57 protein-coding genes (2 of these 57 only partly in view) are annotated in these 56,445 nt (G+C 56.2%); 36 read left to right on the forward strand and 21 right to left on the reverse strand.

What is annotated here, in order from left to right; genetic code table 11:
* The 3 genes in view from ACQZ51_RS19345 to ACQZ51_RS19355 are tightly spaced (at most 7 nt apart) and all read left to right on the forward strand, a layout consistent with a single transcriptional unit that may run on beyond the window.
* Positions 1-391: the 3' portion of a sensor histidine kinase gene (locus ACQZ51_RS19345; protein WP_448779857.1), read on the forward strand. Its footprint begins 1,064 nt before the window's first position; only the last 391 of its 1,455 coding nucleotides appear in the window; the start codon falls outside the window, past its left edge; its stop codon occupies positions 389-391.
* Entirely contained in the window at positions 388-825 is a 438-nt protein-coding gene (locus ACQZ51_RS19350) for a response regulator (protein ID WP_042616860.1), read from the forward strand. Before ACQZ51_RS19345 ends, ACQZ51_RS19350 begins: the two co-directional genes overlap by 4 nt.
* A 7-nt stretch (positions 826-832) precedes the next feature.
* Positions 833-1,873, forward strand: a complete 1,041-nt coding sequence (locus ACQZ51_RS19355; RefSeq protein WP_448779715.1) for a sensor histidine kinase — start codon at positions 833-835, stop codon at positions 1,871-1,873.
* 13 nt (positions 1,874-1,886) lie between these two features.
* Here ACQZ51_RS19355 and ACQZ51_RS19360 read toward each other — a convergent pair whose 3' ends face one another.
* Positions 1,887-2,609 carry a L,D-transpeptidase gene (locus tag ACQZ51_RS19360; protein ID WP_448779859.1) on the reverse strand — a complete coding sequence of 241 codons (723 nt, stop codon included), beginning with the start codon at positions 2,607-2,609 and terminating at the stop codon, positions 1,887-1,889.
* A gap of 23 nt (positions 2,610-2,632) precedes the next feature.
* A complete protein-coding gene (locus tag ACQZ51_RS19365) occupies positions 2,633-3,628 on the reverse strand; it encodes a L,D-transpeptidase family protein (protein WP_448779717.1) in 996 nt (331 codons plus the stop codon).
* A 218-nt stretch (positions 3,629-3,846) separates the two neighbouring features.
* Here ACQZ51_RS19365 and ACQZ51_RS19370 point away from each other — a divergent pair, with 218 nt between their 5' ends.
* From ACQZ51_RS19370 to ACQZ51_RS19380, 3 genes are all read left to right on the forward strand, one after another.
* Complete coding sequence (locus ACQZ51_RS19370) at positions 3,847-4,404, forward strand: DNA-3-methyladenine glycosylase (protein ID WP_448779718.1); 558 nt, start codon at positions 3,847-3,849, stop codon at positions 4,402-4,404.
* Positions 4,405-4,565: 161 nt separating this feature from the next.
* Entirely contained in the window at positions 4,566-5,930 is a 1,365-nt protein-coding gene (locus ACQZ51_RS19375; RefSeq protein ID WP_448779719.1) for an aspartate aminotransferase family protein, read from the forward strand.
* A gap of 81 nt (positions 5,931-6,011) precedes the next feature.
* Positions 6,012-6,752 (forward strand): SDR family NAD(P)-dependent oxidoreductase, encoded by a 741-nt coding sequence (locus tag ACQZ51_RS19380; RefSeq protein WP_448779721.1) that lies wholly within the window; start codon positions 6,012-6,014, stop codon positions 6,750-6,752.
* A gap of 71 nt (positions 6,753-6,823) precedes the next feature.
* Here ACQZ51_RS19380 and ACQZ51_RS19385 read toward each other — a convergent pair whose 3' ends face one another.
* The 3 genes from ACQZ51_RS19385 to ACQZ51_RS19395 form a co-directional block, all read right to left on the reverse strand.
* The gene (locus ACQZ51_RS19385; protein WP_448779723.1) at positions 6,824-7,147 is read right to left on the reverse strand and encodes a hypothetical protein; all 324 of its coding nucleotides are present in this window, start codon (positions 7,145-7,147) and stop codon (positions 6,824-6,826) included.
* 55 nt (positions 7,148-7,202) lie between these two features.
* Positions 7,203-7,340 carry a hypothetical protein gene (locus tag ACQZ51_RS19390; protein WP_448779725.1) on the reverse strand — a complete coding sequence of 46 codons (138 nt, stop codon included), beginning with the start codon at positions 7,338-7,340 and terminating at the stop codon, positions 7,203-7,205.
* A gap of 89 nt (positions 7,341-7,429) precedes the next feature.
* Complete coding sequence (locus tag ACQZ51_RS19395; RefSeq protein ID WP_448779727.1) at positions 7,430-8,080, reverse strand: GntR family transcriptional regulator; 651 nt, start codon at positions 8,078-8,080, stop codon at positions 7,430-7,432.
* Positions 8,081-8,223: 143 nt separating this feature from the next.
* Between ACQZ51_RS19395 and ACQZ51_RS19400 the strand changes: the two genes are divergently transcribed.
* From ACQZ51_RS19400 to ACQZ51_RS19410, 3 genes are all read left to right on the forward strand, one after another.
* The gene (locus ACQZ51_RS19400; protein WP_448779729.1) at positions 8,224-9,639 is read left to right on the forward strand and encodes a malonyl-CoA decarboxylase; all 1,416 of its coding nucleotides are present in this window, start codon (positions 8,224-8,226) and stop codon (positions 9,637-9,639) included.
* Positions 9,636-11,150 (forward strand): malonate--CoA ligase, encoded by a 1,515-nt coding sequence (locus ACQZ51_RS19405; protein WP_448779731.1) that lies wholly within the window; start codon positions 9,636-9,638, stop codon positions 11,148-11,150. The genes ACQZ51_RS19400 and ACQZ51_RS19405 overlap by 4 nt, the downstream gene beginning before the upstream one ends.
* Before the next feature lie 88 nt (positions 11,151-11,238).
* Positions 11,239-12,585, forward strand: coding sequence for an SLC13 family permease (locus ACQZ51_RS19410; protein WP_042616825.1), 1,347 nt, complete (start codon positions 11,239-11,241; stop codon positions 12,583-12,585).
* Between the two features lie 115 nt (positions 12,586-12,700).
* Here ACQZ51_RS19410 and ACQZ51_RS19415 read toward each other — a convergent pair whose 3' ends face one another.
* The 3 genes from ACQZ51_RS19415 to ACQZ51_RS19425 all read right to left on the reverse strand — a co-directional run bounded on the left by ACQZ51_RS19415 (position 12,701) and on the right by ACQZ51_RS19425 (position 14,973).
* Positions 12,701-13,549 (reverse strand): sugar phosphate isomerase/epimerase family protein, encoded by an 849-nt coding sequence (locus ACQZ51_RS19415; protein WP_448779733.1) that lies wholly within the window; start codon positions 13,547-13,549, stop codon positions 12,701-12,703.
* A 131-nt stretch (positions 13,550-13,680) separates the two neighbouring features.
* On the reverse strand, positions 13,681-14,226 hold the full coding sequence (gene hpt, locus ACQZ51_RS19420) for a hypoxanthine phosphoribosyltransferase (RefSeq protein ID WP_042616823.1): 546 nt from the start codon (positions 14,224-14,226) through the stop codon (positions 13,681-13,683).
* Between the two features lie 78 nt (positions 14,227-14,304).
* Positions 14,305-14,973 carry a hypothetical protein gene (locus tag ACQZ51_RS19425; protein ID WP_448779861.1) on the reverse strand — a complete coding sequence of 223 codons (669 nt, stop codon included), beginning with the start codon at positions 14,971-14,973 and terminating at the stop codon, positions 14,305-14,307.
* Between the two features lie 198 nt (positions 14,974-15,171).
* Between ACQZ51_RS19425 and ftsE the strand changes: the two genes are divergently transcribed.
* The 4 genes from ftsE (at position 15,172) to ACQZ51_RS19445 (ending at position 18,517) form a co-directional block, all read left to right on the forward strand.
* Positions 15,172-15,831: a cell division ATP-binding protein FtsE gene (gene ftsE, locus ACQZ51_RS19430; protein WP_042616821.1), complete on the forward strand. Its 660-nt coding sequence runs from the start codon at positions 15,172-15,174 to the stop codon at positions 15,829-15,831.
* Positions 15,824-16,828, forward strand: coding sequence for a cell division protein FtsX (locus ACQZ51_RS19435; protein WP_243257768.1), 1,005 nt, complete (start codon positions 15,824-15,826; stop codon positions 16,826-16,828). Before ftsE ends, ACQZ51_RS19435 begins: the two co-directional genes overlap by 8 nt.
* A gap of 61 nt (positions 16,829-16,889) precedes the next feature.
* Positions 16,890-17,591 carry a YdcF family protein gene (locus tag ACQZ51_RS19440; RefSeq protein ID WP_448779736.1) on the forward strand — a complete coding sequence of 234 codons (702 nt, stop codon included), beginning with the start codon at positions 16,890-16,892 and terminating at the stop codon, positions 17,589-17,591.
* A 134-nt stretch (positions 17,592-17,725) separates the two neighbouring features.
* Positions 17,726-18,517 carry a lysophospholipid acyltransferase family protein gene (locus ACQZ51_RS19445; RefSeq protein WP_448779738.1) on the forward strand — a complete coding sequence of 264 codons (792 nt, stop codon included), beginning with the start codon at positions 17,726-17,728 and terminating at the stop codon, positions 18,515-18,517.
* Here the strand turns inward: ACQZ51_RS19445 and ACQZ51_RS19450 are convergent.
* A complete protein-coding gene (locus tag ACQZ51_RS19450) occupies positions 18,496-19,032 on the reverse strand; it encodes a gamma-glutamylcyclotransferase (protein ID WP_448779740.1) in 537 nt (178 codons plus the stop codon). The two genes, ACQZ51_RS19445 and ACQZ51_RS19450, sit on opposite strands and share 22 nt — an antisense overlap.
* A gap of 46 nt (positions 19,033-19,078) precedes the next feature.
* Between ACQZ51_RS19450 and ACQZ51_RS19455 the strand changes: the two genes are divergently transcribed.
* Positions 19,079-20,080, forward strand: a complete 1,002-nt coding sequence (locus tag ACQZ51_RS19455) for a DUF2125 domain-containing protein (RefSeq protein ID WP_448779742.1) — start codon at positions 19,079-19,081, stop codon at positions 20,078-20,080.
* A gap of 62 nt (positions 20,081-20,142) precedes the next feature.
* Here ACQZ51_RS19455 and ACQZ51_RS19460 read toward each other — a convergent pair whose 3' ends face one another.
* From ACQZ51_RS19460 to ACQZ51_RS19470, 3 genes are all read right to left on the reverse strand, one after another.
* On the reverse strand, positions 20,143-21,072 hold the full coding sequence (locus ACQZ51_RS19460; RefSeq protein ID WP_448779744.1) for a prephenate/arogenate dehydrogenase family protein: 930 nt from the start codon (positions 21,070-21,072) through the stop codon (positions 20,143-20,145).
* Positions 21,069-22,178, reverse strand: a complete 1,110-nt coding sequence (gene hisC / locus ACQZ51_RS19465; RefSeq protein WP_448779746.1) for a histidinol-phosphate transaminase — start codon at positions 22,176-22,178, stop codon at positions 21,069-21,071. Before hisC ends, ACQZ51_RS19460 begins: the two co-directional genes overlap by 4 nt.
* Before the next feature lie 72 nt (positions 22,179-22,250).
* Positions 22,251-23,012 carry a class I SAM-dependent methyltransferase gene (locus ACQZ51_RS19470; RefSeq protein ID WP_448779748.1) on the reverse strand — a complete coding sequence of 254 codons (762 nt, stop codon included), beginning with the start codon at positions 23,010-23,012 and terminating at the stop codon, positions 22,251-22,253.
* Positions 23,013-23,106: 94 nt separating this feature from the next.
* Between ACQZ51_RS19470 and gloB the strand changes: the two genes are divergently transcribed.
* Both gloB and ACQZ51_RS19480 read left to right on the forward strand, forming a co-directional pair.
* Positions 23,107-23,877: a hydroxyacylglutathione hydrolase gene (gloB, locus tag ACQZ51_RS19475; protein ID WP_448779750.1), complete on the forward strand. Its 771-nt coding sequence runs from the start codon at positions 23,107-23,109 to the stop codon at positions 23,875-23,877.
* Positions 23,877-24,320 (forward strand): cupin domain-containing protein, encoded by a 444-nt coding sequence (locus ACQZ51_RS19480; protein WP_448779752.1) that lies wholly within the window; start codon positions 23,877-23,879, stop codon positions 24,318-24,320. Before gloB ends, ACQZ51_RS19480 begins: the two co-directional genes overlap by 1 nt.
* A 3-nt stretch (positions 24,321-24,323) precedes the next feature.
* Here the strand turns inward: ACQZ51_RS19480 and ACQZ51_RS19485 are convergent, their stop codons facing one another.
* A complete protein-coding gene (locus ACQZ51_RS19485) occupies positions 24,324-25,097 on the reverse strand; it encodes a DUF3108 domain-containing protein (RefSeq protein ID WP_448779754.1) in 774 nt (257 codons plus the stop codon).
* Positions 25,098-25,349: 252 nt separating this feature from the next.
* On the opposite strand from ACQZ51_RS19485, the gene rpmB reads away from it, so the two are divergent.
* From rpmB to ACQZ51_RS19525, 8 genes are all read left to right on the forward strand, one after another.
* Entirely contained in the window at positions 25,350-25,652 is a 303-nt protein-coding gene (gene rpmB, locus ACQZ51_RS19490) for a 50S ribosomal protein L28 (protein WP_042616811.1), read from the forward strand.
* Positions 25,653-25,761: 109 nt separating this feature from the next.
* The gene (locus ACQZ51_RS19495; RefSeq protein ID WP_448779755.1) at positions 25,762-26,397 is read left to right on the forward strand and encodes a queuosine precursor transporter; all 636 of its coding nucleotides are present in this window, start codon (positions 25,762-25,764) and stop codon (positions 26,395-26,397) included.
* 187 nt (positions 26,398-26,584) lie between these two features.
* On the forward strand, positions 26,585-27,019 hold the full coding sequence (locus tag ACQZ51_RS19500; RefSeq protein ID WP_448779756.1) for a helix-turn-helix domain-containing protein: 435 nt from the start codon (positions 26,585-26,587) through the stop codon (positions 27,017-27,019).
* Between the two features lie 179 nt (positions 27,020-27,198).
* A complete protein-coding gene (locus tag ACQZ51_RS19505) occupies positions 27,199-28,842 on the forward strand; it encodes a hypothetical protein (RefSeq protein WP_448779757.1) in 1,644 nt (547 codons plus the stop codon).
* A gap of 10 nt (positions 28,843-28,852) precedes the next feature.
* Positions 28,853-29,077, forward strand: coding sequence for a hypothetical protein (locus ACQZ51_RS19510; protein ID WP_448779758.1), 225 nt, complete (start codon positions 28,853-28,855; stop codon positions 29,075-29,077).
* A gap of 2 nt (positions 29,078-29,079) precedes the next feature.
* A complete protein-coding gene (locus ACQZ51_RS19515) occupies positions 29,080-30,258 on the forward strand; it encodes a YcaO-like family protein (RefSeq protein WP_448779759.1) in 1,179 nt (392 codons plus the stop codon).
* On the forward strand, positions 30,258-30,956 hold the full coding sequence (locus ACQZ51_RS19520; RefSeq protein ID WP_448779760.1) for a TfuA-like protein: 699 nt from the start codon (positions 30,258-30,260) through the stop codon (positions 30,954-30,956). Before ACQZ51_RS19515 ends, ACQZ51_RS19520 begins: the two co-directional genes overlap by 1 nt.
* 115 nt (positions 30,957-31,071) lie before the next feature.
* Positions 31,072-31,308 carry a hypothetical protein gene (locus ACQZ51_RS19525; RefSeq protein WP_448779761.1) on the forward strand — a complete coding sequence of 79 codons (237 nt, stop codon included), beginning with the start codon at positions 31,072-31,074 and terminating at the stop codon, positions 31,306-31,308.
* 111 nt (positions 31,309-31,419) lie between these two features.
* Here ACQZ51_RS19525 and ACQZ51_RS19530 read toward each other — a convergent pair whose 3' ends face one another.
* The 4 genes from ACQZ51_RS19530 to ACQZ51_RS19545 all read right to left on the reverse strand — a co-directional run bounded on the left by ACQZ51_RS19530 (position 31,420) and on the right by ACQZ51_RS19545 (position 36,881).
* Positions 31,420-33,261 (reverse strand): alpha/beta fold hydrolase, encoded by a 1,842-nt coding sequence (locus tag ACQZ51_RS19530; protein WP_448779762.1) that lies wholly within the window; start codon positions 33,259-33,261, stop codon positions 31,420-31,422.
* A 79-nt stretch (positions 33,262-33,340) separates the two neighbouring features.
* Complete coding sequence (locus ACQZ51_RS19535; RefSeq protein ID WP_448779763.1) at positions 33,341-34,621, reverse strand: glycosyltransferase; 1,281 nt, start codon at positions 34,619-34,621, stop codon at positions 33,341-33,343.
* A gap of 80 nt (positions 34,622-34,701) precedes the next feature.
* Positions 34,702-35,778, reverse strand: coding sequence for a glycosyltransferase family 4 protein (locus ACQZ51_RS19540; protein ID WP_448779764.1), 1,077 nt, complete (start codon positions 35,776-35,778; stop codon positions 34,702-34,704).
* Positions 35,775-36,881, reverse strand: coding sequence for a glycosyltransferase family 4 protein (locus tag ACQZ51_RS19545; protein WP_448779765.1), 1,107 nt, complete (start codon positions 36,879-36,881; stop codon positions 35,775-35,777). The genes ACQZ51_RS19540 and ACQZ51_RS19545 overlap by 4 nt, the downstream gene beginning before the upstream one ends.
* Positions 36,882-37,168: 287 nt before the next feature.
* On the opposite strand from ACQZ51_RS19545, the gene ACQZ51_RS19550 reads away from it, so the two are divergent.
* Positions 37,169-38,404, forward strand: coding sequence for a glycosyltransferase (locus tag ACQZ51_RS19550; RefSeq protein ID WP_448779766.1), 1,236 nt, complete (start codon positions 37,169-37,171; stop codon positions 38,402-38,404).
* 131 nt (positions 38,405-38,535) lie between these two features.
* Entirely contained in the window at positions 38,536-39,834 is a 1,299-nt protein-coding gene (locus tag ACQZ51_RS19555; RefSeq protein WP_448779768.1) for an O-antigen polymerase, read from the forward strand.
* A 2-nt stretch (positions 39,835-39,836) separates the two neighbouring features.
* On the opposite strand, the gene ACQZ51_RS19560 is transcribed toward ACQZ51_RS19555, so the two are convergent.
* The 4 genes from ACQZ51_RS19560 to ACQZ51_RS19575 form a co-directional block, all read right to left on the reverse strand.
* Positions 39,837-40,751 carry an ATP-grasp fold amidoligase family protein gene (locus ACQZ51_RS19560; RefSeq protein ID WP_448779769.1) on the reverse strand — a complete coding sequence of 305 codons (915 nt, stop codon included), beginning with the start codon at positions 40,749-40,751 and terminating at the stop codon, positions 39,837-39,839.
* A gap of 48 nt (positions 40,752-40,799) precedes the next feature.
* Complete coding sequence (locus ACQZ51_RS19565; RefSeq protein ID WP_448779771.1) at positions 40,800-42,065, reverse strand: lipopolysaccharide biosynthesis protein; 1,266 nt, start codon at positions 42,063-42,065, stop codon at positions 40,800-40,802.
* Positions 42,066-42,101: 36 nt separating this feature from the next.
* Complete coding sequence (locus ACQZ51_RS19570; RefSeq protein WP_448779772.1) at positions 42,102-44,174, reverse strand: GNVR domain-containing protein; 2,073 nt, start codon at positions 44,172-44,174, stop codon at positions 42,102-42,104.
* 319 nt (positions 44,175-44,493) lie between these two features.
* Entirely contained in the window at positions 44,494-45,042 is a 549-nt protein-coding gene (locus ACQZ51_RS19575; RefSeq protein WP_448779774.1) for a cupin domain-containing protein, read from the reverse strand.
* Between the two features lie 145 nt (positions 45,043-45,187).
* Between ACQZ51_RS19575 and aptA the strand changes: the two genes are divergently transcribed.
* The 10 genes from aptA to rutD all read left to right on the forward strand — a co-directional run.
* On the forward strand, positions 45,188-46,522 hold the full coding sequence (gene aptA / locus ACQZ51_RS19580; protein ID WP_448779776.1) for an omega-aminotransferase AptA: 1,335 nt from the start codon (positions 45,188-45,190) through the stop codon (positions 46,520-46,522).
* 1,323 nt (positions 46,523-47,845) lie between these two features.
* Positions 47,846-49,060, forward strand: a complete 1,215-nt coding sequence (gene repA / locus ACQZ51_RS19585; protein WP_448779777.1) for a plasmid partitioning protein RepA — start codon at positions 47,846-47,848, stop codon at positions 49,058-49,060.
* Complete coding sequence (gene repB, locus ACQZ51_RS19590; RefSeq protein ID WP_448779779.1) at positions 49,057-50,070, forward strand: plasmid partitioning protein RepB; 1,014 nt, start codon at positions 49,057-49,059, stop codon at positions 50,068-50,070. Before repA ends, repB begins: the two co-directional genes overlap by 4 nt.
* 194 nt (positions 50,071-50,264) lie before the next feature.
* Entirely contained in the window at positions 50,265-51,533 is a 1,269-nt protein-coding gene (gene repC, locus ACQZ51_RS19595; RefSeq protein ID WP_448779781.1) for a plasmid replication protein RepC, read from the forward strand.
* 99 nt (positions 51,534-51,632) lie between these two features.
* A complete protein-coding gene (locus tag ACQZ51_RS19600; RefSeq protein ID WP_448779783.1) occupies positions 51,633-52,247 on the forward strand; it encodes a biliverdin-producing heme oxygenase in 615 nt (204 codons plus the stop codon).
* A gap of 98 nt (positions 52,248-52,345) precedes the next feature.
* Complete coding sequence (locus ACQZ51_RS19605; RefSeq protein ID WP_448779784.1) at positions 52,346-53,335, forward strand: Bug family tripartite tricarboxylate transporter substrate binding protein; 990 nt, start codon at positions 52,346-52,348, stop codon at positions 53,333-53,335.
* A gap of 255 nt (positions 53,336-53,590) precedes the next feature.
* The gene (gene rutA / locus ACQZ51_RS19610) at positions 53,591-54,682 is read left to right on the forward strand and encodes a pyrimidine utilization protein A (protein WP_448779785.1); all 1,092 of its coding nucleotides are present in this window, start codon (positions 53,591-53,593) and stop codon (positions 54,680-54,682) included.
* A complete protein-coding gene (rutB, locus tag ACQZ51_RS19615) occupies positions 54,679-55,416 on the forward strand; it encodes a pyrimidine utilization protein B (protein ID WP_448779786.1) in 738 nt (245 codons plus the stop codon). Before rutA ends, rutB begins: the two co-directional genes overlap by 4 nt.
* Before the next feature lie 27 nt (positions 55,417-55,443).
* Positions 55,444-55,830: a pyrimidine utilization protein C gene (gene rutC, locus ACQZ51_RS19620; RefSeq protein WP_448779787.1), complete on the forward strand. Its 387-nt coding sequence runs from the start codon at positions 55,444-55,446 to the stop codon at positions 55,828-55,830.
* A 15-nt stretch (positions 55,831-55,845) separates the two neighbouring features.
* Positions 55,846-56,445, forward strand: the 5' portion of a protein-coding gene (gene rutD / locus ACQZ51_RS19625; RefSeq protein ID WP_448779788.1) for a pyrimidine utilization protein D. The gene runs 189 nt beyond the window's last position; 600 of the gene's 789 nt are visible here — the first part of the coding sequence; its start codon is at positions 55,846-55,848; its stop codon lies off the right edge, out of view.

A 56,445-nucleotide genomic window follows, 5' to 3' on the forward strand; every position in this document is an offset into this window, starting at 1 on the left:
CGTGCATAGTTTCACTGTCATCAGCGACCGTATTTCTCTGGATCAGATCCTCGGCAACCTCTTCGATAACGCCGTAAAATACCAGATGCCCGGACGCCCGCTTGAGCTGAGCGCCCGCATTCTGCCGCAAGGCCGGGGTATTGTGCGCGTTGATGTGAGCGACAATGGTCGCGGTATTGCCGACGACGATTACGAGCGCATTTTCGAGCTCTTCCGCCGCGCCGGAGAGCAGGACCAGCAGGGCGAAGGCATCGGCCTTGCCCATGTGCGCTCGCTCATCAGAAATTTAGGCGGAGACATTACGGTTGTGTCCGAGCTTGGCAAGGGCAGCACGTTCCACCTGACATTGCCGACAGACCTTAGAAAAATCACGCGAGGAAGCGACATATGAAAGCAACAGGCCAGGAAGTGACAATTGTTATGGTCGAAGACGATGAAGGCCACGCACGCCTCATCGAAAAGAATGTGCGGCGCGCAGGCGTCCACAACGAAATCGTTCCCTTCACGCTCGGCCATAAGGCGCTGGATTTCATTCTGGGGCCGGAGCGCGATGGGCTGGTCAGCAAGGACCGCTATCTTCTCATTCTGCTCGACCTGAACCTGCCGGATATGTCCGGCATCAAGATCCTTGAACAGATCAAGAGCAATGAATACACAAAGCGTCTCCCGGTTGTGGTATTGACGACCACGGACGACGAGACAGAGATTCAGAAATGCTATGATCTTGGCGCCAATGTCTATATCACCAAGCCGGTGGACTATGAGGGCTTCGCGACCGCCATCAGAAATCTCGGCCTATTCTTTTCCGTAATCCAGGTCCCGTGAAAGCCCAATGACCCTGCGAATCCTCTATGTTGATGACGACCCAACGCTCGCAAAGCTCGCGCAGCGGGTTCTCGGTCGTCATGACATTACTGTGGTTCACGCAGCGTCGGTCAGCACGGGCTTGGAGGAGTTCGAGGCGGGGTCTTTCGATGCCGTTGTTCTGGATCACTATTTCCAGAACGGCACGGGGCTGCAGTTTCTCGCCGCCATCGGCGAGGCATCGCGCCGCATTCCCATTCTCTACGTGACCGGTGCCAGCGAAGCACAGGTCGCCATCGATGCCTTGAAGGCGGGGGCCGCCGATTACGTCATCAAGAATGTGGCGGATGATTTCTTTCCGCTTCTGCTCAATTCCATTGAGCAGGCGCTGGAAAATTTCCAGTTGCGCCGCGAAAAGGAAGATGCCGAACGGCAATTGGTTCAGGCCAAGGAACGCGCAGAGCTGATGGCCAAGGAGATGAACCATCGCATCGCCAACAGCCTCTCGCTCGTATCTGCGATGATCCGCATGCAGCTTAATGCCGTCGCGACGGAGGAAGCGCGCACAGCGCTTCTGGAAACCCAAAGCCGTATCTCAGCCATCGCCGGCGTTCACCGCAGCCTGTACACAGCAGACAATGTCGGGGAGGTCGAACTCAATGCGTATCTCTCCTCCATCATCAATGATCTGGCTAGATCCTCTCGCGACAGTGAGAAAATCCGCATATCCACGCGGATGGACACCGTCACGGCAACGCCCGATCAGGCCGTTGCTTTGGGCGTGATCGTAACCGAACTGACCACCAACGCATTGAAATACGCCTATCCCGGCGGCGAGGGCGAAATACGCATCCATCTGACCCGCGATAGCGGCACGATCAGCATGGTTGTGGAAGATGATGGCGTCGGCATCAATGGCGAGAACCCGCCCAAAGGCACGGGTCTTGGCACGCGTCTGATTGGCGCGATGACGCAAAGCCTGCGGGCAAACCTCACACAGTCTGCCACAGCCTCATCGAACGGCGCTTCCATATGCGTTCAGTGGGAAGAAGACAGTTCCACCCACTGAACATAATGGTGCCTTACATCGTGTCCAACATCGGCGCCAAGGCGACGGACTGCCCAACTGGCGCACCCGACATGACGACAATGGGCGTTCCATCCGGCACACGGTTATAGAGATCGATAATATCCTGGTTCATCATCCGTACGCAGCCCGACGAGACGGATTTGCCGATGGTCCACCATTCCGGTGAACCATGCAGACGATAGATCGTATCCACTCCATCCTTGAAAATGTAAAGCGCACGCGCGCCCAGCGGGTTGTTGAGCCCCGGTGCCATGCCGCCATTAGCGGCGCTATAGGGAGCCAGTTCCGGCTGGCGGCCAATCATTTCGTCCGGCGGTGTCCAGCGCGGCCATTGACGCTTGTACTGGATGACACCCCTTCCCGCCCACTCGAAGCCGGCGCGACCAAGACCGACGCCGTAACGCATTGCCTGTCCGCCCTCATAGGTGAGGTAAAGGAAGTGATTTGCCGTATCGACGACGATCACGCCGGGGCGTTCACCGGTTGGGTTGGTGACCATCTGGCGATAGAAGCGGCGGTCGATTTTTTCGTAAGGGATCGCGGGCAGAGGAAACTGCTCATCAGGCTTGGCGCCGTAGATCTCGGCATAGAACGGGTCGGCCACAGGCTGCACGTTGCTTTCGACCTCGCGCGGCGTGGTGGTGCATCCGGCAAGCGCGGTCAAAGCCAGACCTCCCGTGCCGAAGAGGAAAGACCTGCGGGTCGTATCTTGCATCGTCAATTTCTGTCCTTAAGGTTTTATCTTGCACCCGCAAAAGGGTCCGCAAGTGCCGCTTCTGGGCGGCTGATGGGGTATTTCGTACCGGAAACTTTTGCTGCCATGCTTTTCGGGCCATTGTTTTTCAAAAGCGCACGGAAGCTGGGATGCATGCCGCCATCGACATAGGCGCTGACAGCGCTTGGCTTGACCCCATTGAGCGCCAGCGCAAGCTTCTGCTGCTCGGCGCTCAGCTTTGCGGCGATTGCCGGGTCCGGCTGGGTGGTCATGGGCGGGCAGCTGGCCAGCGGATCGTTTGGTTCACCACCGTCAAACTCGGCGTTGAACACGTAGCGACGTCCGCAGACCGACACTTTTGGCTGACGTCTTGTCAGCTCAAACGTGTCGTATCCTTCTTTCATCGTCTTCCAGAACGGAAAGTTCGGGTCGTCCTTATAGGTAGCCATGTTGCGGGCCGTCATGCGAAACGGAAAGGCCTGTACCTGAAACTGGCTTTGTCCGCCTTTCAGCGCACGGTCGACAATCGCGTAGATTTCACCCACCTGCTGATCGGTCATCGCGTAGCAGCCCGACGACGAACAGGCGCCATGCACCATCAGCGCCTCGCCGGTATAACCCAGCGCGGATTCCAGCTTGTTGGGATAGCCCAGATTGAACGAGACGAAATATTGTGAGTTCGGGTTCAGCATTCCCGCTGAGACGTGGTAAAAACCTTCAGGCGCCTGACGGTCGCCGCTCTTGGTCTTGGGACCGAGCTTTCCAGACCAGCGGCACATGGGATAGGTCTTGAACAAAGCGTAGCTGCCGGTCTTGTCGACCTTCCAGACTTCCAGTTCACTTTCCTGCTTGAAGATGCGCACCAGAACCGGGCTTTCGGGCTTCATGCCTTTCGCAGACATGGAGGCAGCAACCCTGGAGGAGAGTTTCGGCGCAGCCTTCTCGGCGCTATCGAGACCCATGGATGTGCAGGCAGCCAGCGCCGCGCACAGACCGGCAACAGCCGCGCCGCGTGCCATCGTTCTTGCAACAGCTTGTAAATTCGAAGGTATGAACCTCGAAAACATCGATTTAGTCATTAAAACGCCTTGCCCGCCTCAGTAAGCGATACCGTACATAGAGAAGTTGGCCGCATCGCGGCAACCGTCCCAGAGGACAAAGAGTCGTGAATTTCCGTTACAGCTTCGTTAATCATGACTACACAACATAGTGAGGCCGTGCTGATGGGAAGCGACCGATGATCCCTCTTTCGCCATCCTTCTACGCAAGAGACGCTGTGCTGGTGGCGCAGGCGCTCATCGGCTGCACATTTCATGTTCATTCAACCGCGGGCATTATCGTTGAAACGGAAGCCTATCGGACGGATGATCCGGCGTCTCACAGCTTCAATGGACCGACGCCGCGAACCCGCACCATGTTTGGCCAACCTGGCCATCTCTATGTCTATCGCTCCTACGGGCTGCACTGGTGCGCCAATATAGTCTGCACGCCGGGGTCAGCCGTTCTGATCCGCGCGCTGGAACCGACCGATGGTCTCGACATCATGGCCGTTCGCCGCAACATGAGCGATCCGGCCAGACTTTGCTCGGGGCCTGGAAAGCTTGCGCAGGCGCTCGGGATTACGCAGGAGATGGATGGAGCGCCGCTTTCCGGCGACGCAATTTTTGTCAGCGCTGCTGCATCGCCCGCCGTCACAGTGGCTGGCCCGCGTATCGGCATATCCAAGGCCATCGACCATCCCTGGCGCTTCGGCATGGCCCAATCGCGGTTTCTCAGCCGGAAATTTCCGGGTTGAGGCTGGACATACGCCTCTCTCAAAATCGCCGCAGATTTGGCACGAAATTGCAGGCGAAACCACAATGACGATAGCAGCACCTGACTGTGCGTGCTTAAGTGACGAGGATACACCGGCCAGTCTTGGACCGGGTGCGAATGCAATTGGACGAAGGACGCAGCATGACCATCAAACCGAACTCCATAGAAGGCCGCGATATCGCCTATCAGATGCACCCGAACGTCAATCTGCGAAAGTACGAGAAAACTGGTGGGCTGGTCATCGAATCCGGCGATGGCGTCTATGTTTTCGACAATAACGGCAAGCGTTACATTGAAGGTCTTGCCGGCCTCTGGTCTGTTGCCGTGGGCTTTGGCGAACAGCGCCTCGTAGACGCAGCGAAGACGCAGATGGAAAAGCTGCCCTACTACCATACCTTTGCCTACAAGACCCATGGACCGTCCATCGAGCTTGCGGAGACGTTGATCCAGATGGCGCCGGTGCCGATGTCGAAAGTGCATTTCACATCATCCGGTTCGGAAGCCAATGATCTTGCCTGCAAGATGGTCTGGTACCGCGCCAACGCGCTTGGCGACAAGGACAAGAAAAAGATCATCGGTCGCATCAAGGGCTACCACGGGGTAACGATTGCGTCTGCCTCTATCACCGGATTGCTACGCAACCACGAGAGCTTTGACCTGCCGCTGGATCGGATGGTCCACACCTCCTGCCCGTCCTATGTGCATTTTGGCCATGACGGTGAGAGCGAGGCGGATTTCACAGCCCGCATGCTAAAGGATCTCGAAGACCTCATTCTCAAGGAAGGCCCGGAAACCGTCGCGGCCTTCTGGGGAGAGCCCGTGATGGGCGCGGGCGGCGTGCTCGTGCCACCAGACGGATATTGGGAAGGCGTGCAGAAGATCCTGAAGAAATACGACATTCTGCTGGTTGTCGATGAAGTCATCTGCGGTTTCGGCCGAACCGGCAAAATGTTCGCGTGCCAGACCTATGGCATTGAGCCGGATGTGCTCATTGTGTCCAAACAGATTACGTCGTCCTATATGCCGCTTTCGGCAATCCTGATGAATGACAGTTTCTACCAGCCAATTGCCGATGAATCTGAGCGGATCGGCGTGTTCGGTCACGGTTTCACGGCATCGGGCCATCCTGTTGCCACAGCCGTTGGACTTGAGAACCTGAGGATCATCCAGGAGCGCGATCTGGTTGGCAATGCAGCCCGCCTTTCCCCGCAGTTCCTGTCGCGCCTTTCGGGGTTGGCAGAACACCCTCTTGCCCATTCGTCGCGTGGCGTGGGCTTGCTTGGCGCGCTGGAAATCAAACCTTTCGCTGAGGGGAAGGTTGGCGATGCGGCACTGACGGTGGCAGCAGCGCTTGAAAAGGAAGGGGTGATTTGCCGCGCCGTGGGTGACGCAGTTTGCTTCTGCCCCCCATTGATCATCACAGCCGAGCAGATCGACGACATGTTCGACGCGCTTCAGCGCGCTCTGGATGCTGTCGCGGCGGCCCGCGCCTCGTCAGGTCTTTGATCGACATCGAAGGTGCGGGGGTGGCTTGAATTCGGCACGCCGCTCCTTACCTTCTAGTCAACATCAATGGAGCGTGTCCGAATGAGCGAAGAACGTCGCTACATGTTGTTGACCGGGGCAAGTCGCGGGATTGGCCACGCAACCGTCAAGTTTTTCCAGTCGAAAGGTTGGCGCATTTTGACTGTCTCGCGGCAGGCGTTTTCGGAGGAATGCGCCTGGCCATCTGCCCGCGAAAGCCATATTCAAGCCGATCTTTCCGATCTGTCGCAGGTTGAGCGTCTGGCTGAAACCGTGCGAGAGCGCCTCCCACACGGGCGGCTTCATGCGCTGGTCAACAACGCTGGAATTTCACCCAAAGGACCGGAAAAGAGCCGGCTTGGCGTGATGGGCACGGATGCTGATGTCTGGACGCAAGTGCTCAATGTCAATGTCATATCCACTGCGCTGATTGCGCGGGCCTTGATGCCTGAGCTTGAAGCCGCCAAGGGATCCATCGTCAACGTGACCTCGATTGCCGGTACACGCGTACAGCCCTTCGCAGGCGTGGCCTATGCTGCATCAAAGGCTGCACTGGGATCGCTGACACGCGAAATGGCCCATGAATTCGGTCGGCGAGGTGTGCGAGCCAACGCCATCGCGCCGGGCGAGATCGCGACCTCCATTCTTTCGCCAGGGACGGACGATCTGGTGGCAGCTGAAGTGCCGATGCTGCGATTGGGCGATCCGCGAGAGGTGGCCGAGACCATCTATTTTCTCTGCACCGAGGCCTCGTCCTACATCAATGGGGCAGAAATCCACATCAATGGTGGACAACACGTCTGATAAGAGCCTGATCACATCTTCGCCCTCACTCGATGCGAGGGCGAAGCTGCATTTAAAATTTCAGCTAAAATTCAAGACAGGCCGAGTTTTGACGCTGCGGAATTCGCCTCATCCATCGATGCATCGAGGGTTGCTTTCAGGATCCGCAGCTCCGCCTTGAGCCTTGGGCTCAAATCGAGTTTTTGCCAGTCAACGAGTTTCTGTTGCCACTCCGCGACTTCTACGATCAGCTCGCGCGACTTGTCGCCAGTCTCAGGGTTCACCGTCCGGGCTGCACGCTCTGCATTTTCGGAGAGCTCCACCAACTCGACAGTGCTTACAATCCACGTTGGAAGAGCAAGGCGCAATGTGGCAATTTCAGATACAACGGAATCATCCGCGCTATAGTTGGTCATCAAATTTCCTGATCTGTGTCATGAGGGGTGCCAACAACTGGCAAATGCTGCGTGGCTAGGCGCCTTTCCCAGGTCGTTCCCGGGTCGCGTCCTTGATTCCCTGTTCCGCCTCTTCGACCAGCTTTTTCCTGTTTTCATCAGGCTTGTCGCCCGTGCGGGCGGCATCACTTGTGGGGTCGGGCTTCTCTGTCATGGTGGCTCTCCTTCTTGGAAGGACAACACGACCTACTCTCATTTGTTCCCATGTCTCGCAAACAGTGTGGAGCGGCAGCATAGAAAGGCCTATCTGGCTGCCATGCTGGCGACGAGATCACTGAATCTCTCGCCCTGAACGCCCACATGGCGTCTCAGCAGGTTGCGCGCTTCATCTCCATCTCCGGCAAAGATCGCATCGACGACAGCGCAATGCTCCGCAAAGGATGTTGAGAGCCGGTTGCGAACGCGAAGCTGGAGACGGCGGTGTGGGCGTAGTCGGCGGTGCAATTGCAGACATTGCTCTTCCAGAAAGGCGCTTCGGCCCGCCGCGTAGATTGCTTTGTGAAACTCTTCATTGTCGTAATAATAGGCGTCGCTGTCTCCGGCAGCGGCCGATTGCCTGCACTTTTCATGGGTCGCGGTAATGGCTTCGCGCGAGCTTGCATCCAGCCGCCGTGCGGCAAGCGACCCGGCAAGACCTTCAAGCTCGGCCATCACCTCGAACATTTCGTAGACGCGGTGCGGGCCAGGATCGATCACGATGGCACCACGCCTTGGCCTGATCTCGATCAGGCCGATGGCATCGAGCTGCATCAGCGCCTCACGAACAGGGGTGCGCGACACACCGAAACGGGTTGCCAGCACGGTCTCGTCAAGCCGCTCGCCCGGCTTGAACTCGTTGGAAAGAATAGAATTTTCGATTTCATCGCGAAGCCAGCGGCCGGTATTTTCTGACATCAGACTGCTTCCTTCATACGCAAATGTTATTCTTGTATACACGATTGGATAATTCGTGTACGAAAAAGCTGTTGCTATATACTATCTGTGGAACCGGGGTGTGGGAAGTGCCACTGCCCGGCTGGCGATAAAGGAAATTGGCTATGTCTGAAGCTTCCTTCTTTACCGACATGTTGCAAAGCATCACGGATCGCGGTCGCCAGCTGCTTTTTTCTGGCTCGCGTGCAAACCGTGCTCCCACGGAACTGGATCTTCAAACACTCTGCGAGATGTTGCTGTCGAGCCGCGGCGAGGCATCGGGCATGGCGCTGGCCGCCGAAATTCTGGACCGCTGGGCGGCACTGGATGAGGAAGGCATACAAAGCTTTTTCCAGATGCTGCATGAAAAATTCGGCCCCGAGGCAGGCGCTCTCGAAAAGGCAATCGAGACGTATCAATCCGATAAAAGCTCGGCCTCGATCATCGCGCTGCATCAGGCAGCAGAGTCGCGCCGTCAGGAGCTTCTTCGCCGGCTGAACCACGCGCCCAACGGCACCGCACGCCTTGTGCAGATGCGCCAGCAACTTGTCAGCTCAAAGGACCAGTCCGAAGGTTACCGTGCGCTCGACGCCGATTTCACGCATCTGTTCGGCTCCTGGTTCAATCGCGGCTTCCTGACCTTGAGGCCCATCGACTGGTCAACACCTGCCTATATCCTTGAAAAAATTATCAAATATGAGGCCGTCCACGAGATAGCAGGATGGGAAGAACTACGCCGTCGTCTGGCCCCTGCCGACCGCCGCTGCTTTGCATTCTTCCACCCTCGCCTCGTCGATGAACCCCTAGTGTTTGTCGAGGTCGCGCTCACCCGGTCCGTGCCCCGCGCCATCGCCGATGTGCTGGATGAGGGCCGCGAACATATCCGTGCGGACGAGGCAACGACGGCGGTCTTCTATTCGATTTCCAACTGTCAGGATGGATTGCGTGGCATTTCATTCGGCAACTTCCTAATCAAGCAGGTGGTGGATGATCTACGCAAGGACCTGCCGGGCCTGAAGAATTTCGTGACGCTGTCTCCTGTTCCCGGTTTTGCCCGCTGGCTGTCGAAACTGCGCGCAGAAACGGCGCAAGCCGCCCTGCCCGAAACAGTCCGCAAGACCCTGATGGTGATGGACGAGCCCGGCTGGGACGAAAACGCAGCCGCCACCGCAGAGTTGGAGCGCGTGCTTTTACCGCTTGCCGCGCGTTACTTCCTCACCGAGCGCACGCCAGAGGGCCGCCCCGTCGACCCGGTTGCCCGTTTTCATCTGGGCAATGGAGCGCGGCTCGAACAGTTGAACTTTCTTGGAGACCGCTCCGCAAAGGCCATGCAGCAGGCGCATGGGCTGATGGTCAACTATCTCTACAAGCTGGACGATATTATCGCAAACCATGAAGCCATGGCGCAGCGCGGCGAAGTGATTGCTTCGTCAGACGTCAAAGGCTTTCTCAATCACATCGAAGACGGTCGGACGAAGGCCAGCCAACAAGGGCCCTTCGCCCAGATCATGAACTCAACGCTTGGAGGAGCGCGCAAGTGAGCAACCAACTATTCGACGCAATCAGGTCTGCGGCGCAGGAAGACGCATCTTTCATTCGCGTCGGCAAAGACCACACATGGACCTATGGTGACGCGGTTGCCCTGTCGGGCCGTTTTGCCAGCGCAATGGACAGATTGGGCATTCAACCCGGCGACCGGGTGGCCGTGCAGGTGGAAAAGAGTGCCGAGGCGCTGATCCTGTATCTCGCCTGTGTGCGGGCCGGTGCCGTCTATCTGCCATTGAATACCGCCTATACGCTGGCCGAGCTGGACTATTTCATCGGTGATGCGGAGCCACGGCTTGTGGTCGTCGCCTCTGCCGCCCGAGATGGTGTCGAGACCATTGCCAAAAAATATGGCGCGATGGTCGAAACGCTGAACGCAGACGGAAGCGGTTCGCTGCTTGATCTGGCACGTGATGCGCCCGCTGACTTTGTCGATGCCTCACGCGGTCGCGATGATCTAGCAGCCATCCTCTACACGTCGGGCACCACAGGGCGGTCCAAGGGCGCGATGCTGACCCATGACAACCTCTTGTCCAATGCGCGGACTTTGAAGGATGTCTGGCGCGTCACGGCAGACGATCGGCTGATCCATGCCTTGCCGATCTTTCACACGCACGGCCTCTTCGTCGCCACCAATGTGACGCTGCTATCAGGCGCATGCATGCATCTGCTGACGAAGTTCGACCCGGAAGAAGTTCTGTCGCTGATGCCGCATTCCACCCTGATGATGGGTGTGCCGACCTTCTACGTCCGCCTTTTGCAGAGCCCGCACCTCAACAAGGACGCTGTCTCCAATATCCGCCTCTTCATATCAGGTTCGGCACCATTGCTTGCCGAAACCCATAATGAGTTCCATGCCCGCACCGGACACGCGATCCTGGAACGCTACGGCATGACCGAAACCAACATGAACACCTCCAACCCCTATGATGGCAAGCGTATCGCCGGAACGGTCGGTTTCCCCCTGCCCGGTGTCAGCGTGCGCATAACCGACCCTGCAACCGGAACCGAACTGCCCACCGGCGAAACCGGCATGATCGAGATCAAGGGGCCGAATGTTTTCAAAGGCTACTGGCGCATGCCGGAAAAGACCGCAGCCGAGTTCACGGCAGACGGCTTCTTCATCAGTGGCGACCTCGGAAAGATCGATGCCGAGGGGTATGTGCACATCATCGGCCGCGGCAAGGACCTCGTCATTTCTGGTGGCTATAACATTTACCCGAAAGAGGTCGAAGGCGAAATCGATGCGATCGACGGTGTTGTCGAGAGCGCTGTGATTGGCGTCCCGCATCCCGATTTTGGCGAGGGCGTCACGGCCATCGTCGTGCGTAAACCCGGCGCGAGCGTGGATGAAAAAGCGATTATCGGTGCATTGAGTGACCGCCTTGCCCGCTACAAACAGCCCAAACGCGTTGTTTTCGTCGATGACCTGCCGCGAAACACCATGGGTAAAGTCCAGAAGAACGTGCTCAGGCAAAACTATGCAGAGCTTTACGCCAAAGGCTGAGGAGCAAGGCGTTCAGCATGATGAGCATATGAAACCGTCTATCTGATTTCAAAACAAGACGACGCGGGAGGCGTCGTCGGGGGGAATTATGGGTATTGAAATTCTGTCTATAGGACTGCTCGTTGCCATGTTCATCATTGCAACGATACAGCCCATCAACATGGGTGCGCTGGCATTCGCGGGTGCTTTCGTTCTCGGCACTCTCGTCATCGGCATGAAAACCAGCGATATTTTCGCAGGCTTTCCTAGCGATCTGTTTTTGACGCTCGTTGCCGTCACCTATCTCTTTGCGATTGCGCAGATCAACGGCACGATTGACTGGCTTGTCGAGGGTGCCGTTCGCATGGTTCGCGGGCGGGTTGGTCTCATCCCATGGATGATGTTCCTGATTGCCGCCGTTATCACCGGCTTCGGCGCTCTCGGTCCTGCGGCCGTCGCTATTCTTGCCCCTGTCGCATTGAGCTTCGCCGTCCAGTACCGGATCCACCCCGTCATGATGGGCCTCATGGTCATCCACGGCGCGCAGGCGGGCGGGTTCTCGCCCATCAGTATTTATGGCGGCATCACCAACCAGATCGTTGAAAAGGCGGGGCTGCCTTTCGCTCCAACATCTCTGTTTCTCTCCAGCTTCTTCTTTAACCTTGCCATTGCCGTGCTGGTTTTCTTCGTTTTCGGCGGCGCGAAGGTGAAGAGCCAGGGCGCTGCCCCGTCCGACTTCCTGCCAGAACTGCATCCAGAGGGCGTAACAGCGGCCATCAGAGGCCATGGCGGCACACCCGCTTCACCCACACGCGAACATGCTTACGGAACCGCTGCCGATACCGCGCCCAAGCTGCATCTGAACAGTAAGCGCATCACGACCCTCGTAGGCCTCATTGCTCTCGGTGTCGGCGCTCTGGTCTTCAAGTTCAATGTGGGTCTTGTTGCAATGACAGTGGCCGTCGTTCTGGCCCTGCTATCGCCAGAAACGCAGAAAGCCGCCATCGACAAGGTCAGTTGGTCAACCGTGCTGTTGATCGCGGGCATCATCACCTACGTCGGCGTCATGGAAAAGGCGGGCACCGTGACCTATGTGGCCGATGCTATTTCTAGCCTTGGCATGCCGCTTCTTGTGGCACTTCTGCTGTGCTTCACTGGCGCAATCGTTTCGGCATTTGCATCCTCGACAGCCCTGCTCGGGGCCATCATCCCGCTTGCCGTTCCGTTTCTGCTGCAAGGGCATATCAGCGCAATCGGCGTTGTCGCAGCCATTGCGATTTCCACCACCATTGTCGATACCAGCCCGTTCTCGACAAATGGAGCACTGGTTGTTGCCAATGCGCCCGATAGCGAACGGCCCATGGTGCTGCGCCAACTCCTGATCTACAGCGCGCTCATCGCCATCATCGGGCCCGTCATTGCATGGCTCGTCTTCGTTGTGTCAGGCATCGTCTAACACCCGAAACACCTCAGACCAGAGACGATACAGGCCGGGATTTCCCGGCCTGTTACTTTTTGTGGAGTTTTTGCGAGTCCGCCTCAGCACGCAGCGGCCTTTCTGCGAACCGGACTTATGCGAGCCCGTACTGTATGGCCTTGTTGCGCAGGAACGACACTCCGTTATCGAAGACCTCATCCGCATCCCGCGCCACAGGGCGCCATGTGGAAATCGCGCCCGCCATGTGGGCTGGCATGCCGGCAAAGCTTTCCAGCGTCAAAGCACCCTTGAAGCCGATGGCGGCGAGAGAAGAGAAGATCGCGTCCCACGCTATGTTGCCATAGCCAGGCGTGCCTCGGTCACTCTCGGACATGTGCATGTATTTGAGGTGGTCACGCGCCGCGAGAATGCCGTTGGCCAGACCCTTTTCCTCAATATTCATGTGAAACGTGTCCAGATGGACGAAGACATTGTCCATGCCAATGCGCTCGACAAGGGCAACCGCCTGCTCAGCGGAATTGATCAGGTGGCTTTCGTACCGGTTGACGGCCTCGATACCGAACTGCAATCCGAGCGATTTGGCATGGCGAGCAACGGCACTCAAGGCGCGGGTTATATTGTCATATTCGCCCTGCGTGGGTGGAAACCCGGTTCGCTCGTTCGTGCCGCCATAGGTCACGCCTGTCAGCGCCTCGGCTCCCATTTCGGCGGCCTTGTCCAGCGCAGTGGTAAGGTGGGCGATGGCCGCATCGGGGCGTACAGACGCCCAGGCTGGCTCCGGCAACACCAGCGAGCAGGCAGCTCGAAGCTTATGCTTTTCGAGCAGGCTGCGGGTGTGTTTCCCATCGGCGGACTTTGGATCGACCAGAGGTATCTCGATCAGGTCCTGTCCGTAACTGGCAGCTCCAGCGATAGCGCGTTCTGCACCGGCATGGTCCCAGACCATGGTCCACATGGCCCCATGAATTCCAAAAGCTAGCACCTTATGTGTTCCTTTTGCAGGAGTAACGAAATCTGAAAACGATGAAGCTCTGACCCGCGCACAGCCCTTGAAGGATCAGGCACTCACATAGCCTCTGCGTTAGCAGATACAACCAGTCGCGGAAATAGAGATTACTCGGCGTCGCCCGTGACGACACCCACGAAGGGAAGTTCGCGGAAAGCGTAGGCTACATCCATTCCATAGCCGACGACGAAGTAATCGGGGCATTCGAAGCCAACGTAATCAGCCTCGAGCTGTTCCTTCCGCTTGACCTTCTTATCCAGCAGAACCGCGATGGAAACGTTGCGCGCACCGCGCTCGTAAAGCAGTTCTTTTGCGAAAAGGAGTGTACGTCCGGATTCCAGAATATCATCGATCAGAAGCACGTCGCGATCTTTAACATCGCTATCGATGTCCTTCACGATGCGCACACCTTGCGACACCGTCCCCGCACCATAGCTGGAGAGCGTGATGAACTCGACCTCGGGTGCGAGCCCGCTGTCGTGCAGAGCGCGGATGAGATCGGCTGCGAAAATGAAGGAGCCTTTCAGCACCGCAATGACGAGAAGGTCATTGGTTGGACCGGTTGCAATGCGCTTGGCCATGTCACGATTGCGCTCGGCAATCTGCTCGGCGGTGTAAAGCGGCTCGATATTTTTTCCACGAACGACGGGCATGTTCTCTCCTGCGCTTTTCCGATATTTAGCCCTTCAGACTATCGCTCGGATCGAAACGAAGGGCGTCCGGTAGCACAATCAGTGCTCGGAAACACCCGCGCCAGCAAAAGAAAGCTTAATATCTGGCGTTTTTCCACCGGGATGGCGCAGTCTTGCTGAAAATCCATACTGCCTGCCGGCCTTCATTTCAAGAACAGGAGGCTCGATCAGCATGCTTGCGACCTTTTCTCCCTTGGAGGCGAACAGATCGGCACGGATTGCCGGCACCGTTTGCGGCTCGGCGCTGTTGTTCTCGATGACACCGTTGATGACCAGCACGCCCATGCCGCCCGCATCCTGCGGGGCAATCGAGATATGGGTGATGGCTAGCGGATCGACGGGAGCCGCCGTTGCCGAACTCTGGTGAATGAGCATGGTAAATCCGCCTGATATGAAGAACACGCCGACGACGGCCGCCGCGACGATGGCCGAATAGCCATCGACAGACAGACCAGACAGCTTCCGGTCGAGCCAGTCGATCAGGGAGCGTATCGCACCCAGCGCCGATACGCGTTGCGGCCTTGGCTGTTGAAAAACCCGACGCCTGTTGTCGTTTCCGTAGTCACGAAAAGGCGTTTCCTTTATCGTGACAAACTCCGCGTCTATGATATCGGCATCATGACGTGTGCGCGCGGTTTTGCGAAGAGGCGCTTCAGGCATCAAAAGGTCGAGATCAAGTGTTGCGTGCCGGCGGGATGAACGGAACATACCCATGAAGTTCCCTCGGTCAGAGTCTCAGCCTCAAGAAACTTGGGCATTGAATGAAATCCTGCCTAGTCGTAAATTTAATTGGTTAATGCTTCGCAAAGATTGTGGGCTTAACATTCTCGACAGGCCTCTCCACGGGGCGAAAGCCCGGCAATGCCGCACACTTCTCAAGACGAGAAACAAAAGACTGGAAGTTCGTTGATCCATTTTGAAAATGTCGGGTTGCGGTACGGCATGGGCCCGGAAATTTTGCGGGACATGACCTTTGACATTCCCAAAGGCTCATTTCAGTTCCTGACCGGCCCATCCGGCGCCGGAAAGACTACCCTTTTGCGTTTGCTTCTGATGTCGTTGCAGCCAACGCGTGGCCATATTCGTATGTTCAGCCGCGATGTGTCGCGCATTCCACGCAGTGAGCTGCCGCTGCTGCGCCGCCGCGTCGGCATCGTGTTTCAGGACTTCCGCCTGCTGGACCATCTGACAACTTATGAAAATGTGGCACTTCCGCTTCGCGTCCGGGGCAAGGAAGAGAGCGCCTACCGCAACGACGTCATCGAACTTTTGAAGTGGGTTGGCCTTGGAGAACGTATCAATGTTCCGCCAGCCATTCTCTCAGGCGGCGAGAAACAGCGTGCCGCCATTGCGCGCGCGTTGATGGACCAGCCGGAAATCCTGCTGGCCGATGAGCCAACGGGTAACGTCGATCCGCCAATGGCCAAGCGGCTGCTCAATCTGTTTCTGGAGCTGAATCGGCTCGGCACTGCCGTTGTGATTGCAACGCACGACTTTGGACTGATGGATCAGGTGGATGCGCGGCGTATGATCCTGACGGAAGGGCGGCTCGACGTTTATGAATGAGGTAAACCGAAAGACGCTGAAGCCTGAACAGCAGCCAGCGCGCAAACTGCCGCAAATGCGCATCCGGCCGATGGCACCCATCCTGCCGCCCTCCAACATTCAGGGCAATGCCCTGATCGTCGTTATCGCCATCATGGCGTTTCTGGCCTGTCTCACGCTTGGCGGCGTCAGCATGGTCAGGGCAACCGCATCGACATGGCAAAGCCAGATTTCTCGCGAAGTGACCATCCAGATCAAGCCGGAAGAGGGTTTGGATATGGCTGCGGCGCTGAACAAGGCGCGCAATCTGGCCCTGAAATTCGTCGGCACAAAGGAAGGCACGATCATGGATGAGGCGGCGACGAGCCGCCTTCTGGAACCGTGGCTAGGCGCTGGGCTGGACCTGTCGGAACTGCCCGTCCCGCGTCTTGTCATCATCACCATCGATGAAAACAATCCGCCCGATTTCGAAGCGTTGCGGTCCATGCTGAAAGCCGAGATTCCACAAGCGACCCTGGATGATCACCGAACCTGGGTGGATCGACTGGTTTCCATGGCCCACACCACTGTCATGATCGGCCTTGGCATTCTCATCCTCGTCTTCAGCGCAATGGTGCTCACCGTCGTCTTTGCAACGCGCGGCGCTCTTTCCGGCAACCGCCATATTGTCGAAGTGCTGCATTTCGTCGGTGCAGAAAGCAGCTTTGTGGCGCGGGAATTCCAGAAGCACTTCCTGAAAATCAGCCTCAAGGGTTCCGGCGCGGGCAGCGCGCTGGCAGCAGGCGTCTTTCTGGCGGCAGGTTTCTGGCAAAGCCATACGCTTGCAACACCACAGAGCGATCAGGCCAGCGCCCTGTTCGGCACCTTTTCTGTCGGGATTGAAGGATATCTCGGCATTTTCGCAACGATGATCATCATCGCATTGCTGACGACGGTGACCGCCCGCCTGACTGTGATCCGCACCATCGATGACATCGACCGCGTCCGTTCGGACCCCTCAAAAAGCGAGGGTGTCTGAAGCGCCTCATTCGGGCATAAACTGCCCGTTCCTTGCCTTAATCCGCGCTTATCGGTATCTGATGATAATGAGTCGAACCGACCCTGATGACCAATCGTCCCACACGCTGAGCAAAGGTTTGCTTTCGCGGCGTGGACGTTTGCGCAGGCTGGTGCGCGGTACACTTTTCATCAGCCTCGTCGTTATGGGCGCTGTCTTCGGCGGCTTTCTGTGGTTTGCAGATTCTGTGGCATCCATGCGCCCGCCATCTGGAGCCAAGGCCGATGCCATCATAGTATTGACCGGCGGCTACCTCAGGATCGAACAGGCGGTGGGCCTGTTGCGGGACGGTGTTGGCAAACGTCTGCTGATATCAGGCGTCAATCCTGCCACCACGCGCGCGCAGATCCGCAAGACGACACAAAGTTCCGCCGATCTTTTCGCCTGCTGCGTGGATATGGGGTACCGCGCCGTCGATACGATTGGCAACGCCAATGAGGCGGCGCAGTGGATCAAGGACAAGGGCTATGCGTCTGTCGTGGTGGTGACGAACAATTACCACATGCACCGCAGCCTGCACGAGCTGAGAAGCTCCAGCCCCGATACCAATTTTATCGCCTATCCCGTCATCAATTCGGATCTTGCCCGGACCAACTGGTTTTCCAACCCGGATGTGGTGCGGATTATGATCTATGAATATATCAAATTTGTCGCCGTTGCCGCACGGGATCTGACCGGCCTTGGCAAGGGTAACGGCCTGCGCAGCAGCGTCTCAGGCACCTAATCCACTACCTATGGATAGCAGCGCGGCGGGGTCTTGCTGAAACACCCTGTTTTCGTGTAGGCGTTCAGCCCTGCGCACGGCACAGAAGATTGCTTCCTGTCGATGATACGGATGCGCCGGGAGAAGCTTTTTTCATGCTCAGACTGCGTTCAATCCTGTTCAACACCGCATTCTATATGAACCTCATATTGCGCATGCTGTTGCTGACGCCGATTTACTTCATCGTGCCGCGCAAGCTGGCTTTCGAAATACCCAAGGCCTGGGCACGCTCCAATCACTGGCTGATGGAAAAGATCGTCGGGACCACCTTCGAAATCGAGGGGCTGGAGAACATTCCTGAAACCGGTTGCATCTTCGCGCCCAAGCATCAGTCTTTCTGGGATACCTATGCGCTGCTGCCGAACCTCAAGGACCCTGTCTATATTCTGAAGCGGGAATTGATGTGGATCCCGCTGTTCGGCTGGTATGTCGCCAAGCAGCGGATGATACCAGTCAATCGTGCTGCCCGTGGAAAAGTCATGCTCAAGGTCATGGTTCGCGCCCGTGAAGAAATGGCCAAGGGCCGCGAACTCATTATCTACCCGGAAGGCACACGCCGTCCGCCCGGTGCCGAACCGGAATATCGCTACGGTATTGCACGGCTCTACCGTGATTTGCAGGTTCCCGTCGTGCCGGTCGCCATGCATCCCGGCCTGTTCTGGCCGCGCAGATCGACACTGCGATATCCGGGACATTTCAAGGTTCGTATCCTGCCGCCCATCCAGCCCGGTCTCGATCCGGACGTGTTTTTCAAGCAGCTGATCGAAGTGACTGAAAAGGCAAGCGACGAGCTGTTGCTGGAAGCTGCACGCGACAACCCTTCACTTCCCCTGCCACCGACAGCTCTAAAGCGGCTGGCCGAGCTTCAGAGCAGCGCGGCAGACTGAGCCTCCACGCTTGCCGCGACCTTCTCCAGACCGAGGTCCCGAATTCCCATCTCTTGCAGATGCCGAACCGTGTTGAAGACATAATCGACATTGGGACCTGACTGGCCTGATGCGTGGCAAACGATTGACGCTGCCTCATCCAGCGCAAGCCCGCCTGCAAATTGTGAATGCGCGGGGTCGGCAACATAGGTTAAAGCCGGGCAACGCCTTCCATCCGCCAGACCAACGGCAATGACGCGTTCCTTGTATACGTTGCTGATAAGCTCGCGCTCGCGAAGGTAAGCGAGCGCACTTTCGCGGTTGGCGTCTGCAACACGAAATGCCACGCCATGGCACGAGCCTCCGCGCTCCAGCCCGAGTACAAGTCCGGGGTTCTCATCCGTTCCCCGGTACACATTCGAGCGGATGCACAACGAGCGGCGATAGCCGTAAAGCCGCGCCTGTTGTCGCTCCTCAAACGGGAAGCCGGGGTTCCACATCAACGAACCGTAGCCAAAGACCCAAAAATCGTCCATATCGCAAGCCAAACCAAATCACCTGTGTGTAGCATTGGAGATCATCATGGCAGCGTCAAGCCAATCCCGTAGCGGAAGAAAATTCCTTTTTCTTGGGCTAGGGATAATAGTTTTCGTTGCCTTGTACACTGCGGGCTGGTTTTACGCCGCGCAGCGGCTTGAGCAAACCGTTATCCGCACGCTGGCGCCCGGCGGTGCCGAAAGTGTTTCCGGCGAATGCAGCGATATTGCGCTGCGTGGCTATCCATTCCGGATCGGCCTGTTCTGCTCCAAGGTCGAGGTAAAGGACACGCGCAACGATGTCACGGCATCCTTCGGTGCCCTGCGCTCGGCGGCCCAGATCTACGCACCCGGCCACATCGTCTGGGAGCTGGATGGGCCCGCTTCGATCCAGACCGGCCACGGCCTTTCCGTCACGGCGCAGTGGGCCAATCTGCAATCCAGCCTCACAACCAAACTCAAGGGCATTGATCGCACTTCGCTGGTGATCGACAACTTGAAAGCACAGGCGGTTTCATCCGTCACATCCCAGACCATTGGTTTCGATGCGGCCAAAACAGAAGTCTACCTTCGGCAAAACGGTCCCGATCTCGACGGCGCTATTACCCTGACGGACGCCGCTACCGTCATCAAGGACTGGCCTCAGCTTTTGCCACGGCTGAACGCCATCGCAGACGTCACGCTTTCGGGCAAGGCTGGCATGATCGACGGCAGCGATGCCACCGGGCTTTATGGGGCGAGCGGCGAGCTTCGCCGGGTGATGCTGGATATTGGCGATGGCCGCACCATGCGCATCAGCGGCCCATTCTCCTTTGACGAACAGGGCTATCTGTCCGGCCAGTTCAAATTGGAAATTGAAAAGCTCGGCGATTGGGCCGACAATGCCAAGCAGGCATTCCCGCAACTGCAATCCACTATCGATACAGCCCGCAAGCTGCTCGGCGCTTTGGCAGGTGGCGGGGACAAGGCATCGGTCGATCTCGTGGTGGACCGTGGCCGCGCGACGGTCAGCGGGTTCATACCGCTTGGAAAAATCCCACCGATCTGATGACCTGATGTGAAATGGACCGGAAAAAAATCAGCATTTCCGGTCCATTTCGTTCAATTCGATTATTTTTTCTGGTCCAGCGTGTGGCGTCCGAAATCTGGCGTGTCCACATCCTGACCGGCCTGCACGATGGAGCGGCGAATATTGCGTGTGCGACTGAAAAGCTCAAAAAGCTTGTCGCCCTCGCCCCAGCGAATAGCCCGCTGAAGATAGGCCAGATCTTCGGAAAAACGTGCCAGCATTTCCAGGATCGCATCCTTGTTGTGCAGGCACACATCGCGCCACATGGTGGGATCGGATGCCGCAAGCCGGGTAAAATCGCGGAAACCGGACGCTGAATATTTGATGACTTCCGATTCCGTCACCGTGCCCAGATCGTCTGCCGTGCCGACAATGTTGTAAGCAATGATATGCGGAAGGTGCGACACGATGGCCAAAACCTTGTCGTGATGCTCCGGGTCCATCTCATCGATACGAGAACCCAGCTTCTCCCAGAACTGTCTGAGCGATGCAAGGGCCTCAGGGTCGGTGTCAGCCAAGGGCGTGAAGATGCACCAGCGATCGCGAAACAGCCCGGAGAAGCCGGCATCCGGTCCAGACTTTTCAGTACCAGCCAATGGGTGGCCGGGAATGAAATGGACATTATCAGGCATATGCGGCGCCATTTGCGCAATGACGGATGCCTTTGTGGAACCCACATCGGTGACGATTGCGCCCGACTTCAAATGGGGTGCGATCTGTTGCGCAACCATTTCCGACGCGCCAACCGGCACCGATACGATAACAAGATCAGCGCCCTCGACAGCTTTGGCTGCGGAGATCGTATAGGCTGTGCCGAGTTCCAGTTCTTCGGCCCGCTTCAAGGTCTCTTCACTGCGCGTGGAAATCACCACCTCGCCTGCAAGTCCCAGTTCCTTAATATCGCGTGCTATGGAGGAGCCGATCAGGCCAATGCCGATCAGTGCGATCCGCTCAAACAGAATGTCACTCATTTTCCCTGACCCATGAAGTCCTTGAGCGCAGCAATCACGCCGAGATTTGCCTCGGCCGATCCCACCGTCATGCGCAGCGCATTGGCAAAGCCGTAACCGCGCACGGCCCGCAGGATGTAGCCGCGCCGCGTCAGGAATTCATCGGCATCGGCTGCACGCTTTCCATCGATCTCAGGGAAATGGATGAGAATGAAATTGGTAACCGAGGGCGTCATCTCCAGACCCAGTTCGCTGAACGCCTTGGTCAGCGTTTCCATCCACTCCAGATTATGCGCAACCGCCTGCTGCATGAAGGCCTGATCGCGGATGGCAGCCGCACCGGCGGCAATCGCAGGGGCGTTCATGTTGAAGGGACCGCGCACCCGGTTCAGCGCGTCGATAATTGCCGCTGGTCCATACATCCAGCCAACGCGCAACGCGGCCAGCCCGTAGACCTTGGAAAAGGTGCGCGTCATGACAACATTCTTGCTGCCGGAAACAAGCTCCAGACCCGCCTCGTAATCGTTCTTGCGAACATATTCCGCATAGGCGGCATCCAGAACCAGCATCACATGGGCAGGCAGGCTCGCCTGCAGGCGACGGATGTCGGACACCGGAACATAGGTGCCGGTCGGATTGCCCGGATTGGCGATGAAGACCATCTTGGTCTTTTCGGTGACGGCAGCCAGTATGGCATCCACATCGACAGCGCAGTTGGTTTCCTTAACGGTAACCGGCGTTGCCCCCGCACCCATGATCTGGATGCGATAGACCAGAAAGCCGTGCTCGGTGATGATAGCCTCATCGCCCGCGCCCAGATAAACGTGGCAGAGCAGGCCCAGCAATTCGTCAGAGCCGTTACCGCACATGATGTTGGCAGGGTTTAATCCATGCACATCTGCAATGGCCTGACGCAAAGCCGTCGCCTGACCATCGGGATAGATTTCGAGGTTGGATGCCGCAGCCTTGAAAGCCTCGATGGCCTTCGGGCTCGCGCCAAGCGGGGTTTCGTTGGATGAGAGCTTATAAACCTTCGCCACGCCATCCGCATGCTCCTTACCCGGAACATAGGCGGCAATATCCAGAATGCCCGGACGTGGAACAGGTTGGCTAGGCTCTAAACTCATTTGATCGACCTTTGAAAACACCGCAAATACAATGCCGAAGGCATTAGACAGGAAATGTCATTTTGTCGAGGGTCACTGTGGCTTTCCGGGGCCTTGCAAGGTGCGTGTCGTTGGCATGCCTTGCGGCGCAAGCACCGGAACGAAAACCCGCCTCGACGAACGTTGGCTGACGGGCAAGCCCTGATAGAGGCGTTTTTGTGCCTCAACGACGATAACGCCTGAAAAAACGGGCCAGAGCTTGCGCCCGATGCTCTCCAGATAGCGCCGAAATTTCAACACAGACCGGACTTTCGTCGGTGGAAAGAACAAGGCTTCAGCCGAGGCACCCGGGGTAAAATTGGTTTCCCGCAACAGTGTCGTCAATTGTCCGCGCGAATAGGGGCGACCCGAGCCGAATGGCGTGTGCTCCACCCGCGCCCATACACCACGCCGGTTGGGAACAACGATCACCAGCCGTCCGCCTGGGGCAAGAACACGCCAGAGTTCTTTCAGCGTTTCACGCGGGTTTTCAGCAAATTCCAGTGAATGCACCATCAACACCCGGTCGATAGAGGAATCGGGCAGTGGCAGCTCTTCGTCAAACACGAGCGCCGTCGAAGACACCTCGCCTGCGGGCCAGTTCACCGCCCCTTGGCCGGCGGGCATGAAGGCAAATGTCCGCTCCGTATCGTGACGAAAGCGATCCAGAAAAGGCACGGCATAACCGACACCCACAAGCCGCTCATCCGGCAGTGGCGGCCACAGCGTCGATAGCGCCATGGTAATGGCCTGCTCGGCAGAGCGCCCAAGCGGGGAATGATAGAATTCGCGCAGATCGACAATGTCAGTATTCATTGTCAGAATGTAGCAGTCCCCGGTTGGACTTCAAGGCATGGTGGCCTACATTGGGGACCCTATGATCGATAGCGCAGCAATGATGGAGAAAAACATGAAGCCTTTGGAGATAGAGGTCTTTTTGTGCCGCAGCGATAATTTCGGTGTCTTGCTGCATGATAGCGAGACCGGTGCCACCGTTTCAATCGACGCACCGGAAGAAGCGCCCATCCTTGATGCACTCAACCGGCGCGGCTGGAAGCTCACGCATATCTTCACCACCCACCACCATCAGGACCACGTCCAGGCCAATCTGGCGCTGAAGGAACGGTTTGACTGTGAAATTCGCGGGCCGCTGGATGAAGCCATTGCCATACCCGGCCTCGACCAGTCGGCATCCGATGGCGATGAGTTCGAATTTGCCGGCCACCGCGTTCAGGTCATTGCCACGCCCGGCCATACCGCTGGACATATCTGCTTTTATTTCCCGGATGACGCCCTTCTGTTTGCAGCCGATACGCTGTTTCCCATGGGTTGCGGCCGCCTGTTTGAACGTCCTGCCGCCGATATGTGGCACTCCTTCCAGAAGCTGATGGCGCTGCCCGATGATGTCAGCGTCTATTTCGGCCATGAATATACGCTGGCCAATGCACGCTTTGCGCTGACGGTAGACCCCGAAAACGCGATCCTCAAACAGCGCGCCAGCGATGTGGAAGTCATGCGCGGCAAGGGCGATTTCACCATCCCCACCACTATTGGCATCGAGAAACAGACAAATCCCTATATGCGCGTCATAGACAAGAATATCCGTGCGCATCTGGGCATGGTCGATGCAAGCGACGCGGACGTTTTTGCAGAGATCAGAACGCGCAAGGACAACTTCTGATGAACCGCGAACCAGTCTCGGCAGCGGCCATTATCGAAGAGCTTGACCTGAAGCCGCATCCAGAAGGCGGATTTTATCGACAGACCTTTCGCGATGGCACTGGCGAAGACAGAGGCCACTCGACAGCCATCTACTATCTGCTGGAAAAAGGCCAACGCTCCCACTGGCACCGCGTGACGGATGCGGCGGAGGTCTGGCACTATTATTCCGGCGCGCCGCTCGCGCTTCATATCAGCACAGACGGGAATACAGCCGAAACGGTCATCCTTGGTGCGTCGGTTCTTAAAGGCGAAAGACCCCAGGCCATCGTTCCCGCCAATGGCTGGCAATCAGCCGAAAGCCTTGGCGATTTCACGCTAGTCGGCTGCACCGTCTCGCCGGGCTTCACATTCAACAGCTTCATCATGGCAGAGCCCGGCTGGGAGCCGGGCCAAGCAGGTTGAGCCTCAGCGTCCGTATTTGGTGGCGGTGATGTAAACCTGACCAACCTTGGTCGGTATGCGTGCGTAAACCGGCGCATAAACATCCATGTTGCTGGCCTTCGCAAACCATATCTCCATGGAAATGGACTTCAGATATTCGATATCCTTGCGCCCTTTGCGGAAGCCTGATTTCGGTACATAGCGTGCATTGCATACGATTGCGTCGCCGCTAAAGCCGTCGGTTGCAAATGGCTTGGTGCCTCCGGAACTCAAGACCAGATCCAGTCTCGACTCGCCGTCATAGATCGGTAGACGGCTCGGGCAGATACGTCCTCCGACGGGAAAGATGAGCCCTGAAATGGGGTCCAGCACCGAGCGCAGATCGCGATCCTTCACATCGACCCAATTGTCGGGGCGTTGCTTCGGCTCGGGCTTCACCGTCGTAGAGGTCACATTGCCGTTGCGGTATTGCACATCATAGGTGCGCGTCCGCTTGCCGTCCTTGTAAACCAGCGAATATTCGTTGGCCTGCATGCGGTTTCCACGCTTGGCACCGGATACGACGGTACGGCCGGAAATATCCTTCAGCACACTGGCAATGCCTGCGGAGTTGAACGAGCCGGAGATCGAATAGGTCGCGCCGTTCATGCGTGTCGAGAAGTTTGCCTTGGCAATCGGCAAAATTCCAAGATTGATGCTGTATTCGCTATCGTGCTGCGTTTCAGCTGCCAATGCAGGGGACAGGCTTACCAATGCAAATGCAGCGGCTGCGAAAAACCTTTGTGTCTTCACATTCATTCAGGTAACACCTCGACGAGCCGGGAAAGTCGTGCTCTGCGCCGATCATATACCCCTACTTATGGCAATAAAAAAGCGGAGTGACGTGGAAAACCAGCGAAATCGCTCACAAATGAGAGCGAGCGGCTTGACTGGAAGTCCCTGTCTGACTATAGAACCGCAACTTTCCAATCATTGCCAGTTGGATTGCTTACCGGATTTTGCCGGATAGTGAGCCACTGGTGAAACAGACGATAACAAATAGGTGTACCCATGTCCCGTGTATGCGAATTGACCGGCAAGGGCGTCCAGACGGGCAATAACGTCAGCCACGCCAACAACCGTACCAAGCGCCGGTTCCTTCCAAACCTCTGCCAGGTTACGTTGATCTCCGATTCTCTTGGCCAGCGCTTCCGTTTGCGCGTTTCTGCTGCTGCTCTGCGCTCTGTTGAGCACCGTGGTGGTCTTGACCTGTTCCTTCTGAAGTCCAGCGAAAGCGACCTTTCGATGCGCGCTCGTTTGCTGCGTCGCCAGATCGCCAAGAAGACCGTTGAAACAGCTGTTGCCGCTGCTTAATAGCAACGTCAGCATAACGAACTTTCAGAAGGCTTGAATGGCAATTGCCGCTCAAGCCTTTTGCTTGTTTCCTATCGCTCCAACTGGTGGCATCACCCAGGATAAAAAAATGCCCAATCTCAGATATATGTTTGTCTACGTGGCACTGATGACACTCGTTGTCGTCGCGTCCAATGTGCTTGTCCAATACCCGCTCTCGGGTAACCTGTTTGGAATCAACCTCGCTGATCTCCTGACTTGGGGCGCATTTACCTATCCCATCGCCTTCCTGATCACTGATTTGACGAACCGGCAGTTCGGGCCATCCGTTGCCCGCCGCGTCGTGCTTGCTGGCTTCGTCGTTGGCGTGACCCTGTCCTTCTGGACATCCGTGCCACGGATAGCCGTTGCGTCCGGGACGGCCTATCTCATCGGTCAGTTGCTCGATATTTCAGTGTTCAACCGGTTGCGGCGTCAAAGCTGGTGGCGGGCGCCACTGGCAGGCTCAGTGCTCGGCTCCATGCTGGATACAGCACTGTTCTTCTCGATTGCCTTTGCGACCACCTTCGCATTCATCGGTCCCAATGATGTTTTCGCAATCGAGCAGGCGCCAGTTCTGGGTCTCTTCGCATGGGAAGCTCCACGCTGGGTCTCCTGGGCACTCGGAGACCTCGCCGTGAAGGTGCTCATCGGCGTCATCATGCTGCTGCCCTACGGCGCATTGATGAGCAGCCTCAAACCGATGCCCATTGAAAAAATGCGATAGAAAAAGCTGGCGCGCCAGCGCCACTTTGCAAGCATATCGGCCTTAATCTTGCTGGTTTTGTCGATATTCATTCTTTTCTTTAAGCTTATGCATAAATACTCGCCATAATTGCACTGTCACCCAGTTGCGAACAGGTCAATTTTCCGGCAATCTCGTCACAATTACAGGATTTGGAGTTCACGACATCATGAAGAAGTCACCCAACGCAACAGATATACACGTCGGATCACGCATACGGTTGCGTCGCGTCATGTTGGGCCTGAGCCAGGAGAAGCTGGGCGATGGCCTCGGCATCACGTTCCAGCAGGTTCAGAAGTATGAAAAAGGCACGAACCGCGTCGGCGCTAGCCGGCTGCAGCATATTTCCGAACTTCTGGATGTGCATATTTCCTATTTTTTCGAGGGAACACCTGACGCGGCTGAAGATCGACCGGTGTCACCTCCCAGCATCTTGTCGCAGTTCCTGAATTCCAAGGAAGGCATTTCGCTTGCCAAGGCTTTTGCAGGCATTGAAGACAGCCGCGTGCGCCGCAGGGTGCTGGAGCTGGTTCAGTCCTTGAGCACCGCAAATGTGACGGATGCTCATAAGACGACAGAGACCTCCGCCTCTACAGCTCACTGAGTGATATGGCCTTCCGCTTAGCGACTTTGGGGCGATGCAATCTTGAAGACGAGAGTGGGAACGTCATTAGCGTACCCACTCAGTCCCTGCTCATCGCCGCTTATCTGTTCGATATGGGAAGGCCGGTTCAGCGTCGCGACGTCGCTAATTTTCTGTGGCCGGGCAACGCTGAAGTCGCATTGACGAATCTGCGATCGACATTGCGCCGGTTTCAGCTTGCGACCGGGCAATCGCTATCACCTTTGATGAGCATCGACGCCACCACCGTCTCCCTCAACCGAGACGTGGTAAGCTGCGATCTTGATGTGATGGCCCTGCCGACACCAGCGGACCGGCTGGAGGCCGCTTGCAGCGCCGTGGCGATGCAGTTCCTCCCGTTGAGCGGAACTGGTAAGACGCCTTTCGATGTTTGGGTTCGTGATGTCCGTTCAAGGCTACTCGGCATCCTTCGGTCACTGTTCATGCAAGGCGCTGGCGCGCAGGGCTCCAACGCAGACATCAATCCGGTTCTCAGACGTGCCGCCGTCCTGCTTCTGGAAGCTGACCCCAACGATCATGACATCAGGCGCATTGTGGCATCTGGCCTCACCAATGCACCGGCACCGGCAACGCCGCTGCCTGCCGTGCCGATCTCACACGAAGAACCTGAACAGACACCGTTTGCCGCTGGAAAACTCAATGCCCATCCTCACATTGCGCTGCTTCCTCCTCTGACATCGAAAGAAGCCAACAAAGACGGATCGATTGCGAACGCCCTGATCGAGGATTTGACGATCGGCCTTTGCAGCAGCCGCACTGTTTCCGTCGTTGCGCCTTACACGTCCGAGCGCATTCAGGCATCCAAAGACAAAGCGGCAGTGCTCGAAAAACATAATGTCGTCTACGCGCTGGATAGCCGAAGAACCGACACCCACCTCTTCCTGCAACTGATCTTTACACCCACAGAGGAAATCATCTGGGCTGAGCGGTTTGAACTATCGCCCTTTTCCATTGCTGCCCACCGGGTCGAAATCGCGTCTGCCGTGCAGACGGCAGTCATGTCGCAAATCGGCATGCACCAGAACGCCTTCGGGGACTTCTCAAGCCGACCAGAGGCATACTTCCTTTATCTCAAAGGCTTGCAGTCTCTCTCCAGCATCAACCTGCCATCCATCCGGCGCGCCAGAAAATATTTCAAGGAAGCGCTCGATCATGGGAATGACTTCCCCGAGGCGCTTGCTGGCATGTCGCGAACGCTCAGCATGGAGTGGGTGCTGACGGCCCGCGGCGACACCGAACTTCTGACCAAGGCGGAAGGCTTCGCCAGCACTGCTATAAAAGCCAGCGAGGTTTCCGCCAGCGGCTTCAAGGAACTGGGCGTCAGCCGCATGTTCATGGGCAGGATCGATGAAAGCCTCGATGCGCTCACGCAGGCTGAAAATCTCAGTCCGCAATATGCCGATGTGCTGTGCAGCCTGTCCGATAGCTTGATCCATGGAAGCGATCCTGCCAATGCGATGATCAAGATCAAGCAGGCCATTGCCCTCAATCCCATGGCTCCAGATCTTTATTATTGGGTTGCAGCCGGTGCCAGCTACTTTCTTCATGAGTTCGAACTTGCGCTCGAATACCTAAATCGCATGGCTCACAAGCGACCCGCAGCAAGGTTGACAGCGGCATGTCACGGCATGCTCGGCGATATTGACAGAGCTCGCGCTTTTCGGGCAAAGGTCTTTGAAGACAACCCAAGTTTTGATTTGGAGCGTTGGCTGGCGGTCCTCCCGCATAAGGAGCCGTGGCAGACTGAATTATATCGCAAAGGCCTCGAGAGGGCCGGATTTTAGGCAGGAATTTATGGCAAAAACAGTTATTCTTGGTATTACAGGTGAAACAGGCCTCTGGGTTGCAGATTTGCAGTCGGGAACCATCATGCCAGTCAATGGACAACTCTCAGGTGAGCTTGCCAATGCAGCATCCCTGCGCGGCGCGGGCGTTTCCCTGACCAAAGGCGTTGATCTGGCTATCGCAATCTCCACGTCGGACTTGCCCGCCACCGGCATCCATGAAGGTAATGACTAATCTTGCAGCTCGACAATTATCGAGCCTGTTCTCCTGGAGAAACCCTCACAAGGGTTTCGCCTTTTCTCTCTAGGCTGGGCATTACGAGGCTCGCACGCCAAACGGGCCTGGATAACATCGGCATTGCCGTGTGGTGCGCCTTTGCGCCCAATGCCAAAGCCATCGTGATTGCCCAGGGCAAGGGCATCGATGACAAGGCCGCCCAGACATCGGCGGCGATGGAGGCCATAGAAAGGGCTGTCGCAACCAATCCCGCCTGTAAACGCATCATCACCAGCCGCGAAAAGCTGGAGGCAGCGCAGGATCGTGTCGATACGCTCGATATTCTGCTTTCCCCGCACGCGCCGCCCGTCGCAACTGCCGAGGAGATCGAATGGACGCGCGCCCGTCATCTCTTGACCGGCGAAAGCCTCTGGCTGCCCTTCGCTACAGTTCACCTCGACCGCACCATCGAGACACCTCGCTATTGGCAATCTTCTGACGGCCTTGCATCTGGAAACACGCGCAACGAAGCCATTCTCCATGCTACGCTGGAGCGCGTTGAGCGCGATGCCCTGACCATGTGGCAGATGACCCCGGCCTCCAGGCGCTACCAGTCCGCCATCAATATGGAGGCGGCGTTAGAACCCGCTTTTCAGGATGTGCTCTTAAAAATTGCTCAAGCGGATCTCGATATCGCATTGTTCGATATTACCACCGATCTGGCCATTCCCTGTGTCGTTGCCTTGCTCGGCCCCAGGAAGAGAACGCCGTCCCGCGCCGTTCGCCACGTGGATTTGACCTATGGCGCTGGAGCCGCCACCTCTCCCGCAGTTGCCGCGATGCGGGCCATCACCGAAGCTGTGCAATCGCGGATGACATTCATTGCCGGCGCGCGTGATGATATTTTGCCGGCTATCTTTTCTCGGCAGGCGGATGCAACCATGCTGGATGCGCTGGGTGCACCTCCGCAAAAGCGACTGGAAGACCTGCCGTTTCTCGACACGGCATCAACCGAACAGTCACTTGATATAGTGCTCCAGCAGCTGGAAAAATCAGGCATCGACCAGCTTTATGCGGTCGATCTCAATCCGGAATGGCTTCCCGCTGCAGTCGTCAAGGTCTTTGCACCGCAGTTGGAAAACCCGGATGGCGAGCGGCACCGGCGTTTTGGCCTTCGCGCACTTTCGAAAGCATTGTGATGAAACTTGTCTTTGTCGGACCAAGCCTGCCAAACGCACGCGACCTTGCTCCGTCAGGCATTGAGATCCGCCCGCCTGCCTGCCAGGGGGATGTGATGCAGGCGTTGCAAGACGGGGCAACTGCCATCGGCTTGATCGATGGTCAGTTCGCAACGGCGGCACCGGTCTGGCATAAAGAATTGTTATTTGCGCTCTCGAAGGGCATTCCGGTGTTCGGCGCGGCCAGCATGGGTGCACTACGCGCAGCGGAATGCGCTGCTTTCGGGATGATTGGCATCGGCCAGATCTATGAGGACTATGCGTCCGGTGCGCGGGTGGACGATGCGGATGTCGCCTTGATCTACGGACCAGCCGAACTCGGCTATCCGCCCCTCAGCATTCCGCTGGTCAATGCAGAGGCCACAATTAGCAATATGCTGCGGCAAGGCGCGGTGAATGCCGAGCAATACGAGACGCTCCGCACATCTGCGCAACGTCTCTTCTTCAAGGAGAGGACGTGGAAAACCATTGCAGCACTTTCTGGCATCACTTTTGAAACGCTCGATGCAGCGTTCAAAGCGTGTTGGGTTGATCAGAAGAAACTCGACGCCATGGCACTTCTCTTTGCGATTGAAAAGAATTTGCCCGGGATGGCGCCCAGAGACTGGGACTTTAACGCAACGCCCCTGTTTCGAAAGATGTATCTGACTGGTTACTAAGATGAGTAAGTCAGCACGAAATCAAGCACTGCGTGTGCAACGGTTTTGCAACGCGCACTTTGCGTCTGCACTTCGTAAGGTGGATCATCGCAATCCATACCAGATGAGTTTAAAGATGGCCTCCTTCAGAACTGACGCGGAAATTAACGAACGCCAGGAAGAATTTCTCACTCTCATCAACATGTTGACCTATGCGGAAGGTGTCGCCGAAACGTTGGGTGCGCCATCAGCAAGCTGGTACATTGATGTTGCAAAACAGGCGTTGCAATCGGCGCTGCAAAGCGAAAGCGAAATCGACATGACAAATGCCGAGATCATCAATCTGGCATCGGTCCGCGCCGGCCACTGCTAAGCCGGACCGTTAAGCAAAAGCCTCCAGCACCCGAACAAGAGAAGCTCTCTTGTTCGGGTTTTTTATTTCCGAATGGAAGCAGCCCTAGACAGCCGCGGCCGCTCAATCTTATCAGGGAGTGAGCGCAGGGGGAAATTGGAGCGCTATGGCTCTGACCTCATCGGCCCAGGCGTGACGAGCTTCCGCCGTCGTCAGATTGTGATCGGCATTCTCGATGAAAGCGATGCGGGGGCTCCCGTATCGGGATGTCAAAAGTCGTCCACGCGGCCCGAAGTTCGTCTCCAGCATGGCCGCGCCAATGTCACCCTCAGTGAAAACAATCGACATCCGCGTCTCATTCGCCGCGATGGCGTTGAAATCCTGCGACAATTGATGGAATCGCGCTGACAGAAACGGAAAGCGCACCATGATGGGTGTCGCAAAGGACAGCGCCTTGCCCATAATCATGGCCCAGAGATTAACGATGCCGTTTCGGACCCGAACCTCTCCCTTCAAGACTCTCCGCCAGAAGCTGCCGCGCAGAAGCTTTGCCCCGTAGCTGGCAAGCGGTTGCCGCGATGAAATCAGCAGCGCCTCAACATCCGCGTCCGGTGGTATGTAGAAATCGAACACGTTGACCGGCACCACGCCGCTGAAACGCCTGTCGCGCACGCCGGTTCGGAACGCTGCCCATCCGCCGCTGCAACGGCCCGTCACGACCACGGGCATAAGTTTCTTCTCGGTGAGAAAATCCATCGCAGCATCGACATCTGCAAGCTGGCCGTCTCCATAGATGATCTGGTCTGGACGACCCGGCACCGCCGGGCTGTCAGCAATATTGGCCATGTCGAAGCGAAGGCTCGCAACACCGCTGCGTGCAAGATCCCGGCACAGATTGGCAGAAATGCGGCCCCAGCCGGATGCCCGTTCATAACCCGTTGGCAGCACGAGAACAGTAGCGCCCCGGCGGGGCCCCTCCGGCTCGCAAACAATCCCGTAAAGTCTGTCGCAATCGCCAAACCGGACAGGAGTTTCGGTAAAACGATCGCCTTTCTGAGACGATGGCAAAGCGGCAGACCATACGGCACTTCTATCAGCACCGACGGAAACGCTCGTCGACATGCCGCTTGCCCATTCTGCGATCGTGTTGATTGAAGCCGTTGGCGGCACCGAAAACAGCACATCTCGAATAAAGCGATCATAGCCCTCAAACAGCTGTGCCTGAACATTCAGCCCCAATGTCTTGATATGCTCGGCAAAGGCCGCGTCAGCAGGACGGTTTTCCTGCTGGAGCAAAAGAATATTTGCGACGGGTGCAGAGGTAGCAGACGCGATGTTGAGCGTCTTCAACCCTTCCGTTACTGTCCGAGGTATCACCTGCTCGCCCATTGCGGGGCCACTTGCCGCAGTGCTGGTCGCAATAGCACCCTGATTGGCGATGCGGCTCAATGCCACGAATTCTCGCAACCAGTGGCGACCCGAAAAAGCAGGCGCCGCAAGAACCAGGCCCGAAACATCGTTCAGCCTTTCCGCCGCCCGCCAGGCAAGCGCGCCACCTATACCGTGGCCAACCAGCAGCAAGCGCTTTGCGCCGGAAAGATCCTTCAACGTTTTGCCAGCGGCAATGATGGTGTCGAGCCACACATCCAGACCCGCCGCGTAGTCCGGGTGGTCGAGTGCATCACCCGTGCCCGGATAATCGAAACGCATGCTGGCAAGCCCGCGCTTCGATAATTCGACAGCCAGCTTCTGCCAGAATTTACGCGCGCAAAGCTCTTCAAACCCCCAGGAGCCAACGAAGAGAACAGCCGTATCCGCAACGGTTGCAGTCCCCTCGCTCGCAGATGATTTGTTCTGCAACCGTGCATCGGAAGGCCGGAACAGGCCAATCGTTTCTGCAAACGCGATGGGGTAATCGGCAGAAACCTGCGCCGTGTCACCCTTCTCGTTCAGCAGTTTAGAAACGGCATTCATGTCCCACCCCCAGCAGTTCTCTCAAGCAACAGCGGTGCACCATGGCCTATTGACGTTAAACAATGCTTGCAACGAGAGTTTACTGCGTTGCTGAAGCAGGATTTACGTTGGTTTTCGCTGTCGGGCTTTTAGCTTTTGCTGCCATGAGGATATCATTGAGCTTATGATAATATCCCGATACTTCAGATGTTCCGGGAAAATCATTGATTCCGGGAAAATGCGTATCCCTCTCATCCCACCAATTCGCACGCCCGATTGCAAGCGCACGCCCCATGGTCTTGATCAGAGCATCCTCATGGTCAGGATCATAGCACCAGCCCGTTCCCATATCCCGCAGGATTTCAGGCGTGCCGCCTCGCTCGGTTCCGATTACCGGCACACCATAGGACGCCGCCTCCATCAGGATAAGGCTTTGCGGTTCGTGCCAGCGCGATGGCAGAACAACGACATCGGCCCGCTTGTAAACCTCTTCCGGGGCTACAAAACCGAGAAACTTGATGGGTGCGTTGCCCACAAGCGATTTGAGGTGCTGCTCATAATCCTGCCTGCCCCTTCCAGCAACCAGCAGGGTGGCCGGCTCATTCTGGGGAAGTTGCAGAAACGCCTTGATCAGGTCTTCGATACCTTTTTCTTCCGCAAGCGCGCCCAGATATCCAAAGGTGAAGTGGTCGCTCGTGCCTGTTCTTCGGCCCATCAGCGCTGCATCGAACAGGGTTTTGCTGCGGTTGGCGTTCAAGAGAACATGCCAATCCGCCTGGGGTAGAACGTCATTGCGCACAAACCGCTGGCGCAGGGCATCGCTGACAGAAATTGCCGTGACGCCCTCGCCCTTGCTGGATTTGATGCGCGCGGTCAAAATGCGGCATTCGATACAGGGTTTTTCACAGTTGCCAGTGCTTCGAAACATGCTCGATTTGGGGCAAAGCAAGGCGTAATCGTGCAGATGCAGGCAAAGCGGAATGCCCAGCGTGCTGGTGGCCTCAAAGATGGCAGGCTGCATTCGTGCTGAATTATGCGCGTAGACGAGATCGACCTTCTCACGCTCCAGCAACGCCTTAACCTCGTTGGCAGAGGTTGCACCCAGCGCGCTGCGAATATGCCAGGCCAGTTTTGTCAGCTTGCCAACCGATGGCTTGCGCGGCCCGGGAAGATAGGTGTTGTTCCAGTTGACCCGCACAACCCGGATGCCATCGGCATTGGTGCTCTCGCCGGGCGGCGCGATATCGTCGCCTTCCAGCCCCAGCGAAAGAATGAAAACCTCATGGTAGCGCGAAAGCTCCAAAGCGCACATGCGAGCCACGATCTCGGCTCCCCCCTCCTCCTGGGGTGCAAATGTCTGTGCGACGATACAGATTTTCATGCTTCTCATTGTCTCCATTCGGCAGATATCACCGCCAAGATATTGGATGGCACTTTATTTCAGCAGGAGTAAACATAGCATCAAAGACCTGAAATCGCTTTGAGAAGGGAGTTTGCGCTCCGATCCCAGGAAAACTCTGCGGCACGCAGGTGACCCTGCGCAATCATTTCACTCCGCAATTGCGGATTTGTCATCAAATCCCTTATCGCCCGCACAATATCATGGGCGTCATGCGGATCGAAATACAATGCGGCGCGCCCGCAAACTTCCTGGGCAGGCTCTATGCTGGATGACAGGACCGGGCATCCGAGAAGCATCGCTTCAAGCGGCGGAATGCCGAAGCCTTCGTAAAGACTTGGAAAAAGCAGCGCTGCGGCATTTGCATAGAGCGCGACAATCTCTTCATCGGTCAGGCGTCCGGTAAAGATGACGCGGTCGGTTCCGGGGCTGTTGCTTGCATCCTGCGCATCCCCGTTGAAAACGCTCGATGCCGCCGCACCCACCACCACAAATTGAGGTGCCTCGCCACCCATGCTGCCGATGGCCTCGACGGCACGGTGGATATTCTTGTTCGGGGTCGGTGACCCCACAAACAGCAGATAGGTTTGCGGTACGAGATTCAAACGGCTCAACACCGTGTCATCTGGCTGGATCGAGGCCAGATGTTCGCAGCTGTTGGGAATGACCGAAACGTTTTTCGCGCCGATCGTATGCGCCAGTTCCCGTTTCGAAAATTCCGAAACGGTTGCGATACGCCCGCGGCGGGAAAGAACGTGTCCGAGCGTTCCGTGCACGGCCCGATAGGGACGCGAGAAGTTCTCGGGCGTTCGAAATATCATGGCATCGTGAATAACGGTCAGACTTCTGCCATGCAGCACAGGCCCGCTATTGCAAAGATTGATCAGACGTCCCCGCCGGGATGCGGCATAGAGCTGGGTCTGTTCCCAGATGTGACCGGAAAGCCCGCCTGTGTTCTGCTGCCTGATAACCGAAAGGTTGAGATCGCGAGGTGCATTCTCTGGCGCAAGCAAGACCCAGTCTTCGGAGCTATTCTGGCGTGCCAGATGCCGATCGAGCGCCTTGACGATCTCGCGTGCGAAACGCTGCACACCACTGGTTTTCTGGGTCAAGAACCGACCATTGATAAATGTCGTCATGCGATCCTGCGTCTTTCAGCGGGCAAATCATCCATGATGCGCTGATAAACCTGCATCAACTCCCTGTTGGTACGCTCGCTTCGGTAACGGTCGAGAAAGCGGACGTGACCAGCCTCGCCCATCTGCGCCCACTCATCCTTGTCGCGAGACAGGATGGCGACGGCCAGTGCCTCATCGTTACCTGCCGGAAAAAGCACACCGGTTTCACCGTGGCTGACAACGGTTTGCAGCCCGCCGACAGCCGAAGCGATGACGGGTTTTCTAGAGCGCATTGCCTCCAGAGCCACAAGTCCGAAACCTTCCCACCGCGAGGGCATGGCGACAACATCGCAAACAGCCAGATGACCGGCGATGTCTTCGGCCGATTTCCAGCCGAGAAACTCGACATTGGGCGGCATGGAGGTGGTGAGATCATTTTTCGTCGTGACATGCGACCCGATCACCCGAAACACAGCCTTGTCTTTCAGGGATGCAGCCGCTTTCAACAGGATATCGACGCCTTTTTGCCGGTCCAGCCGGCCGATAAACAGCACTCTTATGCGCGCATCGCTCCATTCTACTGGCGTTGCGAGAGGAATTTTTGTCGATATCCCGTTTTCAACCACCTGCATTCGCGCGGCAGGAATACCGGCCTCAATGCCCTGCCGATATTCATGGCCTGAAATGGCGACAATCACTTTTGCCAGAGGTGACAGAAGCCGCTCCGCCCAGCGAACGGGGTGGCGCATATAGAATGGCGTTTCCATTTCAAACGCCCAGCCATGCGGACAATAGACGACAGGTGGAAATTTGCCCGGTAATAAGGTGAGCAGGCGCACGACGCCACCTGCCAGCGTGGAGTGCGCGTGAATGATGTCAGGCTGAAATGTCTTGACCTCATTCCACACGGCGCGCGCCAGACCCGGTAAAACGGTTGACCGGCTTCGTCGCGCGAAGGTGGCCACGCAGGCCTGCGGAATGTCGCGGAGAAAGCCGCTATGATCATCGGGCACAAGAGCCCGCACATTATGAGCGCCCAGCGCTTTGATCTGCTTGGGGGCTATCTCGTTAAAATAGGTCGCAGGTCCACCCGGCAGGGTCTCAAAAACGTGCAGAATCTTCATGATCCACCTCTTCAACGGCATCGGATCAAAGATGTCCTGCCCTATCCCAGAGACTTAAAGCGCAATTTTCTTAATCAAGACAAAATATCGCCGGGGAAAAAGCATTCGCATCACTCCACTGATGATTGCGGTAAACGTTTCCCGAACACCACGGCTGATCATTTTATTGTGCTCAGCGGTTAAAACAGAAAATGTGACGCTGCGCTGTTCAATATATCTCAATCGTTGTGACCCATTACTGCCAATATGTCACTAACAACGGGTATCGCGGCTAGAGGTAAGCGGATTTGAAAATCTGCATCGTATCGCAAATTTTTGCTCCACAAGAAGAGGGCGGCGCGGAAATCTCCGCTCGCCTTGGCGCGATGGAGCTTTGCCAGCGGCACGATGTCACCGTACTCGCACTCGGCAAGGAAGGCGATGCCATCGCCCCGCCCGGTGAAGCCCGTTTGCAGGGCGGCATTCGTGTCGTTCGCCTGCCCTGGAACAACAGCTACCTGCCGATGCCGCGAAAATCATCCGCTGGCTTGCTGCACAAGGCAAGCTGGCATCTGCGCACTGCAATGGGCGCAATCTGTACGGACCAACTGACGCAGTTCCTGATCAGCGAGAAGTTCGATCTGATCTATGCGCAAAATTCAGCCTATATGCAGCCCGCCCTGTTTTATGCGGCACAACGGGCCAATGTGCCGATCTGTCTGCATCTGCGCGATTATGCCCTGCTCTGCCCCAGATCCAGCATGTTCAGAAACAGCGACAATTGCGAGCGACCTTGCTTCGATTGCTCGATCCTGAACCGGCGGATGCGCGAGATTACGGGCGAAAACATGACGGTGATCGCCGTCAGCGATGCCTTGCGCCAGAGCTTCATACGCAATGGAGTGCTTCTCAAAGCCAACTGGCATGTGATGCACAACACCAACATGCCGGAAAACAGCTTTGACGCAACGCTGGTTGGCAGAGACCAGCCCAGCGCGCCCGATTTCACATTTGGCTATCTCGGTGCCCTAGCCGAAGAAAAAGGCGTGCATGATGTTATCCGCGCATTCAAGTCTTTGCCCGGCAGAGACAAAGCGCGGCTTGTCATCGCCGGTCGAGGCCGTGAAAGCGATGTGGCGCGTCTCAAAAAACTGGCGCAGGGCGCGCCGATCGAATTCAAGGGGTTCGTGCGGCCTGAAGATGTCTACCGCGTTGCCGACGCCATGATCGTTCCATCCCGTTGGCATGAACCGCAAAGCCGTATCCTGGTCGAAGCAGCTGTCTATGGTATCCCCGTCATCGGCACCATGCGTGGCGGCACCACCGAAATCATCCGCGACCATCAGACCGGCTGGAGTTATGATCCGGACAAGCCCGATGCCTTGGCTGAGCTCATGGCAAAGGCACTCGAACTGGGACAGGCCCAATGGTGGGAAAAAAGAAACGAACATTTTGAGGGGCTTGCCGAGTTCAAAGGCACAGCCGAGAAATCCGGATATTACGCACGTCTGGAAACGGTTCTGACGGCCGCTGCCGGTCGCTGACGCCCGCGCGCCTCAATCATTTAGCCTGCCTCGCTGGAACATAGCTAACAGGTTCTTAACCGGTTTCTGCGACGCTCATTCCACCGGTTTCTTGCCGCATCGTGCACCATGCGTGGGCTAAAAGGTTTGATATGTCCCATCTCGCTTGGCTGATTTTCATTTTGGGCTGGCTGATTTTCACGCTCTATTATGTCAGCTCGTTCTTCAAATGGGGTGTGCTGACATTCTCATCCTATTTCTGGATTCGCTACAACGTCCTGCCCATTCTGGTCATGTCGCCCTTCGCGTCTTCAGACCAGAATATGGAAGCGGTCGGCAATTCGATCTACATCATCCGCGATTATATCAACGAAGCCTTCTACCTCTCTGTTCTCGGCGTCGTCTTCGTGCTGGTCGGCATGGGGCTCGCGACCTTCAGCTCTGGAAAAAGCGCGATGTTCACCTTCGTGGAGAAGGGCTACGCCTTCTGGCAAACAAAGCCGGGCGTCTGGATTTCGCTTGTGGTCATCATCTTTGCCACCATGGGCCTGATCGCTCTGGGTGTGCGTCCCTTTGAAGGACGGCAGTTTTCGTTTGAAAACACCTCGCTGCGCCCTGCGATCAATCTTTATTCCGTCATCCTGCCCACGATAACGCTCAGTCTTCTGGTCTATGGTTTTGGCCATAACCGATTTTTTGTGTTTGCCGGATTGATGTGCAGCGGCCTCGGCCTGATGATTGGTACACGCGGCGCCAGCATCGAAACGCTGTTTATCTTCGTGGTCTGCCTCATCATTGCCTATCGCTACAAAAACCTTGCCGCCTTCACCCTTTCCATCGCAGGATTTGTAACGGTCGCCATCGTCATCGGAATTCTACGGTCCACCGCCGATGGTGATAACACCGTCGACATTCTGCAAACCGTTTCCTTTCAGATCTTCTTCGGCAACAACTTCTCCGACTTCCGCGATTATGCCTGGATTCTGAGCGGGTTTGATGGGCGTTTCTACCATGGCATGACCTATCTCGCAGGCTATATGGCGCTGGTGCCATCCTTCATCAGCGAGTTTCGAAACGATTTCCGCATGGGCATCATCACCAGCACATTGGCGGGGCTTGATCCCCAGTTTCACGCTGGCCTTCGCCCCACTTTGTTTGGGGAAGCCTATCTCAACTTCGGAATATCAGGCGTCGTTTTCATCGCGACCCTGTTTGGCTTTTACTTCGGCAAGCTGCAAATGTGGGTCCACGACAATTTGCAGCCCAACCGGTTGGGCCTGCGGAAGGTGGCCTGCGGCTATATTGCCTTCCTGTTTCTGTTCAATGCGGTCTTCACGCCCGGATTTTACTATGTCTACGTGGTCGTCGCATGGCTGACGGGCGGCATCGTGATGTCCTACCTTCTCGCTGCGCCGCTGCCGTGGAAGAAAACGGCAGCCGCCAAAAGCTGAGGTTACTCCGCACCGGTGCGAAAGCGCCCGTCCGGCTGGTCTTTCCAGAACGTGCCCAGCCAAGCATCGGTCGATGGTGGCCTGAAAGCGCCGAAACCGGATGTGGGGCTAAACGTCATCTCTCCAAACAACGGGCCGGACGGCTTGTCGTAAAAATCAATCCGAACGAATTCGAACCCCTGCGCCAGCGTTCTGGCCGCAGCAAGAATCTGATCCAGATGGGGTGGACGCGGCAATTCCTCGGTTTCCAGTGGGTAATAATGGCCGAAATCGAGCTTCTTCCAATGCTCGTCATAAAAGCAGCGACGGTGATCGGTGAAGCGTGCGGTATCGATCTGGATGCAGGGAATATCGTTTTCGAAGCAGAACAGCTTGTAATCAACCGGCGCCTGCCCATCATCACCGATAAAGGGTTCGATGAAGATTTCGGGCTCTATGTGGTTGTACCATTCTTCCGCCAAGCGCCAGGCGGTGCGCCCCGCAAGCCAGATATCGCATTGTTCTTTCGCGCCGATCAGATCGTCAGGCCCATAGACGAAAATGTTGCGATCCGAGCCATGATTGACCTTGATGACATAGGGAAATGGCAGCGGCGGGCAATCATTGAGGTCTTTTCCACGCCAGAGCGTGGGCGTAACCCATTCCTGCCCCAGCACTCGTGCCACATGATCTTTCACGGCAATCTTGTCGCTCAGCATAATGAGGCGCGGGTCTGAGTGCGGACCAGTCCATGCAATCTTGCGCGCGGCGAGATGTTCATTCAGGGTCTTGGGGTTATCGAGATTGGCCCAAAGCTTATGGTAGCGATAATATTGCAGTTGCGTCGCCTGCTTGATGGGCAAGCTGTGAATAGCTGCATGGTAAAGCTTCTTAAAAATGCGGCGTCCCAGAGAATGTTGGGGCTGATCGGATGCCATCAGTTCAATCGCCTTCCTGCTACAAATGGATAATCGAAAACGTCTGTCTTAGGATCTCGAAGCGCGCCAGAGCAACGAACTGGATATCGATGCGGTGACCAACGCCGTGAAAAATGCTGAAAGGCCAGCACCAATGAAACCAAAGGTGCTGATCAGGACGAAACTCATGCCGATCGACAGAAGCACGCTGGAAAGATTGACGAAGGCATAATGGCCGTCCTTGCGCAAACTGTTCAGGCCAAGGCCCATCAGGTCGGTGCAGGAGCGAACGACAGCGGTTAAAAGCAGCAGCGCAAACATGCCCTGATGTTCGCCCAGTTCCGGCATGTTCATGAGGTGGACGAGAATGTTGCCGCTGACGAAAATAGCAATGCCCAATCCAAAAGCGACAGCGGCCGTTTTCGTGAACTGCCAGATCATCACCGAGCGCCATTCCTTCATGGATCCGGTATTGTAAGCTTTGAACAGGGCGGGGATGGCGACCTGCAGCACCGCGGTCGAAATCAGCGTCTGCAGGGCATTGGCCAGAGACCAGTAGAATGTGTAGACGCCCGTCAGCGAAAGCGTGAGCAAAAGCGACACGATATAGCGGTCGGCATAGACAAGCCCGACATTGCTGATGTCGCTGATATAGATCAGCCATGCCTTGCGCATGCGTTTTTTAACCCAGCGCAACCGCATGCGTGAGCGGTAAATACGCCGGAACGGCCACTGCCGCAGAAACGCAGCAAGCCCGATAAACATCACGATGTAACCCAGGCTCCACGCCACCATGATGGTTTCGATGTTGCGGAAGCCCTCAAACAGGAATCCGAGACCGATAACCGGCAATATCCACGATGATGTTCGCAGGAAAAACAGCACATTCGCCTGGCTCGACATTTCCTGCGCAATCAGCGGCACATGGATATCGCAGGAGATCGTCTCCAGCCAGACGACGAGGAGAATGAGAAAATAGAGCGGGACGACCGCGTGACCCATGAAAGAGGCAACCAAAAGCGCGATTGCCGTCATCGCCGCAAGTGAGGACACCGTCACCAACAGACGCGTCTTCATATAAACACCGGCAATGCCCGATGTTTTGCCGCTCACATCCCGCGCGATGAAATAGTTCAGGCCCCAACCGAGAGCAGCAGGTGCCGCATTCACAACCCCCAGCGCCAGCCCGTAAATACCAGCGGCCTCAAGGCCCATGAATTTGACGATATAGAAGGAAAGGGCAAAGCGCAGGACAAGCGTGGAGCCACGAAGCCCCATATTGAAGATAACGTTGAGCCCGCCGATGGAGCGACCTTGTAGGAAAGGGATGCGCATGGCTGTCCTGTTGTTGTTTTCAGCCAAAATCAGCCCTCAATATTGCAGGCCCGAGCGCGTCATCCGAACCACCTTGATATTGTCCACGCCGCGCTCTTCCAAACTCACAAGCGCAATCACCACGCTGCCCGCATCGTCTTCATGCTGCATGAGGAAGACTTCATCGACGTCAGAACGGGTCGGGACATCAAGCTGGGATTTTGTCGCCACACCGCCATCAATGACGATAAGATCAAAGGCAGCACCTTCCTCATCCACCACAGCCTTTGGCGTATCCCCCGCATTCAACCCACCCGCAGGTGAAAAACGCAAGAGCGGCAGTGTTTCCACATGGTAGAAGTCTGACGAAGCCGCAGTGTCCTCGCCCCTGTCTGGCAAAAGCATGGCGGTCGTCAGCGGATCATAAATGGCTGCATCCAACAGAAGAACGCGCTGCCCGAGCCGCGAAACCTCAGCCGCCAGATTGAAAGCACTGTAGGGCGACCGATTTTTCGGACCCGTCGATACCACCAGTATCGTATGTTTGCCCGCAGGCGTAAGGCCAGTTGATACAAAACGCGCGAGGTCATCGAACCCCTCATCGTCAGCAGCACTCAACGCCTCGACTTCCTGCTGGCGCACGATGCGCCGCGACCGCTTGGGCGTTGCGGCGGCGGCAACAGGTTTTTCCGTTGCTGCTGGCAGCAAGGCTGTCTCTGGCGGTGCAATCTCTTTGCTTGAGCTAAGCGCATTTGCCGGTTTCCGGACCATGCGCAACTCGCGCGGCTGGCCACGAAATTGATCGCGCAAAATGAGAAGTCCTGCGCCCAGGATCAGACCAAAAATACCACCACCCGCAAGCATGAGGGTGCGCGGAGGCCCGGCCTTGCGCAAAGGTGGCTCCGCACTGGAGATGATCTGCGGGTTTTCGCTTGATGTCCCCTGCTGTTCCGAAAGCTGCTTGGTCCGCAACAGGAACGCTTCATAGACCGCCCGGTCGCTTTCCAGCTTTCGCTGCAATTCGCGCAGACGCACCATGGTCTGCTCGTCGCTGTTCAGGTTGGTCTTCAGCGCGTCGGCGTTTGATGTGGAAAGCGCCAACTGGTTCTTCAGCCGCGCCAGATTGCTCGACGTCGCCGTTGCGAAATTGCGCAATTGCTCGTCAAGAATATTGGCAAGCGATTGGGTGCGGGCACGGGCCGCCTGCAAGGCGGGATGCTGGGCGCCGAGTGAAGTTGCCTGAACGGCCTCCTCTTCGCGGCTTTCCTGATAGCGCGCGCGCAGCGAAATGATCGCAGGCGTCAAAGACGTGTCGGGAATGGAGCGCAAATATTGCCGGTCGTTTCTGGCCCGAGTGAGTTCAGCGACCAGAGCCTCGTTTTCAGACACGGATGCCTGTAACCTTGATATTTCCGTATTGGCGTCAGCAATGCGTTGCTCGACATCGGGCCTGCCCTGAATATCGGCCAGATTGTGCTCTGCCCTGTAGGCCTGAACAGCGCGGTCGCCATCTTCCACGGCGGTGCGAAGCTGATCCAGCTGCGCCGACAATCCGCCCCCGGTGCGTTTGAGCACATCGCTGTTCATCTCCATGCGCACCTGCGAATATGTGGACGCGATGAGGTTTGCCAGATCGGCCGCCCGCTGCGGGCTCTCAGACTTCACAGAGACATTAACAATGAAGCTCTTTCCGACAGCAGAAACGGAGGTGACCTTGCGCAACGTATCAAGCGCCAGGTTCCTGCGGCTGACCTCGTCAGGATATCGCGGGGCGGCAGCGCCAAAGTCCGGATCGTCGTAAAGCTTCTCGCTGTCTACGATGCGCGACAGGACCTGTGCCGACGTAATAATATATTGCTGGTTGAGGACGTGTGAATCGACAGCCCTTGGCTGGCCCGGCAGGTCACTTTCCAGAACGCGGGAGCCTTCCGGGTCAAGCAGGATCTGCGATGTCGCGACATAATAGTTCGGGATCAGCAGCGACGCGCCAAAGGCAAGTGCCGCGCACAGGATGCCGATCAGCAGGATAAAGAAGGAATTTCGCCACAGCAATGCGGCAAGGCGGAGCAAATTATTGGGCTCACTTGCCTGCTCGCGATATTGCGGCTCATAGGACGTGGTCTCGTTCATCGCCATTTCGTTTCACGATTCCATGTTCTTGCTGCCTGGCTTTTGGCCGTTTCCTGACATCGTCATGCTCTCGAACGTTTAAACGCTGCGTTGCGATCAGCAAAACAGCTGTTCCAAATTGGACCATCCGTTAAACTAGGGCCGACCCGTTAATATACCGTATTGCGAAGAACATCATGTGAAACACACGCAGGATGGACTGAAGATGACGTGCTGAGTCCGCCACTTGTGGGCCTGACGTTGTTTCTCTCCTTATCGAAACACAATGCGCCACAACTTAGCTGCAATGAACGGTCATTTAATTACACGGCTACCGATATCAGAAACTCGGCGGTGTGCATGCGCTGATCACTTCACACGGCACCGGCCCCACACACTTGAAGGAATGGGGTCTGCGGCTTTCGAAGTAATAGGCGTCGCCGGGACCCAGGATTCGCCGCTCGTCATCAATGGTCACTTCCAACCGCCCTGACAGCACAATGCCGCCCTCCTCTCCCTCATGCACCAGCGGCACCCGCCCCGTCCCGGCGCCCGGCTGATAGCACTCTTTCAAGATCTGAAGACTTCGGCCAAACAGGTTATCTCCAATCTGGCGATAGGAAATCGGCCCCTTGCCAATCTCGACCAGTTCCTCCGCCGCGTAAAAAGCCTTGCTGGGTTTGCCGGGCTCAAACGCGAAGAACTCCGCAAGACCGATGGGAATGCCATCCAGGATGCGCTTCAATGCCCCGACCGATGGATTGGTCGAATTCGATTCAATCAGGGAAATCGTAGAGTTGGTCACACCGGCCCGCTTGGCCAGTTCCCTCTGCGACATCTTGTGAAGAGAGCGCAAATGCCTCAACCTGTTGCCAATATCCACAACCATCTCGGATCTTTCATTGTATGTGTTCGATATATCGCAACACTTTGCATCACATTCCATAAAGATCAATGGCTTAAGACGCACAAGAAAAGGACTTGTTCTGATATGCGAAGTTCTGGAATGTGGTGCTTTCAACATGGGGACCCCAATGGAAGACCACAGCAAGTCCAACGCGCCTGACCTCTCCAATTTCTGGATGCCGTTCACCGCAAACCGTCAGTTCAAAGCCGCCCCGCGCCTTCTGGCCAGTGCCGAAGGGATGTACTACACCGATATTGACGGCAAAAGAATTCTGGATGGAACGGCGGGGCTCTGGTGCGTCAATGCCGGTCACGGCCGCAGACGCATTAGCCAAGCGGTTGAGCGTCAACTCGCGACTTTGGATTTCGCACCGACATTCCAGATGGGTCATCCAATCGCTTTCGAATTTGCCGAGAAGCTTGCCGCCATGGGCCCCGGTGGTCCAGACGCCCAGCTCGACAGAATTTTCTTCACGGGTTCAGGCTCGGAATCTGTCGATACCGCGCTCAAAATCGCAATTGCCTATCAGCGCGCAATTGGGCAGGGAACGCGCAGCCGGATCATCGGTCGTGAAAAAGGCTATCACGGCGTTGGCTTTGGCGGCATTTCCGTTGGCGGCCTCGTCAACAACCGCCGCGTCTTCCCGCAAATCCCTGCCGCCCATATGCGCCACACGCTGGACCTGGATCGAAATGCCTTCTCCAAGGGTCTTCCGGCGCATGGCATAGAACTGGCTGAAGACCTTGAGCGTCTGGTGGCTTTGCACGGTGCAGAAACAATTGCGGCCGTCATCGTCGAACCGCTGTCTGGTTCTGCCGGTGTCATCCTTCCGCCCGAGGGATATCTTCAGCGTTTGCGGGCCATTGCCGACAAACACGGCATCCTCCTCATCTTCGATGAAGTCATCACCGGCTTCGGTCGCCTCGGCAAACCATTTGCAACGGATTATTTCGGTGTTGTTCCCGATCTCGTCTGCACCGCGAAAGGCATTACCAACGGCGCAATTCCGATGGGAGCCGTTTTTGCGAAGCGTGCGGTTTACGAGGGACTGATGCACGGCCCGGAAAACCAGATCGAGCTTTTCCACGGCTACACCTATTCCGGCCATCCCGTCGCCTGCGCCGCCGGCATCGCCACTCTGGAAATCTATCAGGATGAAGACCTTCTGACGCGTGCAGCATCGCTTGCCACAACATGGCAGGATGCTCTCCACTCCCTGAAGGGCGCGCCGCACGTGGTTGACGTTCGCAATCTCGGCCTCGTCGGCGCCATCGAACTCGCTCCTCGCGACGGCGCGCCTGGAACCCGAGCTTATGATGTTTTCGTGGAGTGCCTGAAGAAAGGTCTGCTCGTGCGCGTCACCGGCGATATCATCGCACTCTCTCCTCCTCTCATTATCGAAGAGAGCCAGATCGACGATATCGTTTCGATCATCACCGACGTGATCCATCACACCGCCTGATGTCAGAAAACTCCAGAGCGGCCACTCCGGTCGCTCTGGAACGATTGTATGAAACGCAGCCGTAGGCGCTAGCCTCTACAAGACCTGACACGCCTCCCCGCCTCAGGCATGCCACACAAAGCATTAGTTGGCATTCATCGCGCCGAACAAAGCGGTTCAGCACCCTTAGCGCAATGCGACAAAAACCCAGCGCAAGCCTTACTTCCCTACCACTGTCCCATACCGAAGCATCAAGACTTCGCCGCCAATGGCATAAGCCCCATTGTCTCAGCAAACTGATATCGCAATAATAACGTTGGTGGCTAACGCGTGAGGTTCCCGCCGGGCGAGCGATCGTGATCGTTCCTATATGCGGTAATTAGACTTAAAACGCACTGAGGCTATAGACCTGATTTCGCTCGGAAAAACAGGCCATAACGAAGCTAAACGCCAATTTGCTTTCGCTACTTCGTATGGCAATTTATGGGGTTTTATCACTGCTGCGCTGCTAGCGTTACCGGCTGAATTCGCGTAATGGCTGAGCATCTATGGCCCGTCGATATAGAGCGCGCACTCCATTCATTTCGCAATACAGACCTGCTGTCAAGCGGTCTTCTGCAAACATCCACACGTGCCCGAACTGGCACTGAGGCGCCGATGCGAAAGCAAAAGCAGACCTGAGAGCATCACCGGGTCAGGCAAGCACATATCAAATGAGCCACGAGGCGGAACTGCGCGACCGACTCAAGCACAACATCATGCGGATGAACGGGGGCAAATAAATGAAGGCGAAGTGATCTGTGACCGAGCGTGTATCCAAAGGACGTGGCGCGGAACACAATATCGAGTGAGACGCCAGATACCGGCAACGATCACTAATACCGAAAGTCTGAATCGATGTCATCACCCGCGAAGTTTTGTGCAAGCGAGATGTCTCGCAATTTTGGAGGCGTCGCTGCTCGACCGCACCCTCTAAGGACAGATGTTGAGTCCACCAGAAGTGGGCGCCGCATCGGAACAAGAGAAAGGATTGAGAAGTTAGCCGCGGCAAACTGATGATGTCCGGCATCATTCTGGATAGAGCAATTCTCCCGCGCACTTCACTCACAAGAGCCGGTTAGCCGCGGCTAACTGACTAACAACAAGGAGCGAGCACCTATAGATGAATCCGTGAACTCTCCAATTTTGAAGAAAAATTCTCGTTAGTCGGCTGAAAAGATTCATGTTTAGTCCTTCCGAATGCCTATTGCGCGAAAAAGAGAATCGGCGCTTATATCTCAGTTGCGGAAAAAACCGATTTCAGCGGAAAAAAACGCAACTGATCTAGCAAGTGGAAAAAGCCGAATGACTCAAATTGCCGATATGACATCTGCTGAGAAAGCGCCCGACCTGACGGCCCTTATCCTTCAGCATTCGGCCGCGCTGTCGGCACAGCTGCAAGCGCACAACGCAAACACCTTCGCACCACTTGCAGAAAAAAGCATGCGAAATTTCTCGCCATCAGAAACGGCAAAGCTCATTGGCATCGGGGAAGCCTATCTTCGCCAGATCGCTGCCGAGCAGCCGGAATTAAGCGCCTCGCAAAGCGGCGGGCGTCGCAGCTATTCGGTCGAAGATATTCACGAGATCCGGAAGTTTCTCGACCAAGGTGCGCGAGGCACAAGACGCTACCTGCCACACCGTCGCGAGGGCGAAGACCTTCAGGTTATTGCGGTCATGAATTTCAAAGGTGGCTCTGGCAAAACGACCACGTCGGCCCACCTTGCACAGTATCTGGCATTGCGCGGCTACCGCGTGCTTGCCATCGATCTTGATCCTCAAGCCAGTCTCTCGGCTCTGTTCGGCCATCAGCCTGAACTTGATGTCGGCCCCAACGAAACGCTTTATGGAGCGATCCGCTATGACAGCGAGCAGCGCCCTATCGCTGAGATTGTTCGGGGCACGTATATTCCTGATCTCCATATCATTCCGGGCAATCTTGAGCTCATGGAGTTTGAGCACGATACGCCACGCGCCTTGATGCGGCGTGCGCCCGGAGACACGTTGTTTTTCGCGAGAATCGGCCAGGCCATTGCGCAGGCGCAGAATTTCTATGATGTCGTCGTTATCGATTGCCCACCGCAGCTCGGCTACCTCACACTGTCGGCGCTGACTGCAGCAACCTCTGTTCTCGTCACCGTCCATCCACAAATGCTGGATGTGATGTCCATGAACCAGTTCCTCGCCATGACTGGCGATCTTCTGGCTGAAATCGGAAGGGCAGGGGCGCGTTCGGATTATCACTGGATGCGTTATCTCGTCACCCGCTTTGAGCCCAGCGATGGCCCACAAAACCAGATGGTCGCTTTCCTGCGTTCGATCTTCGGGGAACATGTCCTCAATCATCCAATGCTGAAGACGACAGCGGTATCCGATGCAGGTTTGACCAATCAGACACTCTTCGAAGTAGAACGGACGCAGTTTACCCGGTCGACCTATGATCGGGCACTGGAATCCATGACCAACGTCAACGGCGAAATCGAAGCCTTGATCAAGAAGGCCTGGGGTAGAACAGCATGAGCAGAAAAGAAATTTTTGCAAATCTCGGTGGCAAGGGCACGGAGGCGGCCGACGGTTCGCCAGAGCGTGCGCGCCCTCGTATCCGCCCCATTCTTGGCTCGCCAGAACTCGTCACCGATGTGATCAACTCGCCGGTTGGCATGATTGGCCAGTCACTCAACGAAGTGTCTGAACGTTCAAAGCGCGCTGAAGAGATTGAGCGCAAGCTGGCTGAGGGCCTCACCATTGTTTCGCTGGATGCGAAGGATGTTGATCCGTCTTTCATTCCGGATCGCATGCCGTCTTCTCTGGAAGCAGATGCAGGCCTGATAGAGGCAATCAGAGAGCAGGGCCAGCAGGTTCCTATCCTTGTGCGCCCTCACCCAGAACATCCCGGCCGCTATCAGGTGGCATTCGGTCACCGCCGTCTGCGCGCCGTGGCTGAGATCGGCATTCCCGTTCGCGCCGTTGTTCGTAACCTCACCGATGAGCAGCTTGTCGTTGCCCAGGGCCAGGAGAACAACGAACGCCGTGACTTGAGCTATATCGAAAAAGCGCGGTTTGCCCAGAAGCTGCAAATGCGGTTTTCGCGCGAGACCATCATGGCGGCCATGTCTCTCTACAAGGGCGACCTGTCGAATATGCTTTCGGTCGTTGGCCGCATTCCAGATGACATTGTCGATGCCATTGGCCCTGCCCCCGGTGTCGGTCGTCGCAACTGGATGGATCTTTCCGAACAGCTCTCGTCTTCCAAGGTGAATGATGCAGCACGCGCCTATCTCAATGATGAGAGCGTCGCCAGCCTTCCATCGGAAGAGCGCTTCAAATCCATTCTGGAGTTTCTGAAGCCAAAACCAGAGCCAAAAAAGACGGGTGTGCTTTCGAGCATGACCGGCCAGAAGCTCGCGAAAATCGTCGAGACTGAACAGCGAGTCGAGATCTCAATCGACCGCAGGCAGGCACCGGAATTCGCAGACTTCGTTCTCGAGCATCTGCAAGCGTTGTTTGAAGAGCACCGCACCAAGCAGTAATCCAACCCTTATCCATTAACCCCGAACAGGAGCAGCAGGCCAAAAAGAAAAAAGCCCCCGAACGTTGCCGCACGGAAGCCTTTCTTTGATCTAAGCACCCAAAGAATCTCATTTCCGCGAATCATAGTCAAGAGTTTTGGCATCGATATTTCTTCGGTGAGCGATTTTCTTTTGCCTTTTTGAAGGTGAAAGACATGAATAGCGATATTGTGACGACGTCTTTCGGGCGGCGAAGGGGATCCCTTGGCCATCTCGCAAGTCAGTTCGCATCCAGAACAGTTAATCCGAATCGTAGCATCGATAAGTGGAAGCTTTTTCGCGCCATTTGCGAAGCCCGTCCCATGCTGGGTATAACGGATCGGTCCTTGGCTGTGCTCAATGCACTCATCAGTTTCTATCCAAAGGCAGAGCTTCGCGAGGAAAACGGTCTCGTCGTCTTTCCATCGAACCAGCAGCTTTCACTACGCGCCCATGGCATGCCGGAACAGACGTTGCGTCGCCACCTCGCAACACTCATCGATGCCGGTCTGATCCTGCGCAAGGATAGTCCCAACGGAAAACGTTATGCGCGAAAAGACCGTTCGGGCGCGATCAATGACGCCTATGGTTTTTCTCTCGCACCTTTGATCAATCGCGCGGATGAAATCCAGTCGATTGCCACACAGGTCATCGAAGAGCGTTTGTACCTGCAAAGCCTGCGCGACAAAATCAGCATCTGCCGTCGCGATATCATCAGATTTTCCGAAATCGCCGTCGAGGAACAGGCCGCGGGTAACTGGGAACAGGTTCAGCAACGGTATCTCGCGCTAAAATCGACCTTGAACAGGAAGTCGACAGCCGTCCATTTGACCCTTGTGCTCGATACATTAACGGAAATGCGCCAGGAAATGGCTAACTGGTTGGAAAATCACATGGAAAACCAAAAAATAAGCGCCAATGCCTATCAAAATGAGCGGCTTATACAGAGTTCAGAATCCGAATCTCTATTTGAAACCGCAGCTGTTGATGAAACAGGACATAAACAACCGACACCACCTGCAGAACCGAAGGCAGTTGAGAACGTTGAACAGAAACCTTGCGGAGAAAAAACGACAGCAAAGGCAATTTCAGAGAGTTTTGATCTGCAAACCGTTATCAAAGCATGCCCAGAGATCGCATTGTATGGACCAAACGGTGTTGTCAGGAGCTGGCACGAGATGAAACAGGCAACGAGCGTCGTCAGAACCATGCTGTCCATCAGCCAATCTGCCTATGATGAAGCGGAAAGGGCGATGGGAATACCTGTGGCGACCACAATCATCGCGTGTATTCTGGAAAAATCGGCAACCATTCAGTCTCCGGGCGGTTACCTGAGAAACCTGACTGAAAAAGCTCTCTCGAAGCAGTTTTCCATTAAACCAATGCTCATGGCCCTACTGCGAGCCCGATTATCATCCGTAAACTCCAGCTACGCGATGGCATGACAATTATACTGTTCCAAGTATCTACCAGAATAAAACTTGACTCCATTCTGAAAGATTTTTATGCCGCCTGAAATGCCACTACTTGCCAAAGGACAGACAATGAACGCCCAAGCAGCCGCGGTCGAAAAAAACGAGATTGAACTGAGCCGCACCAAGCGCCTGAAGGCTGCTACACGCGCTGCCCACGAAAAACTTGACGGCTTCATTATGTCCGCAAAACCCTTCGAGAACCGTGAAAATTTTGGCAAGTTTGTCCAGACCCAACATCTATTTCATAGCGAGCTAGATGCCTTGTTCAGCGACAAGACCCTCGATGCACTTCTGCCGGACCTGAAAGGGCGCAGGCGGCTGTCTCTCATCGAACAGGACCTTGAGGATTTGACAGTTGCAAAGCCCGACATCGAGACCCCCCACTTCAATGACAGTGCCGAAACTATCGACCTGCCCGAGGCCCTTGGCTGGCTTTACGTGGTCGAAGGGTCAAACCTCGGTGCTGCATTTCTTTTGAAGGACGCTGCAAAACTTGGACTTGGCGAAACATTCGGCGCACGACACCTGGCTGGAGCACCGGAAGGACGCGGATTGCACTGGCGCACCTTCGTCTCGGCTCTGGATGCCATTGACCTGACGCAGGAGGAAGAAGATCGTGCCATTGCCGGCGCCAAAGCCGCATTTAGCAAGGTCCATGAACACGCAAAGCGCATGATGGCTTGAAGTTATGCCGGGCAAGTGTCCCATATCCTATCGCTTGCCCTCAGATATCGTTGAGCTAGTATGCAAGAGTGGCGGGGAGGCCACTCCTAGGAGGTTCAATGACATATCGAGACATCAAACGACGTGCAGCTTTAAAACTGGCTGCATCGGCCATCTCTCTTCTCGCCATGAGTGGCGCGGCTCATGCCCAAAGCTTTCCTGAAAGATCTATAACGCTTGTCGTTCCTTTCGCCGCGGGCGGATCCACGGATGTGGTTGCTCGCGTCATCGCGCAGAAAATGGGCGATGATCTTGGCCAGCAGATCGTGGTTGAAAACGTTGCCGGTGCCGGAGGCAATCTCGGCGCCGACCGAGTGGCACGGGCAGAGCCTGACGGCTATACGGTTCTCATGGGCACTGTGGCAACCCATGCGCTTAACCCGCTCATTCTCAAGACCAAACCCTACGATCCTGAAAAGGATTTCGCGCCGATCTCGCTGCTTGTCGTCGTTCCCAATGTTCTGGTCGTCAATCCGCAGCTGCCAGTGAATACGGTCGCCGAACTGGTTGCCCTGTTGAAGGCGGAGCCGGATAAATATGCCTATGCTTCTTCCGGCAATGGAACGCCGCTTCACCTGTCTGGAGAACTGTTCAAGAGCATGGCGGGCGTCAGCATGCAGCATGTGCCTTACAAGGGTTCCGGTCCTGCCTTGAACGATCTGCTTGGAAACCAGGTTTCCATCATGTTCGATAATCTTCCCTCATCATCGGGTCACATTAAATCTGGCACTTTGCGAGCGCTAGGTGTTACGACAGCCGAAAGAGCAACGTCCTTCCCCGATGTGCCGACGATCGCAGAGACCGTACCGAATTATGAGACCTACACATGGAATGCTCTGTTTGCGCCAGCTGGCACACCGGCAGAAGCGGTCGATAGATTGAATGCGGCTGCGAAAAAAGCCCTGGCAGACCCAAGCGTTGCCGCTCGCATGGCTGATTTCAGTGCAAAAATTGTCGGCTCGACGCCGGATGAGCTGAAAACCCATGTCTCGCAAGAGATCGCCAAATGGGCTCCCGTCGTCAAAAACGCCAATGTTCAGATGGACTGATTGATCCCATTCTTGGCGATCACTCTTGCTCCCAAGCGAAGGCCGGCCCGACTATGTGGGCCGGCATCAACACCCCGCCAGAAATGATGACAAAATGAGCAGAAAATTTATCATCCGATAAATTTTTTATCATTCGATAAAACTATCTCCCAATCCTTCCAGCAAGTCATTGATTTCATAGAAGATCACAAACTGGCACGAAAACTGCTTTTCCTTTTCCGACACTCAATATGAGAAACCGAACTGGAGGTCGTGATGGAAATAGGTGTTTTTATTCCAATCGGAAACAATGGCTGGCTTCTGTCGGAAAATGCTCCGCAATATAAGCCAAGCTTTGAGCTGAATAAGCAGATCACACTTGCCGCCGAGAAATATGGCTTCGATTTTGCGCTATCGATGATCAAGCTGCGGGGCTTTGGCGGGAAAACCGAATTCTGGGACTATAATCTCGAATCCTTCACGCTGATGGCGGGTCTTGCGGCCGTTACATCGAAGATCAAGCTATTCGGCACGACAGCCACTCTGGTCATGCCGCCCGCCATTGTCGCCCGCATGGCCACAACAATCGATTCCATTTCCGGCGGTCGCTTCGGCATCAATCTGGTTACGGGATGGCAAAGGCCGGAATATAGCCAGATGGGCCTGTGGCCAGGCGATGATTATTTCGGCGACCGCTACGAATATCTCAGTGAATACAGCACCGTTCTGAAAGACCTGCTTTCCACAGGCCAATCGGATTTGAAGGGCAAATATTTCACTATGGATGATTGCCGAATGAAGCCGGTGCCGGAAGGAGACGTGAAGCTGATCTGTGCCGGTTCGTCCGACAAGGGCATGGAATTTTCGGCCAAATTTGCCGATTACAGCTTTTGCTTCGGCGTCGGCGTCAACACGCCGAAAGCCTTCGCGCCCACCAATGAACGCCTGTTGGCAGCCACACAAAAGACGGGTCGCGATGTCCGCTCCTTCGTGCTGACCATGGTTTTGGCCGAGGAAAAGTCAGAGGATGCCTGGGCAAAGTGGGAGCACTACAAGGCGGGGGCTGATCAGGAGGCGATCAAGTGGCTCGGTCTGCAAAGCTCCGCGGATAAAAAGTCGGGTGCGGATACCAATGTGCGCCACATGTCCAACCCCGTCTCCGCCGTCAACATCAACATGGGAACGATCATCGGCTCCTATGAGGAAGTGGCAGCCATGCTGGACGAGATGAGCGAAGTGCCAGGGACCGGCGGGGTCATGCTGACCTTTGATGACTTTGTCGAAGGCATCGAGAAATTCGGCCAGTTCGTACAGCCGCTCATGAAAAGCCGAAAGCACGTCTGCGACGCTTTGGAGGCCGCTGAATGAGCCAAGTGGTTGCAGGTTACGAGCCACCGGAAAGCCGCTCGAAAAACGTAACGCTGCCTGCGCGGCCTGAGCCAATCTCGCTAAAGCCGAGCGAGACGGCGGTTGTTGTAGTGGATATGCAAAATGCCTATTCCACGGAGGGCGGCTATGTCGATCTTGCCGGGTTTGACATATCAGGCGCAAAATCCACCATCGCCAATATCGACAGGACGCTGAAGGCGGCAAGGGCAGGGGGCGTTCAGGTCATCTATTTCCAGAATGGATGGGATAGCAATTATGTCGAGGCGGGAGGGCCGGGCTCTCCCAACTGGCACAAATCCAATGCGCTGAAAACCATGCGCGCGCGCCCTGAGCTTCAGGGGAGGCTGCTGGCCAAAGGCACCTGGGATTACGCCATCGTTGACGAGCTGCAACCGCAGCCGGGCGATATCGTGGTGCCGAAGACCCGCTATAGCGGCTTCTTCAACACCAATATGGACAGCGTCCTGCGTGCCCGAGGCATCAGAAATCTGGTCTTCGTCGGCATAGCGACCAATGTCTGCGTGGAAAGCTCGCTGCGGGATGCGTTTCATCTCGAATATTTCGGCGTGATGCTGGAGGACGCGACCCACCATCTGGGCCCTGACTTCATTCAGCAAGCGACGGTCTACAATGTCGAGAAATTCTTCGGCTGGGTCGCGACGACGAATGATTTTTGCGCCGTGATCTCGCAAGCTGAACCGATAGACGGTTGATCCATTCCATCAGAGGAGAACGAAACCATGCCAAAGACCATCATCGTGCCGGAAGGCACATCAAAACCCATCGCCCCTTTTTCGCCAGGCACATTGGCCAATGGCGTTGTCTATGTTTCTGGAACGCTGCCATTCGACAAGAACAATGACGTTGTGCATGTGGGCGACGCTGCCGCGCAGACCCGGCACGTTCTGGAAACCATCAAATCGGTGATCGAAACCGCTGGCGGCACCATGGACGATGTTACCATGAACCACATTTTCATCACGGATTGGGCGAATTACCAGGCGGTCAATGCTGTCTATGCTGAATACTTCCCGGGCGATAAGCCCGCGCGCTATTGCATTCTGTGCGGGCTGGTCAAGCCGGACGCGCTGATCGAGATCGCCACCGTCGCCCATATCGGCGCATAAGATCTAGGCGGCACAATGATGTATTTCGAGGTTCTCGGCCGCGAAGCGCCTGAGGCGGAGACGGTTTTTCTGTCCTCGGGGCTCGGCGGTTCAGCATCCTATTTCGAGCCGCAGATGGAGATGCTGCAAAGGCATTTCCGCGTGGTCGTTTATGACCACAGAGGCACAGGCAGAACGGGCGGTGTGGTGCCGGAGGGTTATGGCATTTCTGCCATGGCCGACGACGTGATTGAAATCGCGGACAAACTCGATTTCCAGAGCTGCCACTTTGTCGGCCATGCGCTGGGTGGCCTCATCGGGCTGGATCTCGCATTGCGCAGGCCCGGCTTCATCGACAGGCTGGTTTTGATCAATGCGTGGAGCAAGGCCGATCCCCACTCCGGTCGGTGTTTCGATACGCGTATCTCGTTGCTGGAAAATTCGGGCGTCGAGGCCTTTGTGAAGGCGCAGCCGCTGTTTCTTTATCCGGCTGCCTGGATGTCTGAGCATGCCGAGCGGCTTGCCCGGGATGATGCCCATGGGGTCACGCATTTCCAGGGCAAAGACAATGTGCTGCGCCGCATTGCTGCCCTCAGGGCTTTTGATGTGGATGCGCGTCTTGGTGAGATCGAAAAC

Source organism: Agrobacterium sp. CG674 (genome assembly GCF_053521645.1).

Coding starts and splice junctions, on each gene's coding strand:
- ACQZ51_RS19350 (WP_042616860.1), top strand. CDS start 388: ATGAAAGCAACAGGCCAGGAAGTGACAATTGTTATGGTCGAAGACGAT.
- ACQZ51_RS19355 (WP_448779715.1), top strand. CDS start 833: ATGACCCTGCGAATCCTCTATGTTGATGACGACCCAACGCTCGCAAAG.
- ACQZ51_RS19360 (WP_448779859.1), bottom strand. CDS start 2,609: ATGCAAGATACGACCCGCAGGTCTTTCCTCTTCGGCACGGGAGGTCTG.
- ACQZ51_RS19365 (WP_448779717.1), bottom strand. CDS start 3,628: ATGGCACGCGGCGCGGCTGTTGCCGGTCTGTGCGCGGCGCTGGCTGCC.
- ACQZ51_RS19370 (WP_448779718.1), top strand. CDS start 3,847: ATGATCCCTCTTTCGCCATCCTTCTACGCAAGAGACGCTGTGCTGGTG.
- ACQZ51_RS19375 (WP_448779719.1), top strand. CDS start 4,566: ATGACCATCAAACCGAACTCCATAGAAGGCCGCGATATCGCCTATCAG.
- ACQZ51_RS19380 (WP_448779721.1), top strand. CDS start 6,012: ATGAGCGAAGAACGTCGCTACATGTTGTTGACCGGGGCAAGTCGCGGG.
- ACQZ51_RS19385 (WP_448779723.1), bottom strand. CDS start 7,147: ATGACCAACTATAGCGCGGATGATTCCGTTGTATCTGAAATTGCCACA.
- ACQZ51_RS19390 (WP_448779725.1), bottom strand. CDS start 7,340: ATGACAGAGAAGCCCGACCCCACAAGTGATGCCGCCCGCACGGGCGAC.
- ACQZ51_RS19395 (WP_448779727.1), bottom strand. CDS start 8,080: ATGTCAGAAAATACCGGCCGCTGGCTTCGCGATGAAATCGAAAATTCT.
- ACQZ51_RS19400 (WP_448779729.1), top strand. CDS start 8,224: ATGTCTGAAGCTTCCTTCTTTACCGACATGTTGCAAAGCATCACGGAT.
- ACQZ51_RS19410 (WP_042616825.1), top strand. CDS start 11,239: ATGGGTATTGAAATTCTGTCTATAGGACTGCTCGTTGCCATGTTCATC.
- hpt (WP_042616823.1), bottom strand. CDS start 14,226: ATGCCCGTCGTTCGTGGAAAAAATATCGAGCCGCTTTACACCGCCGAG.
- ACQZ51_RS19425 (WP_448779861.1), bottom strand. CDS start 14,973: ATGTTCCGTTCATCCCGCCGGCACGCAACACTTGATCTCGACCTTTTG.
- ACQZ51_RS19435 (WP_243257768.1), top strand. CDS start 15,824: ATGAATGAGGTAAACCGAAAGACGCTGAAGCCTGAACAGCAGCCAGCG.
- ACQZ51_RS19440 (WP_448779736.1), top strand. CDS start 16,890: ATGATAATGAGTCGAACCGACCCTGATGACCAATCGTCCCACACGCTG.
- ACQZ51_RS19445 (WP_448779738.1), top strand. CDS start 17,726: ATGCTCAGACTGCGTTCAATCCTGTTCAACACCGCATTCTATATGAAC.
- ACQZ51_RS19450 (WP_448779740.1), bottom strand. CDS start 19,032: ATGGACGATTTTTGGGTCTTTGGCTACGGTTCGTTGATGTGGAACCCC.
- ACQZ51_RS19455 (WP_448779742.1), top strand. CDS start 19,079: ATGGCAGCGTCAAGCCAATCCCGTAGCGGAAGAAAATTCCTTTTTCTT.
- ACQZ51_RS19460 (WP_448779744.1), bottom strand. CDS start 21,072: ATGAGTGACATTCTGTTTGAGCGGATCGCACTGATCGGCATTGGCCTG.
- hisC (WP_448779746.1), bottom strand. CDS start 22,178: ATGAGTTTAGAGCCTAGCCAACCTGTTCCACGTCCGGGCATTCTGGAT.
- ACQZ51_RS19470 (WP_448779748.1), bottom strand. CDS start 23,012: ATGAATACTGACATTGTCGATCTGCGCGAATTCTATCATTCCCCGCTT.
- gloB (WP_448779750.1), top strand. CDS start 23,107: ATGAAGCCTTTGGAGATAGAGGTCTTTTTGTGCCGCAGCGATAATTTC.
- ACQZ51_RS19480 (WP_448779752.1), top strand. CDS start 23,877: ATGAACCGCGAACCAGTCTCGGCAGCGGCCATTATCGAAGAGCTTGAC.
- ACQZ51_RS19485 (WP_448779754.1), bottom strand. CDS start 25,097: ATGAATGTGAAGACACAAAGGTTTTTCGCAGCCGCTGCATTTGCATTG.
- rpmB (WP_042616811.1), top strand. CDS start 25,350: ATGTCCCGTGTATGCGAATTGACCGGCAAGGGCGTCCAGACGGGCAAT.
- ACQZ51_RS19495 (WP_448779755.1), top strand. CDS start 25,762: ATGCCCAATCTCAGATATATGTTTGTCTACGTGGCACTGATGACACTC.
- ACQZ51_RS19500 (WP_448779756.1), top strand. CDS start 26,585: ATGAAGAAGTCACCCAACGCAACAGATATACACGTCGGATCACGCATA.
- ACQZ51_RS19510 (WP_448779758.1), top strand. CDS start 28,853: ATGGCAAAAACAGTTATTCTTGGTATTACAGGTGAAACAGGCCTCTGG.
- ACQZ51_RS19520 (WP_448779760.1), top strand. CDS start 30,258: ATGAAACTTGTCTTTGTCGGACCAAGCCTGCCAAACGCACGCGACCTT.
- ACQZ51_RS19525 (WP_448779761.1), top strand. CDS start 31,072: ATGGCCTCCTTCAGAACTGACGCGGAAATTAACGAACGCCAGGAAGAA.
- ACQZ51_RS19530 (WP_448779762.1), bottom strand. CDS start 33,261: ATGAATGCCGTTTCTAAACTGCTGAACGAGAAGGGTGACACGGCGCAG.
- ACQZ51_RS19535 (WP_448779763.1), bottom strand. CDS start 34,621: ATGAAAATCTGTATCGTCGCACAGACATTTGCACCCCAGGAGGAGGGG.
- ACQZ51_RS19540 (WP_448779764.1), bottom strand. CDS start 35,778: ATGACGACATTTATCAATGGTCGGTTCTTGACCCAGAAAACCAGTGGT.
- ACQZ51_RS19545 (WP_448779765.1), bottom strand. CDS start 36,881: ATGAAGATTCTGCACGTTTTTGAGACCCTGCCGGGTGGACCTGCGACC.
- ACQZ51_RS19555 (WP_448779768.1), top strand. CDS start 38,536: ATGTCCCATCTCGCTTGGCTGATTTTCATTTTGGGCTGGCTGATTTTC.
- ACQZ51_RS19560 (WP_448779769.1), bottom strand. CDS start 40,751: ATGGCATCCGATCAGCCCCAACATTCTCTGGGACGCCGCATTTTTAAG.
- ACQZ51_RS19565 (WP_448779771.1), bottom strand. CDS start 42,065: ATGCGCATCCCTTTCCTACAAGGTCGCTCCATCGGCGGGCTCAACGTT.
- ACQZ51_RS19570 (WP_448779772.1), bottom strand. CDS start 44,174: ATGAACGAGACCACGTCCTATGAGCCGCAATATCGCGAGCAGGCAAGT.
- ACQZ51_RS19575 (WP_448779774.1), bottom strand. CDS start 45,042: ATGGTTGTGGATATTGGCAACAGGTTGAGGCATTTGCGCTCTCTTCAC.
- aptA (WP_448779776.1), top strand. CDS start 45,188: ATGGAAGACCACAGCAAGTCCAACGCGCCTGACCTCTCCAATTTCTGG.
- repA (WP_448779777.1), top strand. CDS start 47,846: ATGACTCAAATTGCCGATATGACATCTGCTGAGAAAGCGCCCGACCTG.
- repB (WP_448779779.1), top strand. CDS start 49,057: ATGAGCAGAAAAGAAATTTTTGCAAATCTCGGTGGCAAGGGCACGGAG.
- repC (WP_448779781.1), top strand. CDS start 50,265: ATGAATAGCGATATTGTGACGACGTCTTTCGGGCGGCGAAGGGGATCC.
- ACQZ51_RS19600 (WP_448779783.1), top strand. CDS start 51,633: ATGAACGCCCAAGCAGCCGCGGTCGAAAAAAACGAGATTGAACTGAGC.
- ACQZ51_RS19605 (WP_448779784.1), top strand. CDS start 52,346: ATGACATATCGAGACATCAAACGACGTGCAGCTTTAAAACTGGCTGCA.
- rutA (WP_448779785.1), top strand. CDS start 53,591: ATGGAAATAGGTGTTTTTATTCCAATCGGAAACAATGGCTGGCTTCTG.
- rutB (WP_448779786.1), top strand. CDS start 54,679: ATGAGCCAAGTGGTTGCAGGTTACGAGCCACCGGAAAGCCGCTCGAAA.
- rutC (WP_448779787.1), top strand. CDS start 55,444: ATGCCAAAGACCATCATCGTGCCGGAAGGCACATCAAAACCCATCGCC.